This is a genomic window from Trujillonella endophytica (assembly GCF_900110555.1).
GTDB lineage: Bacteria > Actinomycetota > Actinomycetes > Mycobacteriales > Geodermatophilaceae > Trujillonella > Trujillonella endophytica.
On sequence record NZ_FOEE01000004.1, the window covers coordinates 317,488 to 365,009 of the forward strand.

General features: G+C 74.7%; 46 protein-coding genes, 3 tRNA genes and 1 pseudogene (1 of these 50 running past the window's edge). 15 read left to right on the top strand and 35 right to left on the bottom strand.

What is annotated here, in order from left to right:
• From BMY88_RS08900 to BMY88_RS08940, 9 genes are all read right to left on the bottom strand, one after another.
• Positions 1–414 carry the beginning of a PKD domain-containing protein gene (locus BMY88_RS08900; RefSeq protein ID WP_244524546.1) on the bottom strand. Its footprint begins 3,123 nt before the window's first position, so 414 of the gene's 3,537 nt are visible here — the first part of the coding sequence; the start codon lies at positions 412–414; the stop codon falls past the left edge of the window.
• Between the two features lie 280 nt (positions 415–694).
• Positions 695–1,366, bottom strand: coding sequence for a hypothetical protein (locus tag BMY88_RS08905; protein ID WP_091942256.1), 672 nt, complete (start codon positions 1,364–1,366; stop codon positions 695–697).
• Between the two features lie 59 nt (positions 1,367–1,425).
• Positions 1,426–2,691 carry a DUF1972 domain-containing protein gene (locus BMY88_RS08910; RefSeq protein ID WP_091942377.1) on the bottom strand — a complete coding sequence of 422 codons (1,266 nt, stop codon included), beginning with the start codon at positions 2,689–2,691 and terminating at the stop codon, positions 1,426–1,428.
• Positions 2,692–2,840: 149 nt separating this feature from the next.
• Positions 2,841–4,223: a sugar transferase gene (locus BMY88_RS08915; RefSeq protein ID WP_244524547.1), complete on the bottom strand. Its 1,383-nt coding sequence runs from the start codon at positions 4,221–4,223 to the stop codon at positions 2,841–2,843.
• Positions 4,224–4,544: 321 nt separating this feature from the next.
• Positions 4,545–5,108, bottom strand: coding sequence for an aminoacyl-tRNA hydrolase (pth, locus tag BMY88_RS08920; RefSeq protein WP_091942258.1), 564 nt, complete (start codon positions 5,106–5,108; stop codon positions 4,545–4,547).
• Positions 5,109–5,200: 92 nt separating this feature from the next.
• Positions 5,201–5,887: a 50S ribosomal protein L25/general stress protein Ctc gene (locus BMY88_RS08925; protein ID WP_091942260.1), complete on the bottom strand. Its 687-nt coding sequence runs from the start codon at positions 5,885–5,887 to the stop codon at positions 5,201–5,203.
• Positions 5,888–6,208: 321 nt separating this feature from the next.
• Entirely contained in the window at positions 6,209–7,189 is a 981-nt protein-coding gene (locus BMY88_RS08930) for a ribose-phosphate diphosphokinase (RefSeq protein ID WP_091942262.1), read from the bottom strand.
• A gap of 14 nt (positions 7,190–7,203) precedes the next feature.
• The gene (gene glmU / locus BMY88_RS08935) at positions 7,204–8,748 is read right to left on the bottom strand and encodes a bifunctional UDP-N-acetylglucosamine diphosphorylase/glucosamine-1-phosphate N-acetyltransferase GlmU (RefSeq protein WP_091942264.1); all 1,545 of its coding nucleotides are present in this window, start codon (positions 8,746–8,748) and stop codon (positions 7,204–7,206) included.
• Positions 8,749–8,805: 57 nt separating this feature from the next.
• Positions 8,806–8,878 (bottom strand) — tRNA-Gln (locus BMY88_RS08940).
• Between the two features lie 365 nt (positions 8,879–9,243).
• On the opposite strand from BMY88_RS08940, the gene BMY88_RS08945 reads away from it, so the two are divergent.
• Both BMY88_RS08945 and BMY88_RS08950 read left to right on the top strand, forming a co-directional pair.
• Entirely contained in the window at positions 9,244–10,104 is an 861-nt protein-coding gene (locus BMY88_RS08945) for an acyl-CoA desaturase (RefSeq protein WP_244524548.1), read from the top strand.
• 107 nt (positions 10,105–10,211) lie between these two features.
• Positions 10,212–10,811 (top strand): TetR/AcrR family transcriptional regulator, encoded by a 600-nt coding sequence (locus BMY88_RS08950; RefSeq protein WP_091942380.1) that lies wholly within the window; start codon positions 10,212–10,214, stop codon positions 10,809–10,811.
• 158 nt (positions 10,812–10,969) lie between these two features.
• Here BMY88_RS08950 and BMY88_RS08955 read toward each other — a convergent pair whose 3' ends face one another.
• The 8 genes from BMY88_RS08955 to BMY88_RS08990 all read right to left on the bottom strand — a co-directional run bounded on the left by BMY88_RS08955 (position 10,970) and on the right by BMY88_RS08990 (position 20,175).
• Entirely contained in the window at positions 10,970–11,938 is a 969-nt protein-coding gene (locus tag BMY88_RS08955; RefSeq protein WP_091942268.1) for a 4-(cytidine 5'-diphospho)-2-C-methyl-D-erythritol kinase, read from the bottom strand.
• Positions 11,935–12,858, bottom strand: a complete 924-nt coding sequence (gene rsmA / locus BMY88_RS08960; protein WP_244524549.1) for a 16S rRNA (adenine(1518)-N(6)/adenine(1519)-N(6))-dimethyltransferase RsmA — start codon at positions 12,856–12,858, stop codon at positions 11,935–11,937. The genes BMY88_RS08955 and rsmA overlap by 4 nt, the downstream gene beginning before the upstream one ends.
• Positions 12,815–13,924 carry a resuscitation-promoting factor gene (locus BMY88_RS08965; RefSeq protein ID WP_091942270.1) on the bottom strand — a complete coding sequence of 370 codons (1,110 nt, stop codon included), beginning with the start codon at positions 13,922–13,924 and terminating at the stop codon, positions 12,815–12,817. The genes rsmA and BMY88_RS08965 overlap by 44 nt, the downstream gene beginning before the upstream one ends.
• Before the next feature lie 363 nt (positions 13,925–14,287).
• Complete coding sequence (locus BMY88_RS08970) at positions 14,288–15,127, bottom strand: hypothetical protein (protein ID WP_091942272.1); 840 nt, start codon at positions 15,125–15,127, stop codon at positions 14,288–14,290.
• 128 nt (positions 15,128–15,255) lie between these two features.
• Positions 15,256–16,125, bottom strand: a complete 870-nt coding sequence (locus tag BMY88_RS08975; RefSeq protein ID WP_091942274.1) for a TatD family hydrolase — start codon at positions 16,123–16,125, stop codon at positions 15,256–15,258.
• Complete coding sequence (gene metG / locus BMY88_RS08980) at positions 16,122–17,918, bottom strand: methionine--tRNA ligase (protein WP_091942276.1); 1,797 nt, start codon at positions 17,916–17,918, stop codon at positions 16,122–16,124. The genes BMY88_RS08975 and metG overlap by 4 nt, the downstream gene beginning before the upstream one ends.
• A 24-nt stretch (positions 17,919–17,942) precedes the next feature.
• Complete coding sequence (locus BMY88_RS08985; RefSeq protein ID WP_091942279.1) at positions 17,943–18,575, bottom strand: hypothetical protein; 633 nt, start codon at positions 18,573–18,575, stop codon at positions 17,943–17,945.
• Positions 18,576–18,672: 97 nt separating this feature from the next.
• Entirely contained in the window at positions 18,673–20,175 is a 1,503-nt protein-coding gene (locus BMY88_RS08990; protein ID WP_244524550.1) for an amino acid permease, read from the bottom strand.
• Between the two features lie 155 nt (positions 20,176–20,330).
• On the opposite strand from BMY88_RS08990, the gene corA reads away from it, so the two are divergent.
• Positions 20,331–21,443 carry a magnesium/cobalt transporter CorA gene (corA, locus tag BMY88_RS08995; RefSeq protein WP_244524551.1) on the top strand — a complete coding sequence of 371 codons (1,113 nt, stop codon included), beginning with the start codon at positions 20,331–20,333 and terminating at the stop codon, positions 21,441–21,443.
• A 208-nt stretch (positions 21,444–21,651) separates the two neighbouring features.
• Positions 21,652–22,590, top strand: coding sequence for a DUF559 domain-containing protein (locus BMY88_RS09000; RefSeq protein WP_091942286.1), 939 nt, complete (start codon positions 21,652–21,654; stop codon positions 22,588–22,590).
• A gap of 45 nt (positions 22,591–22,635) precedes the next feature.
• Here the strand turns inward: BMY88_RS09000 and rsmI are convergent, their stop codons facing one another.
• Positions 22,636–23,490, bottom strand: a complete 855-nt coding sequence (gene rsmI, locus BMY88_RS09005) for a 16S rRNA (cytidine(1402)-2'-O)-methyltransferase (RefSeq protein ID WP_091942289.1) — start codon at positions 23,488–23,490, stop codon at positions 22,636–22,638.
• A 137-nt stretch (positions 23,491–23,627) separates the two neighbouring features.
• On the opposite strand from rsmI, the gene BMY88_RS09010 reads away from it, so the two are divergent.
• On the top strand, positions 23,628–25,142 hold the full coding sequence (locus BMY88_RS09010) for a dolichyl-phosphate-mannose--protein mannosyltransferase (RefSeq protein WP_091942291.1): 1,515 nt from the start codon (positions 23,628–23,630) through the stop codon (positions 25,140–25,142).
• A gap of 12 nt (positions 25,143–25,154) precedes the next feature.
• Here the strand turns inward: BMY88_RS09010 and BMY88_RS09015 are convergent, their stop codons facing one another.
• Positions 25,155–27,962, bottom strand: coding sequence for a PQQ-dependent sugar dehydrogenase (locus tag BMY88_RS09015; RefSeq protein WP_091942293.1), 2,808 nt, complete (start codon positions 27,960–27,962; stop codon positions 25,155–25,157).
• A 209-nt stretch (positions 27,963–28,171) separates the two neighbouring features.
• On the opposite strand from BMY88_RS09015, the gene BMY88_RS09020 reads away from it, so the two are divergent.
• Positions 28,172–28,966, top strand: coding sequence for an enoyl-CoA hydratase/isomerase family protein (locus BMY88_RS09020; RefSeq protein WP_091942295.1), 795 nt, complete (start codon positions 28,172–28,174; stop codon positions 28,964–28,966).
• Positions 28,967–28,969: 3 nt separating this feature from the next.
• On the opposite strand, the gene BMY88_RS09025 is transcribed toward BMY88_RS09020, so the two are convergent.
• The 6 genes from BMY88_RS09025 to galU all read right to left on the bottom strand — a co-directional run bounded on the left by BMY88_RS09025 (position 28,970) and on the right by galU (position 34,415).
• On the bottom strand, positions 28,970–30,217 hold the full coding sequence (locus BMY88_RS09025; RefSeq protein WP_091942297.1) for a 3-deoxy-7-phosphoheptulonate synthase: 1,248 nt from the start codon (positions 30,215–30,217) through the stop codon (positions 28,970–28,972).
• Between the two features lie 168 nt (positions 30,218–30,385).
• Positions 30,386–30,459: transfer RNA gene (locus tag BMY88_RS09030), tRNA-Ala, on the bottom strand.
• Positions 30,460–30,540: 81 nt separating this feature from the next.
• A complete protein-coding gene (sepX, locus tag BMY88_RS09035) occupies positions 30,541–31,227 on the bottom strand; it encodes a divisome protein SepX/GlpR (RefSeq protein ID WP_091942299.1) in 687 nt (228 codons plus the stop codon).
• Between the two features lie 200 nt (positions 31,228–31,427).
• Positions 31,428–32,051 carry a GNAT family N-acetyltransferase gene (locus BMY88_RS09040; RefSeq protein ID WP_244524552.1) on the bottom strand — a complete coding sequence of 208 codons (624 nt, stop codon included), beginning with the start codon at positions 32,049–32,051 and terminating at the stop codon, positions 31,428–31,430.
• Positions 32,052–32,070: 19 nt separating this feature from the next.
• Positions 32,071–33,462, bottom strand: coding sequence for a molybdotransferase-like divisome protein Glp (glp, locus tag BMY88_RS09045; RefSeq protein WP_091942301.1), 1,392 nt, complete (start codon positions 33,460–33,462; stop codon positions 32,071–32,073).
• A 35-nt stretch (positions 33,463–33,497) separates the two neighbouring features.
• Positions 33,498–34,415, bottom strand: coding sequence for a UTP--glucose-1-phosphate uridylyltransferase GalU (gene galU, locus BMY88_RS09050; RefSeq protein ID WP_091942303.1), 918 nt, complete (start codon positions 34,413–34,415; stop codon positions 33,498–33,500).
• A gap of 31 nt (positions 34,416–34,446) precedes the next feature.
• Between galU and BMY88_RS09055 the strand changes: the two genes are divergently transcribed.
• Together BMY88_RS09055 and BMY88_RS09060 are read left to right on the top strand one after the other, a co-directional pair.
• On the top strand, positions 34,447–35,037 hold the full coding sequence (locus BMY88_RS09055) for a 5-formyltetrahydrofolate cyclo-ligase (RefSeq protein WP_091942305.1): 591 nt from the start codon (positions 34,447–34,449) through the stop codon (positions 35,035–35,037).
• Between the two features lie 54 nt (positions 35,038–35,091).
• The gene (locus tag BMY88_RS09060; protein WP_091942307.1) at positions 35,092–36,609 is read left to right on the top strand and encodes a carboxyl transferase domain-containing protein; all 1,518 of its coding nucleotides are present in this window, start codon (positions 35,092–35,094) and stop codon (positions 36,607–36,609) included.
• A gap of 146 nt (positions 36,610–36,755) precedes the next feature.
• Here the strand turns inward: BMY88_RS09060 and BMY88_RS09065 are convergent, their stop codons facing one another.
• On the bottom strand, positions 36,756–37,256 hold the full coding sequence (locus tag BMY88_RS09065) for a MarR family winged helix-turn-helix transcriptional regulator (RefSeq protein ID WP_091942308.1): 501 nt from the start codon (positions 37,254–37,256) through the stop codon (positions 36,756–36,758).
• A gap of 116 nt (positions 37,257–37,372) precedes the next feature.
• On the opposite strand from BMY88_RS09065, the gene BMY88_RS09070 reads away from it, so the two are divergent.
• The gene (locus BMY88_RS09070; protein ID WP_091942310.1) at positions 37,373–38,962 is read left to right on the top strand and encodes a GMC family oxidoreductase; all 1,590 of its coding nucleotides are present in this window, start codon (positions 37,373–37,375) and stop codon (positions 38,960–38,962) included.
• Between the two features lie 45 nt (positions 38,963–39,007).
• Here the strand turns inward: BMY88_RS09070 and BMY88_RS09075 are convergent, their stop codons facing one another.
• The gene (locus BMY88_RS09075; protein WP_091942312.1) at positions 39,008–39,676 is read right to left on the bottom strand and encodes an enoyl-CoA hydratase-related protein; all 669 of its coding nucleotides are present in this window, start codon (positions 39,674–39,676) and stop codon (positions 39,008–39,010) included.
• A 53-nt stretch (positions 39,677–39,729) separates the two neighbouring features.
• A complete protein-coding gene (locus tag BMY88_RS09080) occupies positions 39,730–40,338 on the bottom strand; it encodes a TetR/AcrR family transcriptional regulator (RefSeq protein ID WP_091942314.1) in 609 nt (202 codons plus the stop codon).
• A 208-nt stretch (positions 40,339–40,546) separates the two neighbouring features.
• Here BMY88_RS09080 and BMY88_RS09085 point away from each other — a divergent pair, with 208 nt between their 5' ends.
• The 3 genes from BMY88_RS09085 (at position 40,547) to mscL (ending at position 42,088) form a co-directional block, all read left to right on the top strand.
• Positions 40,547–40,897: an FmdB family zinc ribbon protein gene (locus BMY88_RS09085; RefSeq protein WP_091942317.1), complete on the top strand. Its 351-nt coding sequence runs from the start codon at positions 40,547–40,549 to the stop codon at positions 40,895–40,897.
• 99 nt (positions 40,898–40,996) lie between these two features.
• A complete protein-coding gene (gene cpaB / locus BMY88_RS09090) occupies positions 40,997–41,608 on the top strand; it encodes a Flp pilus assembly protein CpaB (RefSeq protein WP_091942386.1) in 612 nt (203 codons plus the stop codon).
• A 51-nt stretch (positions 41,609–41,659) separates the two neighbouring features.
• The gene (gene mscL, locus BMY88_RS09095; protein ID WP_091942319.1) at positions 41,660–42,088 is read left to right on the top strand and encodes a large conductance mechanosensitive channel protein MscL; all 429 of its coding nucleotides are present in this window, start codon (positions 41,660–41,662) and stop codon (positions 42,086–42,088) included.
• 69 nt (positions 42,089–42,157) lie between these two features.
• Here the strand turns inward: mscL and BMY88_RS09100 are convergent, their stop codons facing one another.
• Positions 42,158–42,859, bottom strand: coding sequence for a YbaK/EbsC family protein (locus tag BMY88_RS09100; RefSeq protein ID WP_244524553.1), 702 nt, complete (start codon positions 42,857–42,859; stop codon positions 42,158–42,160).
• Between the two features lie 250 nt (positions 42,860–43,109).
• Here BMY88_RS09100 and BMY88_RS09105 point away from each other — a divergent pair, with 250 nt between their 5' ends.
• Together BMY88_RS09105 and BMY88_RS09110 are read left to right on the top strand one after the other, a co-directional pair.
• Positions 43,110–43,472 carry a VOC family protein gene (locus BMY88_RS09105; protein ID WP_170861021.1) on the top strand — a complete coding sequence of 121 codons (363 nt, stop codon included), beginning with the start codon at positions 43,110–43,112 and terminating at the stop codon, positions 43,470–43,472.
• Positions 43,469–43,885 carry a PaaI family thioesterase gene (locus BMY88_RS09110; protein WP_244524554.1) on the top strand — a complete coding sequence of 139 codons (417 nt, stop codon included), beginning with the start codon at positions 43,469–43,471 and terminating at the stop codon, positions 43,883–43,885. Before BMY88_RS09105 ends, BMY88_RS09110 begins: the two co-directional genes overlap by 4 nt.
• 178 nt (positions 43,886–44,063) lie before the next feature.
• On the opposite strand, the gene BMY88_RS09115 is transcribed toward BMY88_RS09110, so the two are convergent.
• The 5 genes from BMY88_RS09115 to BMY88_RS09135 are packed head-to-tail and all read right to left on the bottom strand — an operon-like array spanning position 44,064 to position 47,100.
• Positions 44,064–44,984, bottom strand: coding sequence for an MSMEG_6728 family protein (locus tag BMY88_RS09115; RefSeq protein ID WP_091942325.1), 921 nt, complete (start codon positions 44,982–44,984; stop codon positions 44,064–44,066).
• 38 nt (positions 44,985–45,022) lie between these two features.
• A complete protein-coding gene (locus tag BMY88_RS09120) occupies positions 45,023–45,328 on the bottom strand; it encodes a biopolymer transporter Tol (RefSeq protein WP_091942327.1) in 306 nt (101 codons plus the stop codon).
• A complete protein-coding gene (locus tag BMY88_RS09125) occupies positions 45,325–46,170 on the bottom strand; it encodes an NAD-dependent protein deacetylase (protein ID WP_091942329.1) in 846 nt (281 codons plus the stop codon). Before BMY88_RS09125 ends, BMY88_RS09120 begins: the two co-directional genes overlap by 4 nt.
• 43 nt (positions 46,171–46,213) lie before the next feature.
• Positions 46,214–46,663, bottom strand: coding sequence for an SRPBCC family protein (locus tag BMY88_RS09130; RefSeq protein ID WP_091942331.1), 450 nt, complete (start codon positions 46,661–46,663; stop codon positions 46,214–46,216).
• 59 nt (positions 46,664–46,722) lie between these two features.
• The gene (locus BMY88_RS09135; protein WP_091942333.1) at positions 46,723–47,100 is read right to left on the bottom strand and encodes a hypothetical protein; all 378 of its coding nucleotides are present in this window, start codon (positions 47,098–47,100) and stop codon (positions 46,723–46,725) included.
• An 80-nt stretch (positions 47,101–47,180) separates the two neighbouring features.
• Here BMY88_RS09135 and BMY88_RS09140 point away from each other — a divergent pair.
• Positions 47,181–47,253 (top strand) — tRNA-Arg (locus tag BMY88_RS09140).
• A 62-nt stretch (positions 47,254–47,315) separates the two neighbouring features.
• On the opposite strand, the pseudogene BMY88_RS09145 reads toward BMY88_RS09140, so the two are convergent.
• Positions 47,316–47,522, bottom strand: a pseudogene (locus BMY88_RS09145) (hypothetical protein); the annotation flags it as partial.

Here is a 47,522-nt window from a genome sequence, read left to right on the forward strand (position 1 = left end):
GTCGGCGACCGTGAAGTCGCCGCCGACGTAGAGGCGGGTGCCGTCCGGTGAGGCCGCGACGGCGAGCGCCTGGGCGTTGAGGCTCGGCGCGAAGGACGTGACCAGCGCACCGGTCCGGATGTCGTAGGCGAGGAGGTTGTTCCGGACCGTCTCGTTCGTGCCCGCCGGCGAGCCCGCGGGCCGGACCCGGGTGAAGGAGCCGGCGACGTAGACGGTGTCGCCGACGACGACCTGCGACCAGGCCACACCGTTGAGCTGCACCGTGGGCAGACCGTCGGCCGAGACGGTGACCGGGTCGGTCGGGGTGGCGGGGCTCGGAGCGGAGTCGGCCCGCGCGGTGCCGGGTGGCGTCAGCGCCCAACTCCCGACGGCGACCGCCAGTGTCGCCAGCGCCGCCACGGCGCGCCTGCGCACACCTGTCCCCACGATCCCCATGCGAGCCCCCGCTCAAGTTCCAGTACCGACGCGTCCCGATGAGACCGTCGATGGATACTAAGCGTGACGAGAGGCGGCCCGGCAGGGTGAAACCACCACTCGATACGGTCACGACCTGGGCTTTTTCACTCGACATGATGAGACGTGATGACGCTGGGTGATCGGTTCGGATCCCCGCGGGCACGGCGCCGGACGCGCGACGACCCCGCTCCCGCGGGTGCGGGAACGGGGTCGTCGACGAGCGGATCGGTGGCGCGGGTCAGCCCACCGGACCGGTGAACAGCAGCAGCGGGGCGCCGGCCTGGTAGCCGACCTCGACGGTGACGAGATCCCGGACGTCGGCCGGCACGGTGAAGACGTACACGCCCTCGCCGGACGCTCCGGGCTCCACCATGCCGGCGAACGAGGACCGCGAGGGGTCGTCCAGCGGCGAAGCGGGGGTCCGGTCCGGCCCGTAGGACAGGTTGACCGCGACGCCGTCGAGCGAGACGGCCTCGTCGGTGCCGTTCGCGATGCGCACCGTGATGCGCAGCGCGGGACCGGCGATGTTCCCCGGGCCGACCGCGGTGCCCTCGATCGCCTCGATCGAGGCGATCGTGGCGACGATGCCGTTGCCCACGGCCGCGGGGGCGTCGAGCGGCACCTCCGGCAGCGACGGCGGGAGCTCGTCGGCGTCCTCGGTCGGACCGGAGGGTGTCGGGGTCGGCGGCAGGGGCGCGATGGTCTCCTCCGGCGCAGCCGACGTGGGCACTGCGGAGGGATCCGCCGCGCTCGCAGCGCCGTCCCCGTCGTCGTCGCCCCGCGTGCTCAGCAGCCACACCAGGACCACGACGGCGACCAGCACCGCCGTCCCGGCCGCGACGAGCAGCCGCCGGCGCCGCGGTGCCGCGGTCCGCGTCTCGCCGGGCGCGACGTCGCTGTCCACCGTCATCGTTCCTCCCCCCTCGCGCCCCTCCGGGAGCGCTCCGTCCCGACCGCTGCCCGCGCGGCTCACTGCTGGGCCGCCGGCAGGTGCCTGGTCTCCGGCGACGGGGACGGCGAGGGCAGGTGCAGCACGTTGTCCGGGCGCGGTGCCACGACCCGGATCGGCTCGACGGGCCGGCCGAGCGGCAGGTCGGCGTCGGTCGGCATCCGCCGTCCGCTGGGCCGCCGGCGCGGAAAGCGCCGGGCGACCAGCATCTCGGCCAGTTCCTCGTAGCCGGCGGCGACGGCGTCCCAGTCGTAGCGCAGGGCCAGCTCGCGGGAGCGGCGGCCGGCCCGGGCGGTCCCGACGGGGTCGGCCTCGACGCCGGCGATCTCCCGGGCGACGTCGTCCGGGGTGGAGAAGTACCGGCCGGCGTCCGCGACGACCTCGCGGTTGAAGGAGCAGTCGAACGCGGTCACCGCGGCTCCGGCGCCGATGGCGCGCAGCAGCGAGGGGTTGGTCCCGCCCACCGAGTGGCCGTGCAGGTAGGTGGCGCTGTGGGCGTAGAGCTGGTCCAGCAGCTCCTGGTCCCAGACCCCGCCGAGGAAGCGCACCCGGTCGTCGGCCAGCGCGTGCACCCGGCGGGTGTACTCGTCGGCGTAGGGAGCCGAGCCGACCACGACCAGCGGCTTGGTGGCGGCGCTGCGCACGTACCCCTCGACGATCAGGTCGACGTGGTTCTCCGGCTCGAACCGGGCCACCACGAGGTGGAAGCCGCGCGGCTGCAGCCCCAGCTCGGCGAGCCGGTCGGACCCGGGCCGGATGATCGGCGCGCCGTAGGTGAGCAGCGTCGCCGGCGCGGCGAAGGCGTCCTCGTAGTAGTCGGCGATGCCCTGGGCGTCGGCGATGAGGGCGTCGGACCAGCGGACCGCCAGGGCCTCGGCCACCCGGTAGTAGCGCCGGCCCGCCCCGCCCCACTTGGCGCGCTTCCACTCCAGGCCGTCCACGTGGGTGGCGACCGGGATCCGGGCCGCGCGCAGCACCGGCAGCAGCGGCGAGTTCGCCGCGTTGAACACGAAGGCCGCATCGGTGCGGTGGGTGACGAGGTGCCGGACCGACAGCGCGGTGTGGCTGAGCGTCTCCAGCGACCGCTTGCGCGCGGCCGGCAGGTGGACCAGCTCCATGCCGAGGTGCTCGGCCGGAGGCAGCTCCGTGGCCCCGGGCGTCGTGCGGCAGTAGACGACGACGCGGTGGCCGTCGTCGACCAGGCGCCGGCCGATCTCCTCCACGGCGGTCTCGAAGCCGCCATAGCGCGCGGGCACGCCTCGCGTGCCCACCATGGCGATGCTCATGCGGTTCATCGGAGTCCGTTCGTCGGCGATCACTGCCCTGGTGGTCGGCAGGTCGCTTCTGATGCTGAAGACGCAGGTCGGGGCGGGCGTCCCCCGACGGGGTGAGGAGGAATTCCACCGAGCCCGCGCGGGGGCCCGGAAGCCGTCCGTCAGTAGGCCCCGGAGCGGCTCAGGACGGCGCGGAACGTCTTGACCAGGATCAGCAGGTCCATGGCCATCGACCAGTTCTCCACGTACCGCAGGTCCAGGCGCACGGCCTCCTCCCACGGCAGGTCGCTGCGCCCGGAGATCTGCCACAGCCCGGTCAGGCCGGGCTTGACGAGCAGCCGACGGCGGATCTGCGTGTCGTAGCGCGCGACCTCGCCGGGCAGCGGCGGCCGGGGCCCGACCAGCGACATGGACCCGCCGAGCACGTTGAGCAGCTGGGGCAGCTCGTCCAGCGACAGCCGGCGCAGCCACTTCCCGACCGGCGTGACCCGCGGGTCGACGCGCATCTTGAACAGCAGGCCGTCGGAGATGTTGTCCGCGGTCAGCGCCTCGACCTGCCGGTCGGCGTCGACGACCATGCTGCGGAACTTCAGCATCGTGAACGTGCGGCCGTTGACCCCCACCCGCTCCTGGCGGTAGAGCACCGGGCCGGGGCTGCCCAGCCGGACGGCGAGGGCGATGGCGATCAGCGCGGGCGCGAGCAGCAGCAGCGCGACGCCGGCGACGGTCCGGTCCAGGCCGCCCTTGAGCACCCGGCGCCAGCCCTCGAACCGCGGCTGCTCGACGGAGAGCAGCGGCAGCCCCTCGAAGGGACGGATGTGCAGGCGCGGGCCGGCGACCTCGATCAGGCCCGGGGCGACCAGCAGCTCGATGCCGGTGCCCTCCAGCTGCCAGGACAGCTGGCGCAGGTACTGGGCGGCCGTCTCGCTGGCCGAGGTCACCGCGATCGTGTCGGCGCCGAGCCGGGCGGCCATCGCCACGACGTCCTCCAGTCCGCCGACGGGCACGCCGAGCGCGGCGGCGACGCGGTCCTGGTCGCCGGGGGTCACGCAGGTGGCGACGACGTCCATCCCGGCGAAGCGCTCCCGGCGGACCCGGTCGACGAGCTCGAGCACCGCACCGCCCCGGCCGACCACGATGACGCGGCTGGTGCAGGACCCGCCCGCGCGCAGCCGGCGCAGCCAGCAGCGGGCCGCGAACCGGACGGCGAGGGTGGCCACCGTCAGTGCCGGGACGGCGACGACGACCAGGCCCCGGGACAGGTCGAGCACGGCGGCGTAGGACACCAGGGCCAGGCCGCCGAGGAGCAGCAGCCCGGCGCGTCCGACACCGCGGTACTCGTCGCTGCCGGTGCCGAATGCCCGCTCCGCGTAGGCGCCCGTGGCCGCCAGCAGGAGGGGCCAGGCCAGCACGAGGGCGGCGGCCGCCCACAGCAGCGGCTGCTCCACCGCGAGGGAGGCGCGGTGCGCCCAGAGGACGCTGCCACCGGCGATCGCGGCGGCGAGGGCGTCCAGCGTCATCAGCGACCGGGCGTACCGGCGCACCCATCCCGGCGCGTTCCGGCGGAGAACGGGCCGGGGCGTGAACGACACCCCCGGCGCCCCGGCCTGCACGGACGTGGAGCCCAGTCGAACGCGGTCGTGATCGAGTAGCACGGTTTCCCCCCGGACACCGAAATGACACTGTGTGGCCGCCAGCACGTTCCGATCACGCCCCTGACGTGCAGGTTCGTGCAGACCTACGCTTCCGCGCCACCGAGGACACTCACAGTCGGTGATCGGAGGGTCAACACGCACCGTGACCGTTCACCCCTATGAGGGTCGAGACTGGTCACGTAGCCACTACGGAAAGTGACGTCACGGGCGTCAGGTGCGGGGATGCACGACGTTCTGCGCCGCCTCGAGACCGCGCGTCAGCAGCTCCTCGACGGCGTCGGCGGCCTCGGCCACGAGCAGGTCGAGTTCCTTGCGCTCGGTCGCCGAGAAGTCCTTGAGGACGAAGTCGGCCGGGTCCTGCCTGCCGGGCGGTCGCCCGATCCCCACGCGCACCCGGAGGTAGTCACGGGTGCCCGTGGACCGGCTGATCGAGCGCAGGCCGTTGTGCCCGCCCTCGCCGCCGCCCCGCTTGAGCCGCACCGCGGCGAACGGGATGTCCAGCTCGTCGTGGACGACGACGAGGTCGGCCACGGGCAGCTTGTGGTAGTCCAGCAGTCCGCGGACGGGGCTGCCCGACTCGTTCATGTAGGTCGTCGGGCGCGCGAGCACGACCCGCCGCCCGGCCAGCCGGCCCTCGCCGACCAGGGAACGCGCCCGCGCGCCCTTGCCCGGGGAGAGCTTGACGCCCGCCCGGGCGGCGATCTCGTCCAGCACCATCGCGCCGACGTTGTGCCGGTTGCCGGCGTAGCCGGGGCCGGGGTTGCCGAGGCCCACGACGAGGAACGGGCCCTCCGACGGCGGGGACGCCGCGGGGGCGCCGGCAGTGCCGGCGCCCCCGCGGGTCGTGCTCTCGGTCAGCGGATGCCTCAGCTGTTCTCGGCGGCGTCCGTCGACTCGGCGCTGCCCTCGTCCTGGCCCTCGGTCGTGGCGTCGGCGTCGGCGTCGGACTCGTCGCGCTCGATGCCGGCCTCGGCCTCGGCCTCGGCGAGCTCGGCCTCGAGGGCCTCGGCGGTCGGCGCACCGAGGAACCCGATGACCAGCGCCTCGGGGTCGGTGACCAGCGTCGACCCGGCGGGCAGCACGAGGTCGCCCGCGGTGATGTTCTGACCGGCGGTGCGGCCGGTGACGTCGACCTCGATCGTGTCGGGCAGGCGCGTCGCGTCGGCCTCGATGGAGACGGCGTTCATCTGGTGGTTCGGGATCGAGTCGATGCCCGGCTCGCCGACGATCACGATCGGCACCTCGACCGTGGTCTTCTCGCCGCGGCGGACGGTCAGCAGGTCGACGTGCTCGTGCACCCGGGTGAGCGGGTCGCGCTGCACGGCCTTGGTCAGCGCGAGGTGCTCGGTGCCGTCGAGGTCGATGGTGATCAGGGCGTTGCCGCCACCGTTGCGCAGCACCGCGGCGAACTCGCGGGCCGGCAGCGAGAGGTGGATGACGTCCTGGCCGTGCCCGTAGAGGACGGCGGGGATGCGACCGGCCCGGCGGGTGCGGCGGGCGCTGCCCTTGCCGAACTCGGTGCGGGCCTCGGCGACGAGGCGGTAGTCAGCCACGGTGGTGTGCTCCTAGCTAGGGGGTCTGCGGGCCGGCGCACGACCGCGGCACACCCCGGAGGGCACACGCACGTCGATAACGGAGAACGGAATCTCCCTCGCCGGGCGAGAGTGAGGATACCCGCTCTGCTGCGGGAGACGCACAGCGGTCCTCGGGAGCGGAGGCCCGGAGGGTCTCCCGAGCGAGGACGGGCGAAGGCGCTCCGCGAAGCGGGTCCGCCGGAGTGGGGGCCCGGAGGGTCCCCCGAGGGCGGACGGGTGGGGCTCAGCGCAGCCGGGGTACGGCTCCTGGCCGCGGTTGGAGCCCGGAGGGCGACAGTGTCACGAGGCGCCGTCGAAGAGCGAGGTCACCGAGCCGTCCTCGAAGACCTCCTTGATCGCGCGCCCGAGCAGCGGGGCGATCGAGAGAACCGTGAGCTTGTCGAACCGGCGCTCGGGCTCGACCGGCAGCGTGTTGGTGATGACGACCTCGCTCACCCGGCTGTTCTTCAGCCGGTCCACCGCCGGGCCGGAGAGCACGCCGTGCGTGGCGGCGACGATCACGTCCGCGGCGCCGGAGTCGAAGAGCGTCTCGGCGGCCTTCACGATCGTGCCACCGGTGTCGATCATGTCGTCGACGATGATGCAGACGCGGCCCTCGACCTCGCCGACCACGCGGTTGGCGACGACCTCGTTGGGTCGCATCGGGTCGCGCGTCTTGTGGATGAAGGCCAGCGGGACGCCGCCGAGCTTGTCGCTCCAGCGCTCCGAGACGCGCACCCGCCCCGCGTCGGGGGACACGACGGTCACGTCCCGGCCGGCGCACCGGTCCCGCACGTGGTCGACCAGCAGGTCGAGGGCGAACAGGTGGTCGACCGGGCCGTCGAAGAAGCCCTGGATCTGGGCCGTGTGCAGGTCGACCGTCATGAGCCGGTCGGCGCCGGCGGTCTTGAACAGGTCGGCGACCAGGCGGGCGGAGATCGGCTCGCGGCCGCGGTGCTTCTTGTCCTGGCGCGCGTAGGGGAAGAACGGCGCCACGACGGTGATGCGCTTGGCCGAGGCGCGCTTGAGCGCGTCGACCATGATCAACTGCTCCATGAGCCAGGTGTTGAGCGGCGCGGTGTGGCTCTGGACGACGAAGGCGTCGCAGCCGCGGACCGACTCCTCGAACCGGACGAACAACTCGCCGTTGGCGAACTCGTACGCCGCCGTCGGCGTCGGCGTCACACCCAGGTGGCCGGCGATCTCCTCGGTCAGCTCGGGGAAGGCCCGGCCGGAGAAGAGCATCAGGCTCTTGCTGGTGGTCTGCCGGATGGCGCTCATCGGATCGACTGCCCTCACTCGTCGGAATGCGTCTCGGGAACCGCACGTCGGCTCTCGTCGGTCCGGAGTCGAGGGTCTGCCGCCCCTGCGGCCCCTGCATCCCCGGCCGCCGCTGCGGCCTGCGCGGCGGCGGTGCCCGGGCGGCGGCGGCGGACCCAGCCTGCCACATTCCGTTGACGCGCCCGCGCCACGCCCATGGCCCCCGGGGGGACGTCGTCGGTGATCACCGAACCCGCCGCGGTGTACGCGCCGTCGCCCACGGTGAGCGGCGCCACCAGCATGGTGTCCGACCCGATGCGGACGTGGTCGCCGATCGTCGTGTGGTGCTTGGCGACGCCGTCGTAGTTCACGAACACGGTCGCCGCGCCGACGTTCGACCCGGTGCCGATCGTGGCGTCGCCCACGTAGGACAGATGCGGCACCTTCGAGCCCTCGCCCACCGTGACGTTCTTCGTCTCGACGAACGCGCCGACCTTCGTCCCGCGGGCGAGCCGGGTCCCCGGCCGCAGGTAGCTGAAGGGTCCCACCGTGGCCCCCGGGCCGACGACGGCGCCGGAGCAGTGCGAGCGGACGACCGAGGCGCCCTCGGCCACCTCGCAGTCGGTCAGCGTGGTGTCCGGCCCGACGACCGCCCCGGCCGCGACGCGGGTCGTGCCGTGCAGCTGCGTCCCCGGCTGGAGGAGCGCGTCGGCCTCGACGGTGACGGTCACGTCCACCCACGTCGTCGCCGGGTCGACGACGGTGACCCCCTCGACCATGAGGCGGTCGAGCACCCGGTCGTTGAGCACCCGCCGGCGGGCGGCCAGCTCGCGGCGGTCGTTGCAGCCGAGCACGTCGACCGGGTCCTCGGCCCGCCGGCCGCCGACGAGCGCGCCGTCGGCGACGAGCAGGCCGACGACGTCGGTCAGGTAGACCTCGCCCTGGGCGTTGTCGCCGTCGACCCGGGCGAGCGAGTCGCGCAGCGCAGCGGCGTCGCCGAGGTACACGCCGGCGTTGACCTCGCGCACGGCCCGCTGCTCGGTCGTGGCGTCGCGCTCCTCGACGATGGCGCGCACCGCCCCCTCGCCGTCCCGGACGATCCGGCCCAGGCCGGTGGGGTCGTCGACGACCGCGGTGAGCACGGTGAGCACCGCGCCCGACGTCCGGTGGGCCGCGACGAGGTCGGCGACGGTCTCGGCCCGCAGCAGCGGGGCGTCGCCGTTGACGATCAGCACGGGCCCCCGCAGGTCGGGGACGGCCGCGAGCGCGACGGCGGCGGCGTGGCCCGACCCGCGCTGCTCCTCCTGCACGACCGCACGCGCGGCCGGGGCGACGGCGGACAGGTGCTCCACGACCGCGTCGCGGCCGGCGCCGACCACCACGATCGTGTCGCCGGCCCCCAGCGGCGCGGTGGCAGCCAGGACGTGGCCGAGCATGCTGCGACCGCCCAGGGCGTGCAGCACCTTGGGGGTGGCCGAGCGCATGCGGGTGCCCTGCCCGGCGGCGAGCACGACGACGGCGGCCGTGCCGGGACCCGCCTCCGCCTCGGTGGTCCGGACTCCCGGCTGGGGCTGGCTCATGGATCTCCTCGGAAGCGGGGCGGTCGGTGCGCGCCGGCGGCACTCGCGGCGATGCTGCTGGGGGACTCGGACTCGAACCGAGACTGCACGGCTCCAAAGGCCGGCGGGCTGCCGATTACCCCATCCCCCATCCGCGGTCGCTCCGGTGCCGGCGTCCGCGGGGCGCCGGGAGCGGCGCCACGAGCAGCGTAGTGAAAGGACGCCGGGCGAGGAGCCGGCCGGCGACGCCGGGCCGCTCACCTGCACGGTCGCCGACGGGTCCGGCCCCACCCGGCAGACATCGCTACGGCCACGTAGGTTACGGAGTCGTAACCACGGTCGGGGACGCTGCGGCGGACGACCGGTACGACACCGCCTCTGGAGGCCCCCCTGTCCGCTCCCACCCTCACCAGGCCCACGGCTGTTCGGCGCCCGGCAGACCCGGACGCCGGCCTGCCGGCCACCGCGTACGGCAAGGAGAAGGGCGCGCTCGAACAGATCACGCTCTACCTGTTCGTGATCGTCCCGTTCCTCGCCGTCGCTGCGATCGTTCCGGTCGTGTGGGGCTGGGGGCTGTCCTGGCTGGACCTCGGCCTCCTCGTCGGCTTCTACTTCATCCCGCTGCTGGGCGTGACCGTCGGCTACCACCGCTACTTCACGCACGGCTCGTTCAAGGCCGGCAAGCCGCTGCGGTACGGCATCGCGATCATCGGCTGCATGGCCATCCAGGGCCCGGTCGTGCAGTGGGTCGCCGACCACCGCCGCCACCACGCGTTCTCCGACCGCGAGGGCGACCCGCACTCCCCGTGGCGCTACGGCACGGACTCGCGGTCGCTGGTCAAGGGCATGTGGCACGCCCACCTCGGGTGGCTGTTCGACCGCCGGCAGAGCAACGCCGAGCGCTACGCCCCGGACCTGCTCAAGGACAAGGGCCTGAAGATCGTCAGCCGCCTCTTCGTCGTCTGGGCGTTCCTCAGCCTGGCGCTGCCTGCCGTCATCGGCGGCCTGGTCACCGGTTCGTGGGCCGGCGCCCTCTCGGCGTTCTTCTGGGCGGGGCTCGTCCGGACGTTCCTGCTGCACCACGTCACCTGGTCGGTCAACTCGATCTGCCACGTGATCGGCACGCGGCCGTTCACCTCCCGCGACCGCGCCACCAACGTCTGGCCGCTGGCGGTCCTCAGCGGCGGGGAGTCCTGGCACAACCTGCACCACGTCGACCCCACGTCCGCCCGGCACGGCGTGCTCCGCGGCCAGGTCGACATGAGCGCCCGGGTGATCTGGGCGTTCGAGAAGCTCGGCTGGGCGCACAGCGTCAAGTGGCCCGACCCCGTGCGCCTGGCGGCCAAGCGCCACGTGCCCGTCGGAACAGCCGGCTGAGCACGGCCGCCGAGCTCCCGCCGTCCCGGCGACCGTCCTCCCAACGGTCGCCCGGGCGGCGTCCCGAGGGAAGCCCCTCCCCGGCCGTCGCCCGGCCGCGTGTGCGGATGACCGGTGCCCAGCGCCGGCAGCAGCTCATCGACGTCGGCCGCGAGCTGTTCGGGCGGCGCGGCTACGAGGCCACGTCGATCGAGGAGCTGGCGGCGCGGGCCTCGGTGAGCAAGCCGGTCGTGTACGGGCACTTCGGCGGCAAGGAAGGCCTGTACGCCGTCGTCGTCGAGCAGGAGATGCGCCGGCTGCTCGACCGGTTCGCCGCCGCGCTCTCCGCCGGGGGCCACCCCCGCGAGTTGCTCGAGCGCGCCGCCCTGGTGCTCCTGGACTACATCGAGGAGGACACCGACGGCTTCCGGGTGCTGACCCGGGACTCGCCGATCACCGACGCGGCGGGGCACTACTCGTCGCTGCTCGGCGAGGCCGCGCACGAGGTCGAGCACCTGCTCGCCACGCAGTTCCGGCGGGGTGGCTACGACCCGCGACTGGCCGGGCTCTACAGCCAGGCGCTGGTCGGGATGGTCGCGCTCGTCGGGGCGTGGTGGCTGGAGGACCGGTCCCAGGGCAAGCGCGAGGTCGCCGCGCACCTGGTGAACCTCGCCTGGAACGGCATGGGGCACCTGGAGACCCGCCCGCGCCTGTCCGACGACGCCTGACCGCCCCCCTCCGGGGCAGAAGCGCGAAATTGCCCCGGGGCAGAAGCGCGGAGTTGCGCGGGGCAGAAGCGCGAAATTGCCCCGGGGCAGAAGCGCGGAATTGCGCGGTGCAGAAGCGCGAACTTGCCCCGGGGCAGAAGCGCGGAGTTGCCGGCGCGTCAGCCGACGAGGCGGGCGCCGGGCACCGGTCCGTGCACCGCACGGACCGTGCGGAACTGCCCCGTGCCCGCGAGCTCGGCGGCCAGGGCCACCGCGTCGTCCTCGTCGGCGGCCAGCGCGGCCACCGTCGGCCCGGAGCCGCTGACGAGGGCGCCGGCGGCACCCGCGGCGGTGGCGGCGTCCAGCGCGCGGCGCAGCTGCGGCCGCAGGGCGATCGCGGGCTCCTGCAGGTCGTTGTGCAGGGCCGCGGCCAGGGCGTCCACCGGACCGCCGTGCAGCGCCGCGACCACCGGGTCGGGCGAGGGCAGCTCCTCCCCCGACGGCAGCCGGCCGTCGGCGCGCAGCCGGTCGAGCTCGCCGTAGACGGCCGGGGTGGACAGCCCCGAGCCCGCGATGCCCAGCACCCAGTGCCAGGGCCGGCGGGCGAGCACGGGGCTGAGCCGCTCCCCCCGCCCGGAGCCGAGCGCGACCCCGCCGAGCAGGCTGAACGGCACGTCGCTGCCCAGCCGCGCGGCCAGGTCGGCCAGCTCGCCCCGGGTCGCGTGGGTGCCCCACAGCGTGTCCAGGGCGACGAGCGCGGCCGCGGCGTCGGCGCTGCCGCCTGCCAGGCCGGCCGCCGCGGGGATCGACTTGTCGATGGTGATGGCGGCCGCGGCGGGCACCCCGGCCCGGTCGGCGAGCAGCTCCGCCGCCTGCCACACGAGGTTGCGGCGGTCGGTGGGCACCCGGTCCGGCCCGGTGCGGCCGCCGGCGAACGGGCCGGTCACGTCGATCGTGAGCTCCCCGGCCGGGCGCACGGTGACGGTGTCGAACAGCGACACGGCCAGGAAGACGGTGCGCAGCTCGTGGTAGCCGTCGTGGCCCAGCGGAGCCACGGCCAGGTGCACGTTGACCTTCGCCGGTGCCCGGGCGACCACCGCGCCGTCGCCACTGATCCGGCCCGGTCCGCCGTGCGGCGCTCGGGTCACGCCGGCTCCGCCGCGGTGGCCGCGAGCCTCGCGAAGTCGGCGACCGACAGCCGCTCGCCGCGGACGGTGGGGTCGATCCCCGCCGCCCGCAGCCGGGCCTCGGCAGCGGCCGGGCTGCCCGCCCAGCCGGACAGGGCGGCCCGCAAGGCCTTGCGGCGGGTCGCGAAGGCGGCATCGACGACGGCGAAGGTGGCGGCGCGGTCCCCGGGCGGGGGCGGCCGTCGGTCCAGGGCGACGAGACCGGAGTCGACGTTGGGCTCCGGCCAGAAGACCCGCCGCCCGACGGAACCGGCCCGACGGACCTCCCCGTACCAGGCTGCCTTGACCGACGGGACGCCGTAGGCGGGGGCCCCGGGGGGCGCGGCCAGCCGCTCGGCGACCTCGGCCTGCACCAGGATCAGCGCCCGGCGCAGGCTGGGCAGCAGCTCGAGGAGGGTCAGCAGGACGGGCACCGCCACGTTGTACGGCAGATTCGCCACCAGTGCGGTGGGCGGGGGCCCCGGGAGCTCGCGGAGCCGCAGGGCGTCGGCCTCGACCACGGTGAGCCGGTCGGCGAGGTGCGGGGCGCGCTCGGCAACCGTCCGCGGCAGCCGGGCGGCCAGGCGCGGATCGATCTCCACGGCCGTGACCGCTGCCGCTGCCGGGAGCAGGCCCAGGGTCAGCGACCCCAGGCCCGGACCGACCTCGAGGACGACGTCGTCGGGGCGCAGCTCGGCCGTTCGCACGATCCGCCGGATGGTGTTCGCGTCGTGCAGGAAGTTCTGCCCGAGGGACTTCGTCGGACGCAGCTCGAGCTGCTGGGCCAGGTCGCGGATGGCGGCCGGGCCCAGCAGCCCGTCGGGCTGTTCCGGAGGAGTGCTCAGCTCTGGTCCGGCGTCAGCTGAACAGGCGCGAGCCGCAGTGCGGCCACTGACCCGCACCGGAGCGGTCGTAGAGCATCTGCGCCCGCATCGTCTGCTCCTCGGCGGAGGCGGCGGCCGGGTCGCCGCTGCCGCCGACCGCGGCCCAGGTGCTCCGCGAGAACTGGTACATGCCGCGGTAGGTGCCGGTGGAGCTGACCGCGTTCGGCCGGCCGCCTGACTCGCACGCCGCGAGCGCCGCCCAGTTGAGGCCGCCGGAGCTCGTCGCGACCGCCGGGGCGGCCGGGGCTGCCGGGCGGGGCTTCGTGCCGACGGTGACCAGCTCGTCCACGGGCGCGACGGCGACCGCGGTGGAGAGCTGCTCGCGGCCGGTCTCGACCCCGTCGACGACGGTGACCCGCCAGGTGGTGGCCTGCTGGCCCTCGACGCCGGCCTGGGTCACGGTCTCGTCGTCCTCGAAGGCCTCGGGGTCCTCGTTCTCGACCGTCCGGTACGGGATCGAGGTCGTCTCGACGACCTCGGCGACCTGCACGCGGAAGACCTGCAGCCGCATGAACGCCAGCAGCGGCTGGGCCGGACGCATGCTCGTGCGGTCCGTCGCCGACAGCGCCACGCCCTGCTCGGCGAGGAGGTCGGCGACCGTCCCGGCCGTCGTCGTCACCACGCGCTGCTGGCCGTCGACGACGAGGGTGACGTCCTTGGGCGTGGTGATCGACAGCTCCATGCCGTCGAGCGGGAGGCGCTCGCTGCGGCTGGCGGAGACCACGAGGCCGTCGGCCCGGAAGCCCAGCTGGTCCAGCGCCTCGTCCACGGACAGGGCGGTCACGTAGACCTCGCTCGGCCGGCCGTCGACGGTCAGCTGCAGCGGGCGGGCCCGCGTGACCACGACGGCGTCACCGTCGGAGACGGAGGCCTCGGGCTCGGGGAGCACGACGTCGTGCGCCTGCGGCTGCAACCCCTCCTCCTCGAGCACCTCGGCCACGGTGTCGGCGTAGGTGCGGACCTCCCGGGCCTGGCCGTCGACGGTCAGCGTCAGCGACTTCTGCGCGGCGTAGTACGCCACGGAGCCGCCCACGAGGCCGAGCAGGACCAGGGCGAAGAGGGAGAACTTGAGGGTTCGAGGCACGACACATCCACGGGGTCACGGGACCGGGCAGGGGGCTGCCTCGCCGGCGCACCGCCGGCTGGCGGTCCACCGGGCGGCTCCGCACCGGGCGGCCTCGCCCGAGCCCGCAGAGGCTCCGGCGACGCTGCCCGGGTCGGTCCCCACCCCGGCTGATCACGACACGATAACGGGATTGGTACGGGTGACAATGGTTCGGACAGGAGTGTTCCAGCGGGGCGACACATCGACTTGTTGGCGCGCCGACACGGACCGTGACGATTGTTGCGCGTGGTGCCGCTGGGACGAATGCGCAGCGTGAGGCTGGTGTGGGTGACCGAGGTCACTGCGTGGCGCCCCGCACAGCCGGGTACCGGCGCGCTCGCGTCAGCCGGCGAGCGCGCGCTCGGACAGCCGCATCGGCCGCAGCCACGTCACCAGGAACACCGCGACGGCGAGGCCCGCGGCCAGCGCCGAGAACCCGCCGGCCACCAGCGCCACGGGCCACAGGTCGACGCCCTCGGACACGCGGTCCCCCAGCCCCACGCCGGCGACCAGGAGGAGCGCGCCCAGCGGGAGCAGGGCCAGCACGCTCACCGCGGCACTGACCAGGTGGGCGGTCCAGGTGCGCAGCGCCTCGTCCACCGGCACGTCGGCGCCCTCGGCCGGCAGCGGACGCACCAGGGCCCGCAGCAGCGCCACCTCGGCCAGCAGCCACGCGCCGAGCGGGACGCCCAGGGCCAGCCACGCGACGCGGTCGGGCAGGTCGTCGCGCTGCCAGAGCAGCACGGTGGCGAGCACCTCCGCCACGACGACGGCGCGCATGGTCCACAGCAGCCACAGCGAGATCTGCTCGCCCCGGCGCGGCCGGCGGACGGGTCTGGCCGACTGCCAGCGCGGCCGCGGCCGGGTCGCCTCGGCCAGGACGACGCCCACGAGCAGCCCGACGGCGACGGCCGGCGCCCACAGGAAGACCGAGGCCTCCGCGAAGACGACGATGCTGCCCACCACGGCGACCAGGCCGAGCAGGAGACCGATGCGGCGCACCCGGCGCCCGTGCACCGCCTGCCGCCGCAGGGTCCGGCGGCCCTCCTCGGTCGGCGAGGTGAACTCGATCGACGCCGACGCCACCGCGCGCCGCCCGGCCGCCAGCGCCCAGCCACGGGCCAGCAGGACGCCAGGAACCAGCACGGCGATGAACAGCACGACGGCGATGAGGCGACCCACGGGACAAGTGTGCCTCGCTTCGCGCCCAACGGTCGCCGAGCCGTCGCGGTCACCGTGATCATCGGCGGGTGGCTGCCCCCGCCGGCGTGCCGACCAACCACCCGCCGATGATCAACTCGGCCAGGCGGCTAGTCCCAGGTGCCGAAGACGCGCTCGGCGTTCGCGGTCAGGGCCGCGCACAGCTGCCCGACCTCCACGCCCGTGACCTCGGCCAGCACGCGCACGGTGTGCGGCATCAACCGCGAGGCGTTGGGGCGACCGCGGTAGGGCACCGGCGTGAGGAACGGCGCGTCGGTCTCCACCAGCAACTGGTCCAGGGGCGTCAGCGCCGCCGCCTCGCGCAGGTAGCCGGCGTTCGCGAACGTCACCGTGCCGGCGAAGGAGAGCACGTGGCCGCGCGCCACGCAGGCCCGGGCGAAGGCGGCGTCGCCGGAGAAGCAGTGGAACACCGTGCGCTCCGGTGCCCCCTCGTCGTCGAGCACGCGGAGGATCTCGTCGTGGGCGTCGCGGTCGTGGACGACGAGCGCGACCCCGCGGTCCTTGGCGATCCGGATGTGCGCCCGGAACGACGCCTCCTGCGCGGCCCAGCCCTCCGGCCCGGTGCGGAAGCGGTCCAGCCCGGTCTCCCCGACCGCCCGCACCCGCGGCAGCGCCGCGAGGCGGTCGATCTCGGCGAGCGCGTCCTCGACGGCCGCGCCCTCGCCGGCCTCGTTCGGGTGGACGGCGACGGTGGCCAGCACGTTCGGGTGCCGCGCGGCCAGCTCCGCCGACCACCGCGAGGAGGGGACGTCGACGCCCACCTGCACGAGCCGGGGCACCCCCACCGCGGCCGCGGCGGCGATCTCGGCGTCGACGAGGTCGGCCTCGGGCAGCCGGTCGAAGCCGCCGACCCCGATGTCGAGGTGGGTGTGGCTGTCGACGACCGGCGCCGGGAGCGGCTCGGGATCCGGCGGCAGCTCCCCGCGCCGGTTGGCCCGGGAGGACGACGAACGGCTCACGCGCCGTCGCCCTGCAACCGGGCCAGCTCCTCCTCGACGATCGACTCGTCCAGCTTGGTGAACACCGGCGTCGGCGGGGCCAGCGGGACCCCCGGCTGCAGCGGGCGCGAGGCCCAGACCGCCGCCGCGGCGTCGTAGTCGCCGGTGATGACCGGGTACGGCGAGCCGTCGTCGAGGTCGGTCACCTCGTCGATGCGGGGCGCCGCCGACCAGACGCCGGTGCCGCCGAGCAGCTCGTGGACCTTCTGCGCCGAGTGCGGGAGGAACGGCGTGAGCAGCGCGTTGCAGTCGCTGATCGCCTGCAGCGCGGTGTGCAGCACGGTGTCGCGGCGGGCCGGGTCCTCCTTGAGCTTCCACGGGGCCTGGTCCGACAGGTACTTGTTGGCCTCGCCGACGACCCGCATCGCCTCCGCCGCCGCCGCCTTCTGCCGGTTGCGGGCCAGCAGATCACCGATGGGGGCGAAGGCGCCGCTCGTCGTCTGCAGCAGGGCGCGGTCGGCGTCGGTCAGCTCCCCCGGCGTCGGCACGGCGCCCACGTTCTTCGCCGCCATCGAGACCGAGCGGTTGACCAGGTTCCCCCAACCGGCGACCAGCTCGTCGTTGTTGCGCCGGCGGAACTCCGCCCAGGTGAAGTCGGTGTCCTGCGACTCGGGGCCGGCGGCGGCGATGAAGTACCGCAGCGCGTCGGCGTCGTAGCGGGCGAGGAAGTCGCGGACGTAGATGACGACCTGCCGCGAGGAGGAGAACTTGCGCCCCTCCATCGTGAGGAACTCGCTCGAGACGACCTCCGTGGGCAGGTTGAGCCGCCCCAGCGACCCCGGGCTGCCCCCCTTGTCGCCCTCGCCGTTGTAGCCGAGCAGCTGGGCGGGCCAGATCTCGGCGTGGAAGACGATGTTGTCCTTGCCCATGAAGTAGTAGGCGTCGGCGTCCGGCGTCTGCCACCACTGGCGCCAGGCCTCCGGGTCGCCGGACCGGCGGGCCCACTCGATCGACGCCGACAGGTACCCGACGACGGCGTCGAACCAGACGTAGATGCGCTTGTCGTTGCGGTCGCGCCAGCCCTCCAGCGGCACCCGGACGCCCCAGTCGATGTCCCGGGTGTAGCTGCGCGGCTTCAGGTCGGTGAGCAGGTTGACGCTGAAGTTCAGGACGTTGGAGCGCCAGTTCGTGCGGGTGCCCAGCCAGTCGCCGAGCGCCCGAGCGAACGCGGGCAGGTCGAGGAAGTAGTGCTCCTCCTCGACGAACTTCGGCGTCTCACCGTTGATCTTGCTGACCGGGTTGATCAGCTCGACCGGGTCGAGCTGGTTGCCGCAGTTGTCGCACTGGTCGCCGCGGGCGCCGTCGTAGCCGCAGATCGGGCAGGTGCCCTCGATGTAGCGGTCGGGCAGCGTGCGGCCGGTCGAGGGGCTGATCGCGCCCAGCGTCGTCTTCGGGAAGACGTACCCGTTCTTCAGCAGCCCCAGGAAGATCTCCTGGCTGACCGAGGCGTGGTTGGCGGTCGTCGTCCGGGTGAACAGGTCGTAGCTGAGGCCGAGGGACTGCAGGTCGCCCACGATGATCCGGTTGTTCCGGTCGGCGATCTCGCGCGGCGTGATGCCCTCGGCGTCGGCGGCGACGGTGATCGGCGTCCCGTGTTCGTCCGTGCCGCTGACCATGAGGACCCGGTCGCCGACCATCCGGTGGTACCGGCTGAAGACGTCGGAGGGGACGCCGAATCCGGAGACGTGGCCGATGTGCCGCGGGCCGTTGGCGTAGGGCCAGGCCACGGCCGTGAGGATGTGCCGATCAGTCACGGCACGAGACTAGGCGCCGCCCGCTCAGTGCTGGCCGGTCGAGGCCGGAGCGGCGACGTCGGGCGTGGGCGCGCCCGGGTCCAGCAGCGCCACCGCCAGCAGCGCGAAGCCCAGGACGGTCACGGTGACGGCGCGGAGGCTGCGCTGGTCCTCGGTCAGCTCCGGGCGCCGCTCCCGCGGGCGCGGGCCGGCGTCCGACCAGGCCGTCGCCGACGGCGCGGTGGCCAGCAGCAGCTTCCCGACCGGAACGGCGACCGCGCTCAGGACGACGGCCGGCACGGGCAGACCCGGGACGAGCCCGTCCAGCGACGACGTCGTCAGCCCGAGGACGAAGGCCACGGCCAGCACCCCCAGCTCCACGACGGCGACGCCCGTGAGCAGCCGCGGCCCGGACCCGTCCGCGAGCACGAGCCCGCCGCCGGCGCCGAACACGGCCCAGGCGGCCAGGGCGAGCAGCAGGAACGCGACCAGCGCACCCGGCGGACGGTGGGTGGCCACGAGCAGGCCGTCCAGCCCGGTCAGCGCGGCGGCGACGATCGCGACCGCCTCGACCACCGCGATGCCCGCGGCGGCCAGCACGGTCGCCGGGGGGCGGCGGCGCGCGACCGCGCAGGCGGGGACGTCGCGGGAGGGGACGTCGAGGGTGGTGCTCGCCACGGGGGTGCTCTCTGGCCGGGGACGGTCTGTCCCTGGTCAGGTCGTCCGGCCCCGCCCCCCGCTGTACGGCGGCGGGCGGGGGCCTCACCCCATGGGGTCAGCCGCCGCCGCTCCCCCGGGCGGCCCGGTCGTCGACCTCCCGCGCGGCCGCGGCGACGCCTTCCTCGCCGGCCAGCCGGCTGCGCCGCCGTCCGTACACCGCGTAGACGACGGCGCCGAGCGCCATCCAGATCAGGAAGCGGACCCACGTCTCGATCGGCAGGTTCGCCATCAGGTAGAGGCAGGCGAGGACCGACACGATCGGCAGCAGCGGCACGAGCGGGACGCGGAACGCCCGGGGCAGGTCCGGCCGGGTGCGGCGCAGCACGATGACCGCGATCGACACGAGCACGAAGGCGAACAGCGTGCCGATGTTGACCAGCTCGGCCAGCGTCGAGATCGGCAGGAAGCCGGCCAGCAGCGCCACGACGACACCCGTGGCGATCGTGATCCGGTACGGGGTGCCGTACCGGGGGTGGACGGCGCCCAGCGACGGCGGCAGCAGGTGGTCGCGGCTCATCGCGAACAGGATCCGCGACTGGCCGAGCAGGAGGATCATCACGACCGAGGTGAGGCCGGCGAGCGCGCCCACCGAGATGAGCGTCGACGCCCAGGTGAGCCCGACGCTGGAGAAGGCGTCGGCCAGCGGCGCGGTGACCGAGAGCTCGTCGTAGGGCTGCATGCCGACCACGACCAGCGAGACCGCGACGTAGAGCAGGGTGCAGACCAGCAGCGAGCCGATGATGCCGCGCGGCAGGTCCCGCTTCGGGTTCCTCGTCTCCTCGGCGGCGGTCGCGACGATGTCGAAGCCGATGAACGCGAAGAACACGATCGAGGCCCCCGCGATGATCCCGCCCCAGCCGAAGGTGCCCTGCGTGATGCCGAGCAGCTCGATGAGCGGCCGTTTCCAGCCGCCCTCCCCCTCCGGGGTCGGCTCGGCCGGCGGCACGAACGGGCTGTAGTTGTCGGCCTTCGTGTAGAAGAAGCCGACGACCACGATGAACAGCACGATGACGACCTTGACCGCCACGATCACCGAGGTCACGCGCGACGAGAGCTTGATCCCGAGCACCAGCACGCCGGTCATCACGAGGGCGATGACCATGGCGGGGATGTTGACCGTCGCGTCCTCCCCCGCGATGGAGGTCGGCAGCGGGGTCGCGACGTCCTCGAGCAACTGGTTGAGGTAGCCCGACCACCCGACCGACACCGTCGCCGCGCCGAGCGCCAGTTCCAGCACCAGGTCCCAGCCGATGATCCAGGCGAGCACCTCGCCGAGGGTCGCGTAGCTGAACGTGTACGCCGACCCGGCGACCGGCACGGTGGAGGCGAACTCGGCGTAGCAGACCGCGGCCAGCGCGCAGACCACGCCGGCGATGACGAACGACAGCGCGACCGCCGGCCCCGCCGTCGTCTTCGCCACCTCGCCGGTGAGCACAAAGATGCCGGTGCCGATGATCACGCCGACGCCGAACACGGTGAGGTCCAGCGCCGAGAGGTTCTTCTTGAGGCGGTGCTCCCGCTGCTCCGTGTCGCGGATGGAGTCCTCCACCGACTTCACCCGCGCGGTGTTCCTGCGATCTGTGTGGGTGGCCAACCGACGTCCCTCCCGGCTCGCGGTGCCCGACCTGCTGGTTGCCCGGCAGCGTCGCACGGGCGCGCCCGGCCCGCATGCCTACGCTGACCCTCCCTGATCGACGAGCGGAGAGGCGTGCCGTGACCGCGACCGACCCGTCCCGCGACACGCCGGACGGCCCCCAGCCGCGGCCCGCCGTCCCCACCAACCGGCCCCGCCCCGCCGGCGCCCCCCGGTCCGTCCCGAGCCGCCCCCCGGGGCAGCACGCCGTCGTCGACTGCGCCGTCTACGTCGACGGTCGCCGGCAGGCCCCGGTGGAACCCGGGATGGCGCTGCCGACCGCCGTCGAGCGGGGCGGGTTCGTGTGGCTGGGGCTGTACGAGCCGAGCCAGGGCGAGCTGGAGTCCATCGCCGCCCGCTACGGGCTGCACCCGCTGGCGGTGGAGGACGCCGTGTTCGCCCACCAGCGGCCGAAGCTGGAGCACTACGACGACGACCTGTTCATGGTGCTCAAGACGGCCACGTACGTGGAGCACGACCGGCTGACGGCGACCAGCGAGGTGGTCGACACCGGCGAGGTGATGGTCTTCGTCGGCGCGAACTACGTGATCACGGTGCGGCACGGCAAGCACAGCGACCTGACCGACCTCCGCCGCCGCCTGGAGCAGGAGCGGGAGCTGTTGTGCCTCGGCCCGGCGGCGGTGCTGTACGCGGTGGCCGACCTCGTCGTCGACACCTTCGTCGAGGTGGCCGACGCCGTGCAGGACGACGTCGACGAGCTGGAGGCGTCGGTCTTCAGCTCCGAGCGCACCGACGACATCGGCCGGCTCTACCAGCTGAAGCGGGAGCTGATGGCGCTGCGCCGGGCGGTCGCGCCGCTGGAGGTCCCGCTGCAGAAGCTGTCGGAGCGCCAGATCGACGTCGTCCCCGAGGCGATGCGCTCCTACTTCCGCGACGTGCTCGATCACGCCATCCGGGTCCGCGACGGGGTCACCGGCCTCGACGAGCTGCTGTCGTCGATCCTGCAGGCGTCGCTGGCCCGCACGCAGATGACCGACAACGAGGACATGCGCAAGATCTCGGCATGGGCGGGCATCATCGCCGTCCCCACCGCGATCGCCGGGATCTACGGGATGAACTTCGAGTTCATGCCGGAGCTCGAGTGGCGCTACGGCTACCCGCTGGTGCTCCTGGTGATCCTGCTGTCCTGCGCGTTGCTGTACCGGGGCTTCAAGCGCAACGGCTGGCTGTAACACGGCCTTCCGCGGCTCACGCGCCGCCCGCTCGCCGCTCGACCGAGGCATAGGAAGCTTTCCCCACGTCTTCGCCGCCGAGACGTGGGGTTTGCTTCCTATGCCTCGACCGTCCGCGGCGGATCGCGCGGTCATCCACACCGCGGCCGGTTTCCACAGGTCGCCAACGCCCACCGCTGAGGGCTGCTGGACCCCGCACCTTCCAGCGATGCAGTGGAGTGACCTCATCAGCGCCGTCCTGGCGCAGCACGGCGGGCTGGCGACCCGCCGCGACTTGCTGGCCCGCGTCCCCGAGACGGTGCTGGACGGGCATGTGGGCCGCCGGACCCTCATCCGCGTCTTCCCGCACGTCTACGTCCGGGCCGGCACCGCGGTATCCGACGACCTCCTCCTCCGGGCCGCGCTCCGCCACACCGGACCGGTCGCGGCGCTCAGCCACACGACGGCGCTGTCCGTGTGGGGCCTGGTCCCCCTCGAGCGCCCCCTACACCTGACGGTCGACCAGTCCGTGCGGAGAGCTGGGTCCGTCGATCTCGTCGTCCATCGTCGGATCGGCTTCCGACCGGAGGCTCCTCAGTGCGTCGAACGGAACGGGCTGCGGGTGACGACACTCCCCCGCAGCCTCGTCGACGCCTGGCCGCTCCTCCCGGTGCCCGACCGGCGACCCCTCCTCCTCGATGCGGCGCGCCAGCGCGTCGTCGCACCGGAGCCCCTCAGGCGAGCACTAGCGGAGCGACCCAACGTGGGCGGTCACCGCGCGCTGGCCGAGGCCATCGACCTGGTCGAGGACGGCTGCCAGAGCGAACTCGAGGCGCACGGCGTCCTGAACGTCTTCCGGCACCGCTCACTGCCGAAGGGCGTCGGGCAGTACCGGCTGGATCTTCCTCAGGGCCGGGTGCGCCTCGACCGCGCCTGGCCGGAGGTCAAGCTGGCGGTCGAGCTGGATGGGGCCAAGCACCACACGTCACCCGAGGACCGCCGCCGTGACCTAGCACGGGACACCGCGCTCGCCGCGATGGGGTGGGTCGTGCTCCGGTTCACCTACGCGGACGTCCTGCGCGACCCGGAGGGCGTGCGTCGTCGCGTCCTGGAGGTGTACGCCGCGCGCGCCGCCCAGCTGCGAGTCGGGAGCAGCGCCCAGGCATAGGAGGCTTTCCCCACGTCTGCGTGGCCAGGACGCAGGGAAAGCCTCCTATGCCTCGGACGTCGAGCCGCCCTTCGCGGCGACGACGGCGTCGTAGACCGTGCGCCGCGGCAGCCCGGTACGGACGACGACGGCGCGGATCGCGTCCTTGCGCGTGGCACCCGCGGCCTCCTCGGCGGCGACCTCCGCGGCGAGCTCCGCGGGCGTCCGCTCCACCGCCACCTCGGGCGCTCCGCCGACCACCAGCGTGATCTCCCCGCGCACCCCCTCGGCGGCCCACGCGGCGAGCTCCGCCAGCGAGCCGCGCCGGATCTCCTCGTAGGTCTTGGTGAGCTCCCGGCAGACGGCGGCGGGCCGGTCCGCACCGAGGGCCGCGGCCGCGTCGGTCAGCGCGTCGGCCAGCCGGTGCGGGGACTCGAAGAAGACCATCGTGCGCCGCTCCCCCGCCAGCGCCGCCAGCGCCGAGCGCCGCTCCCCGCCCTTGCGCGGCAGGAACCCCTCGAAGCAGAACCGGTCGACCGGCAGGCCGCTGACCGCGAGCGCGGTCGTCACCGCCGACGGGCCGGGCACGGAGGTGACCGGCACGCCGGCGTCGATCGCAGCCCGGACCAGCGTGTACCCGGGGTCGGACACCGACGGCATGCCCGCGTCGGTGAGCAGCAGCACCGTCGCCCCGCCGGCGAGGGCGTCCAGCAGCCCGGGCAGCCGGGCGAGCTCGACCGACTCGTGGAAGGTCACGACCCGGCCGGTGAACGTCACCCCCAGGTCGGCGGCCAGGCGGTGCAGGCGGCGGGTGTCCTCCACGGCGAGGACGTCGGCCGAGGCCAGCACCTCGCGCAGCCGCGGGCCGACGTCGCCGGGCTGCCCGAGCGGCGCCCCACCGAGCACCAGCCGTCCCGTCACGGCGCCGAGCCTGTCACGGCTCGACGGCCGGCCGCCCCGGACCCAGCGGCCGGCCGCCCCGGGCCCTCCCCCAGCGGGCCCGGCACGGGCCCGCGAGTGCGGCGGGGACGGGCCGGCCGGTCACTACCCTGTGCCCCATGGCGGTCCTGGCTCCCGAACGCGCGGAGCAGCAGCCGGCACCGCGCCCGCCGAGGCGGCGCCTCCCGCTCCGCCGGCTCGACCGCATCCCGCCGCTGCCCGGCGACAACCGGCTGGCCTGGGTGCTCACGGCGGTCCTGGGCGTGGCCACGTTCGTCAGCCGGATCTGGGACATCAGCTACCCGCGCGACCTGCTCTTCGACGAGGCGTACTACCCCCCCGAGGGCCAGGAGCTGCTGACCTGGGGGCACGAGTACAACCGCGGCTACACTTTCATCGTCCACCCGCCGCTGGGGAAGTGGCTGATCGCGCTCGGGATCAAGGCCTTCGGCTACGACTCCTTCGGCTGGCGCGTCCCGTCGGCGGTCGCGGGCACGATCGCCGTCGTCGTCCTCGTCCGGCTGGGCCGCCGGCTGACCGGCTCGACGCTGCTGGGCCTGGTCGCCGGCCTGCTGCTGGCGCTGGACGGGTTCTCCTTCACCCTGTCGCGGATCGGCCTGCTCGACGTCTTCCTGCAGGTCTTCGTGCTCTCCGCGGTCGCCTGCCTGGTCGTCGACCGCGACCGGGTGCGCGCCCGCGTGCGGGCGCTCGGCGAGGTGCCCCGCGCCGGCTTCCCCCTGGGCCCGCGCGGCTGGCGGCTCGCCGCGGGGTTCCTCTTCGGCTGCGCGTGCTCGGTCAAGTGGAGCGGCGTGTGGTTCCTGGCCTTCGCCGCCGTCCTGTCGCTGTTCTGGGACCGCGCCGCCTGGCGGGACGCCGGCGTTCCGCGGCCGACCCTCGTCGCGCTGCGCAGGGGCCTGCCGGGGGCGGCGTGGGCGCTGGCCGCCGTGCCGGTGCTGACCTACGTCGCGAGCTTCACCGGCTGGTTCCTCGGCGAGACCTCGCAGGGCAAGGCGTGGGCCCAGCAGAACCCCGACACCGCCTTCCCGTGGATCCCCGACGCCGTGCGCTCGCTGTGGCACCAGCACGCGGAGTGGCTGGACTTCCACACCGGCCTCTCCTCGCCGCACCCCTGGGAGTCGGGCCCGTGGACGTGGCTGGTCAACGGCCGGCCGATCCTGCTGTGGAACCCGCAGGGGCTGACCGACTCCGGCGGCGACCAGGTGGTCCGCTACATCCTCATGGTGGGGACGCCGACGCTCTGGTTCGCCTTCGTCCCCGCGCTGCTCTGGCTGGCCTGGCGCGTCGCCGCCCGGCGCGACCCGGCGGCGATCCTGCTCGCGGTGGTGATCGCCGCCGGCTGGGGCACGTGGTTCCTCGACGCCGACCGCACCATGTTCGTCTTCTACATGGCGCCGGTCGTGCCGTTCTTCGTGCTCGCCGTGGTGCTCGTGCTGCAGGACGCGCTCGGCCCGGCCACCGCGTCGGCCACCCGCCGCCAGGCCGGGCTGGCGGCGGTCAGCCTGTACGTGGGCATCGTCGCGGCCACCTTCGTCTTCTTCCACCCCGTGCTCACCGGGCAGCCGCTGTCGCACGAGGAGTGGCTGGCGCGGATGTGGTTCCCCTCCTGGTTCTGAGCCTGGCCCCGCTCAGTACCTGCGGTCGATCACCTGACCGGTGCGCGCGTCCCAGGTGATGTAGCCGCGCTCGAAGTCCGACCGCCGTCCGCCGGGGATCGAGTACTCGCCGCTGATCGGGTAGCCCAGGTAGGACAGCTCCCATCCCAGGCCCCGCCAGCGGGCGAGGATCGCCCCGTAGACGGCGTGGGCGCCGGTCCGCGGCGTCCAGTAGATCGAGCCGCCCTCGAAGTGGTTGAAGCGGCCGATCCGGTCCGGCGTCGACGTCTCGTCGGTCAGCGGGAAGGCCAGCAGCCCGCCCTCCCAGCCCATCCGCGCCCAGGCCTGGTAGATGGCGCCGTACACGCTGCGCGGGCCGAAGCCGGGCCGCCAGTAGATGCCGCCGTTCTGGAAGTCGTTGTACCGCCCGCGGCCGTTGGGCGTGGTCAGCTCCGAGGTCCTCGGGTAGCCGTGCGGGCCGAGCTCCCAGCCCAGCGCCGCCCACAGCCCGCGGATCTCGCCGTACACCGCGTGCGCGCCGGTCTCCGGCGTCCAGTAGACCGACGAGGTGTTGAGCCGGAAGTGGTTGTACCGGCCGCGGCCGTCGGGCGTCGTCGTCTCGTCGGTGACCGGCTCGCCCAGGACGACGTGGCCGCCGATGGCGAGGTAGGTCATCAGGATGGCGCCGTGCACCTCGCGCACCCCGGCGGCCGGTGACCAGTACAGGCGCCCGAACTGGTGGATGCGGTACCGCACGGCGGCGTCGCCGGACTCCACGGCCGTCGGTTCGCCCAGGAGGGTGCGCAGCGCCGGCTCGGCCGCGTACCGCCGGTCGATGGGCGTCAGGTAGGTCGAGGCCAGCGTGAGGTCGCCGTCGGGCATCACGAGGTCGCGCTGCCGGGGGGCGCCGTCGTTCCACCGCTCGAACGTGGCGACGTCGTCGCTGGCCACCGCAGCGGCGGCGATCGAGACCCGGGCGCCGGCGGTGACCTGCGCGGTCGATCGCGCCACCCCGTTGACGGTCATGGCGGCCGGGACGGAGGCCGTGAGCGTGAGGGTGCGCAGCCGCGGCCGGGCGACGAAGCTCGCCTCGGTCCGGACGCCGCGGGCATCGGTCGCCGAGGCGACGACGGACAGGCTGGTCTGGTCGCCGTGGTCGTCGAAGGGCCGGTCGAAGACCTCCCCGGGGAAGGTCTCGCCCGGGTGGTCGTGGCAGTAGTCGGCGCTGCAGTGCACGACGAGGATCCGCCAGGTGACGGTCAGCGGCGCGCCGGCGGAGTCCCTCGCGGTGGCCCGGGCCTGGACGCGGTTGCCCACCGCGAAGGTGGTCGTGGGCGCCGGCGCGGTGAGCACGAGGGTCGGTGCGGCCGCCGCCGGCGCGACCGTGAAGTCCTTCGTGCCGGTGGCCCCCAGGGCGTCGGTCACGGTCAGCCGCACCGTCGTCGTCGCCGGCGCCGTCGCGGGGTAGGTCCTGCTCACCCGCACCCCGGTGCCGGTGGTGCCGTCCCCGAAGTCCCACCGGTAGGTCAGGGCGTCGCCGTCGAGGTCGGTGGAGCGACTCGCGTCGAAGGAGACCGTCCGGGTGGCGGCGTCCGTCGTGAACGTGGCATCCGCCGTGGGCGGCCGGTTGCCCGGGACGTAGACCAGGCGCCTGAGCACGCTGCCGCCGATGTCGGCGTAGACGATGTCGCCGTTGGCGGCCGTGGCGAACGCCGCTGGCAGCCCGTTCTCGCCGCCGAAGCCGGCGGCCTCGGGCTCCCGGGTCACCCGGCCCTGGGCGTCGTAGCGCAGCGTGTAGATCCGCCCCGACGCGTAGTCGCCGAAGAAGTAGGCGCCCCGGTAAGCCTCCGGGTAGGACGACCCCGTGTAGACGATGCCGCCGGTGACGCTGGTGCCCATCGGCCCGTGCACGTAGGTGTACAGCGGGGCGGCGTTGGTCACGCCCGCGCAGCCGGGCAGGTCGCGGTAGCCCCCGGTCGTGGTGGCGCCCTCCCAGCACGGCCAGCCGTAGTTGGCGCCGGGCCGGACGAGGTCGACCTCCTCCCAGGTGTTCCAGCCGACGTCGCCGACGACCGGCGCGCCCGAGGTCGGGTCCAGGCTCATCCGGAACGGGCTGCGGAACCCGCTGGCGTACACCCGGCTCCGCCACGACTGCGGGGCGGCCGCGTCGTAGTACGGGTTGCCGGGGACACCGCGGCCGTCGGGCAGGACGTGCAGCACCTTCCCGTAGCCCTGGTCGACGTCCAGCGCGCGCAGCGCCAGCGGGTCGACCACGCGGAAGTCCGCGGCGTCGCCGACGGTCACCCACAGCGTGCCGTCGGCCGCGACGACGATGTCGGTGAGCGCGTGGACGTCGGCGTCCTGCCGCAGCTCGAAGATCACGCGCTCGGCGGCGAGCCCGGTGGGCTCCGGGGAGCCGGTCACCGTCCACGAGCTCAGCCGCGTCGTCCAGAGGCCGTTCACGTTCAGCGTGCGGGCCGTGTAGACCCGCTGGGACGTCGGGTAGTCCGCGGCGACCGCGATGCCGGTCAGCCCCAGGTCGGAGGTCGTGACGACGGCGAGGGTGGCCAGCGTCCGGGGTGCCCCGGCGGCCGAGACCCAGGCGACGCGGCCGTTCTTGCCCGTCGTGAGGTAGCTGCCGTCGGGCAGGAACTCGACGTCGGTGAGGACCTCGCTCTGGCCGCTGGGCAGGTCGCGGACGACGAACCCGGCGGGCAGGTACGGCGCGGCCGACGCCGTCCTCGCCGGGAGCACCGCGAGGACCCCCGCGACGAGGGCGAGGACGAGACCCCAGCGCAGCGCGAGCCGGACGACGGCCGGGCCCGCACGTCGCGTCTCCATGGTCACGGAGTGTGATCGCCTGTCGACCGACCTGCCCACCCGAACGCCGCCGTCTCCCCGGATCCGGCCGCCCGGGGGCGCCGACATCGGCGCTGCGCTCCGCGGGAGGACCCTCGTCGTCACAGTCAGTGAGGAAATCGACGCGCATCGCCCCTCGCCGGTGCGGTCGTCCCCTACGGTGGCCCGGAGGAGCCGACGAGGGGACGACGATGACCAGCGCTGCTGCCCGGCCCGCCGTGCTGACCGAGCTGGACGGCGACGTCTGGCGGATCACGCTGGATCGTCCGGAGACGGGCAACGCCATCGACCCGCAGCTGGCCGCCGAGCTCGCCGCCGGGTTCCGCGCGCGCCCCGACCCCGCGCGGACAGTGCTGCTGCTGGCGAACGGGCCGCGGTTCAGCGTGGGCGGCGACGTGCGGCTGTTCGCCGCGGCCGACGACCCCTCCCGGGTGGTGGGGCAGCTCGCCGAGGAGTGGCACGGGGTGGTGCGTGCGGCGCTCTACTCGCCGGTGCCCGTGGTGGCCGGCGTCCAGGGCGCGGTGGCCGGCGCCGCGGTCGGTCTGATCGGCGCCTGCGACATCGTGCTGTGCGCCCGCTCGACGAAGATCCGGCCGGCCTACGGGGCCATCGGCCTCTCGCCGGACGGCGGCACCTCCTGGGCCCTGACCCGGGCCCTCGGCGCCCCGCGGACGCTCGACCTGTGCCTCACCAACGGCTCCCTGACGGCCGCGGAGGCCCACGCCGCCGGCCTGGTCGCCCGCCTGGTCGAGGACGAGGAGGTGCACGACGCCGCGATCACCCTCGCGCACGCCGTGGCGGCCGGTCCGGTGCGCGCGATGGTGCGCACCCGCTCGCTGGTCCGGCAGGCGGCGATCACCACCCTGGAGCAGCAGCTCGACGAGGAGGCCCGGCTCATCGCCGAGTCGGCGGGCGACCCCGAGGGGCGCGAGGGCATCCGGGCGTTCGTCGAGAAGCGCAGCCCGGACTTCCGCGACGCCCGCTGACGGTCAGCCGGCCGCCCGGCGCGTCCGGGCCGCTGCGGCCAGCTCCGCCAGCACCGCCTCGGTCGTGGCGGGGTCGACGCACGCGTCGGTGATGCTCTTGCCGTACTCGAGCGCCCCCGGATCGCGCTGGTCGAGGTCCTGACGCCCGGCGACGAGGTTGCTCTCCAGCATCACGCCGCGGATGGCGGTCTCGCCTCCGGCGATCTGCCCGGCCAGGTCGTGCACCACCTCGACCTGCCGCCCGGAGTCCTTGCGGCTGTTGCCGTGCGACGCGTCGACGACGAGCACCTCGGGCAGACCGCGCCCCCGCAGCGCCGCCCGGGTGGACGCGACGTGCGCGGCCGAGTGGTTGGGGCCGGTCTTGTCGCCGCGGAGGATGACGTGGCCGGTCTCGTTGCCCGTCGTCGACAGCTGGGCGGTCATGCCGTGCCGGTCCACGCCCAGGAACTCGTGCGGCGCGCGGGCCGCCACCACGGCCTGGACGGCGACCTCGATGCTGCCCTCGGGCGAGTTCTTGAACCCGATGACGGAGGAGAAGCCCGACACCCGCTCGCGGGCGGTCTGGTCGGTGACGTTGCGGGCGCCGACGCCGTTGTAGGTGACCAGCCCGTCCACGTACTGCGGCGTGAGCGCGTTCAGCGGCTCGGCGGCCACGGGGACGCCCAGGGCGGTGATCCGGCCCATGAGCATCCGGGTCGCGACCAGTCCGACGCTGATCCGGTTGGAGCCGTCCAGATAGGGGTCGTAGGCGAACCCCTTCCAGTCCACCTCCGTGCGGGGCTTCTCGGTGTAGGTCCGCATGAGGATCTCGAGGTCCGCGCCGTGCCGCGCCCGCATCCGGGCGACGAACTCCGCGTACTCCAGCGCGGCGGCCGGGTCGTGGATCGAGCAGGGCCCGACGACGACGGCGAGCCGGGGATCGGCACCGGCGACGATCCCGGCCACCGCGCGGCGCCCGGCCCGCGTCGTGGCGGCGGAGGCGGCCGTCAGCGGCAGCACGGTGGCCACGGCCTCGGGGGTGACGACGACGCTCAGCCCCGCGATCCGGCTGTTCACCAGGTCGGCGACGTCGACCGGGTCGGCGTCCGCGAGGCCCAGCCGGCGCCGGACGTCGGGCATGAGGCTCGCCTGCAGCAGGTCGACCTGGTCGTTGACCCGCTGCTGCACGGCCAGCAGGTGCTCGGCGATGCGCGCCGCCTCGGCCAGCAGCCGGCCGGCCGGCACCTCGGCGCCCTGGTCCTGGTGCGGCATGCGCCGTCCTCTCGTCGTGGTGCGGGAGGCGCCCCCCGGACGGGGCGGCGCCTCCCCTGCGACGGTACGAGATCGCGCGACGCCGGCGTGCGGCCGGACGGCGCCACCTCGGGCCCGGGAACGGCTCAGGGCGCCCTCCGCGTGGAGGACGCCCTGAGTGTCAGCGGGTGGAGCTGAGGGGATTCGAACCCCTGACCCCCTCGATGCGAACGAGGTGCGCTACCGGACTGCGCCACAGCCCCTGACGGGAGCCAAGAGTACCGGCCGCCGTGCCCGGCGCCGCCACGGGGTGGCGGCGCCGGGTGTGTCGCGGGTGGTGCCGCTCAGCCGTTCGCGACGCGACGCGGTTGGTACTCGTCGATGTCGGCGAATCCGATGTCGTCGTCGTCCAGGCCGACGACGGCGCTGTTCTGCCAGCCGGCCGGCGCCCCGGTGCGGCCGCCGACCACGCGGCCCGGGCGCAGCGGGTGCACGGGCGCCAGCGGGAGGCTGGGGTGGCGCAGGCCGACGGTGTGGTGCGCCGGCTCGACGGCGACCTCGAGGTGCTCCTCCTCGACCGCGGCCGGGACCGGGCGGGCGGCGCGCCGCGCGGCGATCCGGGCGGCACGCCGGGCCGCGGCCTGCTCGCGCCGGGCCGCGGCGCGCAGCACCGCGAGGTAGGCCACCACCGCGACGTCGAGCAGAACCTGCACCGCCCAGATCCACGGCGCCACGACGACCGCGCCCACCAGGGCGAGCACCGTCAGGGCGACGAGCCCGGCGAGCGTGCGCCGCCGGACGGCGTGCACGTCGACGCGCAGCTCCCCCGTCTCGAGCAGCGCACCGCGGTCGATCTCGACCCGCTCGGTGGAGGCATGCACCACCGGGTCGATCACCCGCCGGCGCTGCAGAGTACGGCCGGAGTCACTTGCCATCGGTCGGCTCCGCTCGTCGCCCCGGGTGACCACCATCGGCACCAGAACGACGAACCAGAGGACGACCAGAGCGGCCAGCAGCACACCTGATCCCATGGAGAACACCACCCGTCACACGAGTCACTTGCCGCGGCAGGTTATGCAGGTCGGACGCGCATCCGCGGGAGGCGCGCGGTGTGTCGCCGGAGTGTTGTGTGACGGGAGTGCCGCCGGAGCGGCGTGTCGACACGGCGACCCGGGAGGACCGGTCGGTTCCGTGCTAGGCGGCGACCCCCGATACCCACCGCGGGCGCGCCTCAACCGTCGCCCCGCGCGAGCCGGCGACCGAGCACGCCGCCGGGGAGGTCCTCGGCCAGCAGGGCGTACGTGTAGTGGTCGCGCCAGTCCCCGTCGATGTCCAGATAGCGGCGGAACAGGCCCTCGCGCCGGAACCCGAGGCGCTCCACCAGCCGCTGGCTGGGGCCGTTCTCCGGGCGGATGTCGGCCTGGATGCGGTGCAGCCCCACCGGACCGAAGGCGTGGTCGCACACGAGCGCCACCGCCAGCGAGGCCATGCCGCGGCCGGCGACGGCGCTGTCCACCCAGTAGCCGACGTTGCCCGAGCGCAGCGCCCCCCGGACGACGTTGTCGAGGGTCACCTGACCGGCCAGCCGCCCGTCCACGCGGATCACGAACGGCAGGCAGAGGCCGATCCGGGCCCGCTGCAGCACGCGCCGCCGGACGGCCCGGTAGGCCGTCGGCGTGTGCCGCTGCGCCCACGACTGAGCGGAGCTGGGCTCCCAGCGCGTCAGCCACTCCTCGTTGGCCAGCCGCACCCGGCTCCACTCCGCGGCGTCGGCGCGCCGCAGCGGGTGCAGCTCGACCGGCCCCCAGCGCAGCGTGGCCGGCCAGCCGGGCCGGAGCGCCGGATCGCTCAGCACCGCAGGCTCGCGCGCACCGTCAGCCGCCGAGCAGCAGGGGCATGACGGTGACCAGCCCGCCGGCCGAGACCTCGGTGACGTCCTCGTCCACGACGATCAGGCAGTTGGCGCGCGCCATGCGGGCGAGCATGGCCTCGTCGCCGTCGCCCAGCGGCTCGACCACGTACCCGCCGTCGGGGTGGCGCATGACCTGGCCGTGCAGGTACTGGCGGTATCCCAGCGGCGAGTAGACCGGCTGCGCGGCGATCGCCTGCACGGTGCGGCGGAACAGCTGCCGCTTGCCCAGCATCAGCCGGATCGCCGGGCGGACGAACACCTCGAACGCGACCAGCGCCGCCACCGGCTCGCCGGGGACGACGATGACCGGAACCTGGTTGTGGCCGATCCGGCCGAACGCCTGCACGGTCCCGGGGTACATCGTCACGGGACGGAACCGGACGTCGCCCAGGCCGGCCAGGGCCTCGCGGACCATGTCGCCCTCGTCGGCGAACGTGCCCGAGATGAGGATCAGGTCGCTGCGCAGCGTCTGGCTCTCCAGCACCTCCGACAGCCGGCGCGCGTCGGCCGGCACGATGCCCGACCGGTAGGCGTCGGCCCCGGCGTCGCGGGCGGCCGCGGCCAGCGCGTAGCTGTTGACGTCGACGGCCTGGCCGGGCGCCGGGTCGCTGGCGATGTCGACGAGCTCGCCGCCGCCGGAGAGGATGCCGACCCGCGGCCGCGGCCGCACCAGCACCCGCTCGCGGCCGACGGCGGCCAGCAGGCTGATCTGCGCCGGCCCGATCGGTGTGCCGACCGCGACCGCGGGGGTTCCTGCGGCGACGTCGTCCCCGGCCCGGCGCACGTAGTCCCCCGGCCCCACCGCGGCGTGCACGGTCACCGTGACCACGCCCCGGTCGGTCCACACGGCCGGGACGACGACGTCGGCGCCGCCGGGCAGCAGCGCGCCGGCGGCCACCTTCTGCGCCAGGCCGGGGCCGATGGACGACGGGCCGGCCGCCCCGGCGGCGGTCTCCCCCACGACCGCGAGCCGCACCGGCGCCTCCAGGGTCGCCGCGGCCACGTCGTCGGACCGGGCGGCGTAGCCGTCGAGCGCGGACTGGTCGTAGGCCGGCAGCGCCCGCTTGCTCACGACCTCCTCGGCGCAGAGCAGGCCCTGCGCGTCGAGGACGGCGAGCTCGATCGGGTCGGGCTGGGGCACCGCGGCGAGGATCTCGTCCAGGTGCTGCTCGACGGTGCGCGGCAGCGTCGACTCGTGCGCGGCGGGGGGCGGCGGGACCGCCGAGGCGTCGATCTGGGCGGTGTGCTGCACCCCGCCCCCGGCCGGCACCGAGGTCCCCGAGCGCAGGTCGAGCGCGGTGGTGTCCCGGTGCTCCCGCACGGTCGCCCCGGCGCTGTCGTCGTCCACACCCATCACGACTCTCGATGCTCCCCCCTGAGGGGCCGAGGTCAGGCCTGCGACGCGCCCTCGGGCGGCAGCTCTGCCACGAACTCGGTCAGCCAGGCACGCAGCGGCGGGCCCAGGTCCTCGCGCTCGACGGCCAGCCGGACGACCGCCTTGAGGTAGTCCAGCTTGTCGCCGGTGTCGTAGCGGCGCCCGTCGAAGACCACGCCGTGCACCGGTTCGCCGCGCTCCACCAGGGTCGCCAGCGCATCGGTCAGCTGGATCTCCCCGCCGCGGCCGGGGGCGGTCTCGCGCAGCACGCCGAAGATCTCCGGCGCCAGCACGTAGCGGCCGATGATCGCCAGGCTGCTCGGCGCCTCGTCCACCGGCGGCTTCTCGACCAGCCCGGTGATGGTGACGACGCCCTGCTGCGCCTGCTCCTTGATGGCGACGGCGCCGTACTTGTCGATGTTCTCCCGGCCCACGTCCAGCAGGGCCACGACGCAGCCGCCGCGCTCGGCCTGCACCGCGAGCATCTGCTCCAGCAGGTGGTCGCGGGCGTCGATCAGGTCGTCGCCGAGCAGGACGGCGAACGGCTCGTCGCCGACGAACGCGGCGGCCTGGAGGACGGCGTGCCCGAGGCCGCGGGCCTCGCCCTGGCGGACGAAGTGCACCTGGGCGACGTCGGTGGACTCCGCGACGGCGGCCAGCCTGCCCTGGTCACCCTTCTTCTCGAGGGCGGTCTCGAGCTCCGGCACGCGGTCGAAGAAGTCCTCGATGGCGGCCTTGTTGCGGCCGGTGACCATGAGTACCTCGCCCAGGCCGGCGCGAGCGGCCTCCTCGACGATGTACTGCAGGGCGGGCCGGTCCACGACCGGCAGCAGCTCCTTGGGCACGGCCTTGGTGGCGGGCAGGAACCGGGTGCCCATCCCGGCGACGGGGATGACGGCCTTGCGCGTACCGCGCGTGCTCGGGCTGGACATGCGGAGCAGCGTATCCAGCTAGCCTTCGCCGGTGACCCCCGACGAGGTGGGTGCGGCCAAGGCCGACCTGCGGTCGCGCCTGCGGGAACAGCGCCGGGCGCGATCGGCGGCGGAGCGCGCGACCGCGGCCGCCGCGGTCACCTCGGCCCTGCTGCGGGGCCTCGCCGGCGTCCGGACGATGGCGGCCTTCGCGCCGGACGAGTTCGAGCCGGGCCACGGTCGCCTGCCCGCCGCGTTCACCCAGCTCGGGGCCCGGGTGCTGCTGCCGGTCGTCAGCGACGGCTCCCCCGAGCTGCGCTGGGCGGTCGACACCGGCCGGCTGGCCCCCGGCCGGTTCGGCCTGCTGGAGCCGCTGGGCCCGCGGCTGGGGACGACGGCGATCGGCGCGGCGGACGCCGTCGTGGTGCCGGCGGTGGCGGTGGACCGCTCGGGCGTGCGGCTGGGCCGCGGCGGCGGCTTCTACGACCGGGCGCTGGTGCACGCCCGGCCGGGCGCGCTCCTGGTCGCCGTGGTCTACGACGACGAGTTCGTCGCCGAACTGCCGGCCGAGCCGCACGACCGGCGGGTGGGCGTCGTGGTGACGCCCACCGGCGGCTGGCAGGTCCTCCCCGCGGGTCTCTGAGGGGTCGGGCGCGGGAGACACTTCGGTTCCGCCCGGCCGAACCGAGAGGTACTCATGAGTGGCACCGACGCCCGCACGCTCCGCGACCGGGTCCTGGACCCGGGGTCGTGGCAGTCGTGGGACGCCCCCGTCCCGGTCCGCGACGTGGACCCGGGGTACGCCGCCGAGCTGGTCCGCGCCGCGGAGAAGAGCCGCCAGGACGAGTCGATCATCACCGGCCAGGGGCTGCTGCGCGGTCGCCGGGTCGCCGTCGTCGCCGGGGAGTTCGGCTTCCTCGCCGGCTCCATCGGGGTGGCCGCCGCCGAGCGGCTGATCACCGCGGTGGAGCGGGCCACCGAGGAGGGCCTGCCGCTGCTGGCCGCTCCTGTCTCCGGCGGCACGCGAATGCAGGAGGGCACGGTCGCCTTCCTGCAGATGATCGGCATCACCGCGGCCATCGCCCGGCACAAGGAGGCCGGGCTGCCCTACCTGGTCTACCTGCGCCACCCGACCTTCGGCGGCGTGCTGGCCTCCTGGGGGTCGCTGGGCCACGTGACGATCGCCGAGCCCGGGGCCTCGATCGGGTTCCTCGGGCCGCGGGTGTACGAGGCCCTCTACGGCGAGCCCTTCCCCGAGGGCGTGCAGACCGCCGAGCACCTGGCCGAGAGGGGGCTGATCGACGCGGTCGTGCCCCACGAGGACATCGCCGACGTCGCCGACCGCGCGCTGAGCGTCCTCGCGGCCCGGCAGACCTGGCACCTCGACGTCCGCGACGCCGAGCGGCCGACCGCCGAGGACGGCACCGACGCCGACGACCCCGAGGACGGGCGGTCCGCGTGGGACGTCGTCACCGCGTCCCGGCGCGCCGACCGCCCGGGCGTGCGCCGGCTGCTGCGGACCGCAGCCACCGACGTCGTCGGCCTGTCGGGCACCGGCGCCGGGGAGAAGGACCCCGGCCTGCTGCTCGCGCTCGCCCGGTTCGGCGGCGCGCCGTGCGTGGTGCTCGGCCAGGACCGGCGGGGGCAGTCGCCGTCGGCACCGCTGGGGCCGGCGGCGCTGCGCGAGGCCCGGCGGGGGATGCGGCTGGCCGCGGAGCTGCGGCTGCCGCTGGTCACGCTGATCGACACCCCGGGCGCGGCGCTGTCGCAGGAGGCCGAGGAGGGCGGGCTGGCCGCGGAGATCGCCCGCTGCCTGCAGGACCTGGTGATGCTCAAGGCGCCGACGATCGCCGTCCTGCTGGGCCAGGGCACCGGCGGCGGGGCGCTGGCGCTGGTGCCGGCCGACCGGGTGCTGTCGGCGGCCAACGGCTGGCTGGGCCCGCTGCCCCCCGAGGGCGCGAGCGTGATCGTGCACCGCACAGTGGACCGGGCCGACGAGATGGCCGGCAACCAGGGCGTGCGGGCGACCGACCTGTGGCGGGCCGGCATCGTCGACCGGGTGGTGCCGGAGCGGCCCGACGCCGCCGACGAGCCGCAGGAGTTCTGCCTGCGGTTGGGCCGGGTGCTCGGCGAGGAGCTGGCCGGCCTGCTGGGTCGCGACGACAACGAGCGCTTCCGCAGCCGCCTGCACCGCTACCGCCACCTGGGCCGGTAGCGGCGGGTGGCGGCGGGTGGCGGCGGCGGTGCCGGACGGCGGCGCCGCCGGGATCAGGTGACCTGATCCCCGCGCGTCCTCCCTCACGGTGCGCGGTGAGGGAGGACGCCTCGCCATGAGGGAGGACGGTGTCCGAGCGGCCCGGCCTAGCGCTGCGGTGCGGCGTCGGCGCCGTGCTCGACCCGCAGGCTGTGGTCGGGGTCCAGGCGCTCGAGCACCTGCTCCAGCGCGTCCGCCAGCACCCCGGTCTGCTCCGGCGTCATCGGGTCGAACATCGCCGCCCGTACGGCCTCGGCGTGACCGGGGGCGACCTGGCGGACGAGGTCCCAGCCCGCGTCGGTGAGGACGGCGAGGTTGCCGCGGCCGTCCTCGGAGGCCCGCTCCCGGCGCACCCAGCCCCGCTCCTCGAGCCGGCCGACCGTGTGCGACAGCCGGCTCTGCGACTGGTTGGCCCGGCGGGCCAGGTCGCTCATCCGCCGCGCCCGCCCCGGCGCCTCCGAGAGCATCGCGAGGACGACGTACGCCGTGTGGCTCAGGCCGGCGTCGCGCTGCAACTGGGCGTCCAGGACGCGCGGCACCAGCTCGCTGACGCTGAGCCAGGCGCGCCAGGCGCGCTGCTGCTCGGGGTCCAGCCACCGGGTCGCCACCGGCCGACGGTACGTCCGCGTCCGACCGGCGGTCCCGGGCGTTCCGCCCTCCTTCACAGCACTTCGACGGTTGTGGAACATTCACACTCTCGTTCGTCCGCAGAGAGGTCCCGTTCATGAGTGGGTACGACTACGTCATCGTCGGAGCCGGATCCGCCGGCTGTGTCCTGGCCAACCGGCTGAGCGCCGACCCGGGGACGTCAGTCCTGCTGATCGAGGCGGGTGGCGGCGACCGCAACCCCTGGGTGCACGTGCCCAAGGGCCTGGCCTTCCTCGGCCCCGACAAGATGTGGATCAACCCCACCGTCCCCTTCGGGCCGCACGGGCAGACCGAGTACTGGACCCGCGGCAAGATGATCGGCGGCTCCAGCTCGGTGAACGGGATGGTCTACAACCGCGGGTCGCAGGCCGACTTCGACAATCTCGTCGAGCTGGGCAACCCCGGCTGGGGCTGGGACGAGATCCTCCCCGTCTACAAGCAGATGGAGGACCACAACCTCGGCTCCTCGCCCACGCGCGGCGAGGGCGGGCCCCTCGGCGTCACGGTGCGCACGAAGCCCGAGCAGCTCAGCGAGATGCTGATGGACGCCTACGGGGCGACCGGCGTCAAGCGCACCGACGACATCAACTCCTCCGACGAGGAGCGCATCGGCTACACCCCGGGCAGCATCAAGCGCGGCCTGCGGCAGAGCGCGGCCAAGGCGTTCCTGCACCCGGTGGAGAAGCGCCCGAACCTCACCGTGCGCAGCGGCGTGCAGGTGACGAAGGTGCTCTTCGAGGGCGACCGCGCCGTGGGCGTCAGCGCCCGCGCCGACGGCGCAGTCGTCGAGTTCCGGGCCCGCAAGGAGGTCATCCTCTCGGCGGGCAACCTGGGTTCCCCGCAGCTGCTGCAGCTGTCGGGTATCGGCCCGAGCTCCGTGCTGGGCGAGGCCGGCGTCGAGGTGCGGGTCGACAGCCCGCAGGTCGGCGAGGGCCTGCGCGAGCACCGCTGCTTCCCGCTGCAGGTCCGGATCACCGACAACATCGGGTACAACAAGGTGCTGGCGAACGTCGTCCGCCAGGGCGTCACCGGGGCCAAGTACCTGCTCGACCGCCAGGGGCCTATCGGCACCCCGGCCTACGAGATGCTCGCCTTCATCCGCGCCACCGAGGGCGCGACCCGGCCGGACGCCCAGGTGCTCGTCACGCCGTTCACGATGGGCTGGGCGCCCACCAAGTTCGCCGTCGAGAACCGCCCCGGCTTCTCCATGCTCGGCTTCGCGCTGCGGCCGACCAGCCTGGGCTCGGCGCACATCGTCTCGGACAACCCCGATATGCCGCTGCGCCTGGACCCCGGGTACCTGACCAGCGACCACGACCGGGAGGTCTCGGTGGGCATGTTCCGCCGGATGCGCGAGGTGATCCAGCAGTCCCCCATCGCCGACAAGGTGGCCATGGAGATCCAGCCGGGTGCGGTCGTGAAGACCGACGAGGACATCCTGGACTCCGGGTTCCTCTACGGCGGCCCGGGCTACCACGCCTCCGGCGCCTGCGCGATGGGCCCGAACGACACCGACGTCGTCGACAGCCGGCTGCGGGTGCGCGGCGTCCAGGGCCTGCGGGTCATCGACACCTCGATCTTCCCGGCCATGATCTCGGGCAACCTCAACGCCCCGATGATGGCCATGGCCTGGCGCGCCGCGGACTTCGTGCTCGAGGACAACTGAGTTCCCGGCCGCCCGTCCCGCCTACGCGGGGCGGGCGGCCGGTCATCAGCGGAGGCCGCCGCTGTCTCGCAGCAGCTCCAGTACCGGCGCGTACATGCGCGCCTTGATCGCGGCGATCGTGTCGCCGGCCTTGCCGGCGTGCGCGGCGGCGAGCTGTACCGCGGTGTCGCGGACGGCGTCCTCGGCAACCGCGGAGTCGACGATGCCGGCCGAGCGGGCCTCCGCACCGCCGTAGCGCCGGGCGGTCACCATCGCCTCGTGCGCGGTCTGCGGGGCCAGCCGCGCCTGGATGAGCGCCGACATGGCCGGGGTGAACGGGATGCCGATGTCGGCCTCAGGGAGACACCAGAACCCCCGGTCCACGCGCATGACCCGCAGGTCGTGGGCGAGCGAGAGCATGGCCCCCGCCGCGAAGGTGTGCCCCTGGAGCGCGGCCACGGTCACCATCGGCAGCGCCAGCACCCGGGCCAGCAGCGCGTGCACGGTGTCCACGTACTCGTCACCGCGGTCGGGGTGGGCCGACAGCCAGTCCAGGTCCAGGCCGTTGGAGAAGAACTTCCCCGAGGCGGTGGTCACGAGGGCGCGCGCCCCGTCGGCGCGCTCGACCTCGTCCAGCGCGGCGTCCACCGACGCCAGCCAGTCGGGATGGAAGCGATTCTCGGTGTCGCCGAGGTCGAGGACGACGACGTCGTCGTGGCGGTCGAGCGTGGGCATGTCGGGCCTCTCCGGTACGCGGGGTGGGTGGGCTGTGGGGACGGCGGCGGCGGTCAGGGCGGCGGACCGCAGTCGAGGACGGCGCCGACGGCCGCCGCGAGCTGCGCGCGGGTGTGCGGGGAGACCCGGCCGGCGCGGATCTCGCCGAACAGGAGCGCCGCGGGCAGCCGGACGACGCACCGGGTGAGCACCTCGACCGCCGCGGCGTCACCGCGGTCCCAGGCCGCACGGGCCAGGCGGCGCAGGAGGTCCAGGAGCTGCGCGTCGAGAGCCCGCAGGTCCGCGGCCACCTCAGGTGCGAGGCCGTCGGTGAGCAGCTCGTCGCGCCGGACGGCCACCAGCAGCTGCGCCGCGCGCAGGTCCTCGGCGGCGAGCCGGGCAGGGGCGTCGGCCGCGGCCTGTACCGCGCCCTGGACGTCGCCGGCGGCCAGCGCGTCGTCCACGGCGGCGCGCTGCAGGCCGAGGAACTGCCGGGCGCGACGCAGCCAGGCGGACCCGACGACCGTCTCCAGGGAGCCGAACGCGTGGTAGATGCTGCCGTTGGAGACGCCGGACCGCTCGGCCAGCGCGCGGACGGTGAGCCGGCCGCGGCCGCGCTCGGCCAGCAGCTCCTCGGCGGCGTCCAGGACCGTGTCCGGGGCGTGCACGCGAGGCCGGGGCACGGGCGACTCCTCCCTCGGGCGGCGTGGACGGGACGACTGTAGAGCAGTCGCTCCAATACCGGCCTGTGCTGCCGGGCGCGCGCGACGGAGCGGCCGGGCGCGGCCGGGTGATGGACGGACGGCGGACGAGGGCGCACAATTGGCAGTCGCCGGGTGAGAGTGCCAGCCCCGGCGCGCCCCACCCCCGCCCGACCAGGAGCCTCTCGCCGTGCCGACCTACCAGTACGCCTGCACCAACCCCGACGGCAAGCACGAGTTCGAGGTCGTGCAGTCCTTCACCGACGCCCCCGTCACCGAGTGCCCCGAGTGCGGCGCCGTGGTGCGCAAGGTCTACGGCTCGGTCGGCGTCGTCTTCAAGGGCTCGGGCTTCTACCGCACCGACAGCCGCGGCAGCTCGACGGCGAGCGAGAAGCCCGCGTCGTCCGCCCCGGCCGCGTCCGGCTCGGACAGCGGTAGCGGCAACGGCAGCGGTGCGAAGAAGGAGTCGGCGAGCACGACCTCCTCGTCGTCGTCGGGCAGCGGCTCCGGCAGCGGCGCGAAGGCGGCCAGCGCCGGCTGACCGGGTGGACGGCGCACCTGCCGTCCACAGCCCGACCCGCCGTCCACAGCCGACCGTGCCGCCCGCTGCGCCGGGCACGCGTCGGCCACCGTGGTCGGCATGATCCGCCTGCGCCGCCCCCGCTCGCTCGTCCACCTGCTGCGGCAGTGCCTGGCCGGGCTGCTCGCGGCCGCGGCGCTCGTGCTGGCGCTGCGACCGGAGCCGGCCCCGCCCGCCGTCGCCGGCGCGGGCGTCGCCGTCGTGGCCGCCGCGGCCGACCTGCCCGCGGGCACGCAGCTGTCGGCCGGCGACCTCGCCGTCGTCCGGCTGCCGTCGGCTCCGGGCGGTGCGGCGACCGAGCCGGGCGAGCTGGTGGGCCGCACGCTGGCGGGTGCGGTCCGCGCCGGCGAGCCGGTGACCGACGTCCGGCTGGTGGGCTCCGGGCTCACGTCCCTGCTGCCCACGGGCACGGTCGCCGCCCCCATCCGGACCGCCGACGCCGCGGTGAGCGCGCTGCCGCGCACCGGGGACAGGGTCGACGTCCTGGCCACCACCGAGGGCGACCCCCGCGCCCGCGTCCTCGCCGCCGGCGCGCTGGTGCTGCAAGCGGCACCACCGCCGGACGACCCGGCCGCCGGACTCCTGCTGGTGGCCGTCGACGCGGAGACCGCCGCCGAACTCGCCGCGGCCGCGACGACCGCCACGCTCACGCTGAGCCTGCCGCCTCCGTGACGCGCCGTGTCGGAGTGGACGCAGGCTGCCCCGCCGTGGGTGGATGACGCCATGCTGAAGGGTTTCAAGGATTTCCTGCTGCGCGGCAACGTCGTCGAGCTGGCGGTGGCCGTCGTCATCGGCACCGCCTTCACGGCGCTCGTCAGCCAGTTCACGTCGTCGTTCCTCGAGCCACTGATCGCCCTCGTCGGTGGTGGTGGCCTCGACGGCGGAACGTTCACGATCAACGGCCAGGTCTTCGACTGGGCCGCGTTCGTCAACGCGGTGATCACCTTCATCATCACCGCGGCGGTCGTCTACTTCCTCGTCGTGGTGCCGCTGAAGAAGATCATGGATCGGCGCAAGCGGGGCGAGGAGGCCGGTCCGGCGGAGCCCACGCAGGTCGAGCTGCTGGTCGAGATCCGCGACCTGCTGCGCGCTGAGCAGGGTGCCGGCCCGGGGGTCGACCCGTCCGGCCCGGGCACCACGAGCCAGCTGTAGTCCGACGGTCGGCCTCACTCCGGGGCGCCGCGGCGAGTTCGCCGGTCGCGGTGCCCCGCAGCGAGATCCTCACTCCCAGTGCGGCGGCCGGTCCTCCAGGTAGCGGCGATCGTCGTCCCGCGGATCGGCCGGCCGCTCTCCCCAGCCGACGTCCCGGTCGTCGGGTGCCCGGCCGGGCACCGCCGCGGGCGCGGCCGGGCGGGGCGGCGGCTCCTCCTCCGGCGGCTGCCCGAGGCCGTCGAGCACCTCGGCGCCGGGCAGCCCGGCCAGCACCTCCCCGGGCACCGCGAGCTTGCTGCCCCGGATGCCCGAGCCCACGACGACCAGGCCGGCACCGGCCACGGCGGCGTCCACCAGGATCGGCCACCCCTCGGGCAGGCCCACCGGGGTGATGCCGCCGTACGCCATCCCGCTCTCGGCCACCGCGACGTCCTGGGGGGCGAACGAGGCCTTGCGGGCGCCGAGGTGGCGCCGGACCAGCCCGTTCACGTCCGCGCGGGTCGTGGACGGCACCAGGCAGGCGGCCAGCGTCGTCTGGCCGGCCCGGCGGGCGGCGACCACGACGCAGTTCGCCGACGCCTCCAGGGGGACGTCGTAGGCCTCGGTGAACGCGGCGGTGTCGGCGAGGTCGTCGTCGATCTCGGCCACCCACGCGGCCCCGCCCAGCGCGGGCAGCGCAGCGGCGACGGGGGCACCGAGCAGGTGCGGGTGCTCGGTGGCGGGCAGCCAGGTGAGCGAGCCGAGGCGGGGGGCGGAGGCAGCGTCGGGCACGGCTCCGATCCTCCGGCACGTCCCTGCGTCCCCGCTCCCCCGGGGCAACTTCGCGCTTCCGCACCGCGCACTTCCGCCCCGGGGCAACTCCGCGCTTCCGCCCCGGAGCAATTCCGCGCTTCCGCCCCGGAGCAACTTCGCGCTTCTGCACCGCGCAGTTTGGCGCTTCTGCGCAGGTGGGCCGGATCGTCGCGCTTCCTGGCCGGATCCCGCTGGGCCGGACGGCGGGCCCGACGCCAGGATGGAGGTCATGATCGGCCGCCTGCACTCCGTCGTCCTCGACGCGCCCGACGCGCACGCCCTCGCCACCTTCTACGCCGAGCTCCTGGGGCTGGAGGTGAGCAAGGGCGGCCCTGGTGACGACTGGGTGGTGGTGACCGGCCAGGGGTACCGGCTGGCGTTCCAGCAGGCCCCGGACCTCCAGCCGCCGGACTGGCCGGACCCCGACCGCCCGCAGCAGTTCCACCTCGACGTCTTCGTGACCGACGTCGACGAGGCCGAGCCGAAGGCGCTCGCGCTCGGCGCACGGCGGCTGCCCGGCGGGGGCGGGGACTTCCGCGTCTACGCCGACCCGGTGGGCCATCCCTTCTGCCTGGTCTGGGACGCCGCGTGAGCGACGCCGCCGCCGTCGACCCGACCGCGGCCAGCCCGTTCATGGCCGCCACCGCCTTCGACGTCGCGGAGGCCACCGGCACCCGCGTGACCGGCACCGTGGAGACCGGGCCGCGGCAGCACACGCCGTGGGGCGTGGTGCACGGCGGCCTCTACTGCGCGGTGGTCGAGTCGGCGGCCAGCATCGGCGCGAGCGCGGCGGTGGCCGACCGGGGCCAGTTCGCCGTCGGCGTGAACAACAGCACCGACTTCCTGCGGCCGATGACGGCCGGGCGCCTCGACGTCGTCGCCGAGCCGATCCAGCAGGGCCGCACCCTGCAGCTGTGGCAGGTCGTGCTCACCCGGGTCGAGGACGGCAAGGTCGTCGCCCGCGGCCAGGTCCGGCTGCAGAACGTGCCCCTGCCGACGGCGTGATCCGTCAGCCGGCGGCGGTGCTCGCGGAGGGGAACCTCGTGCCGCGCGGCCTGACCCGGGAGGCGATCGAGCGGGCCGGCTCGGTCCCCGAGGTGGTGTCCTCCGGAGGAGAGGGATCGATCCGATGATCGGCACCCAGCGGTACGTCGCGCTCCCCGCGGTGGGCCACGACTGAGGGTCAGCCGCCCGGTACGTGCGCCGGGTCGAGGACGACGGAGAAGAACGCCCGCGGGTCCTGCAGCGTGGCCGGCGGCCGCGCGGCCGACCGCGGGACGACGCGGTCCCAGCGGGCCGGACGGCGGTGCGGCAGCAGCTCCTTGCCCTCGAACAGGTAGTCGCCGACCACCTCGCCGAGCAGCAGCCCCGCGCCCCGCTCGATCGGCAGCCCGACCAGGTCCCCGGGCCGGACCTCGTCGAGGAACGCCGACAGCTGCCGCAGGTCCTTGGCGGGGCGCCGGCCGGACAGTTCCTTCGACAGCGCCCGCAGCTCGGCCGGGGCGAGGCCCGTGGCGTCGACGTCGATCCCCGACTGGGTGCCCAGCCCGACGACGCCGGCGGCCAGGCAGGCGCCGAGCTCGTTGTGCGACCGCGGTCGCGCCACCCACACCCGCACCCCCTCGGGCTCGGACGCCGGCGGCAGGTCGTCGGGCTCGGGCCACACGTAGGGCAGGTCGTCGGGCTCGGAGCCGAACCGCTCGGCGAACAGCGGCCGGTAGAAGGCCGGCTCCTTGGCCAGCAGGTTCGACCGGTGCGACAGGTGCAGGGCCGGGTCGCCCAGCCACGAAGGCAGCAGGCCGGCGCGGTCGAGCTCCTCCTGGGGCGCGTCGACGACCTCGGGGGCAAACTCGCCGATCAGCGGGAACGTGGTGTCGGCGAAGCCGCGCTCCCGCCAGATCCGCACCATGGCCAGGCCGTAGGCGACCAGCGCCGGGGTGCGGCCCCGCCACATCCGCACGACCGGGTGGGAGATCCAGCCGTAGTCGGGCAGCTCGAGCGCGCGGAGGACCTGGAGGGTCTCCACGCGTTGCTTGCCCAGCCGCGGCGAGTCCAGCAGCCGCGCGCTCTCGGCGAAGTCGGCCACGGGCAGAAAGGTCTGCATCGCGTCGATCCTCGCCGAGGTGACCGCGAAGCGCCCGGTCAGGCGTCGAGCTCGCGCAGCGCCGTCTCCCATCGCTCCCGGCGGGCGTCGTCGTCCTGGTCCCACCAGGCCTCGCCCCGCTCCCCCAGCCCGGTCTTGGCCAGCTGCACGCGGGCCCGCGCGGCGGCGACGGCGGCCGCGTCGTCGGCCCGGCCGGCGGTGCGGACGCCCGCCCGGGCGACGCCGAGGTGGTGCAGCAGCCGGGCGCGGGCGTCCTCGGGCAGCGCCGGATCGGCCTTCCGCCACCGCCGCCCGTCGACGACGATCCAGCGCCCGTCGTCGGTGTGCTCGACCTCGCGGCTCACGTCAGGCGGGTCACGAGCGCCGGCAGGACGGCGCCGAGCGGGGCGTCCACCTTGACGTCGACCTTCGCGTCGCCACGGGTGGGGCCGAGGTTGACGACGGCGACCGGGATGCCGAGCTCGGCGGCCCGCAGGACGAACCGGTAGCCGCTCATCACGGTCAGGGACGAGCCGAGCACGAGCAGGCTGCCGGACTCCTCGAGCAGCCGGAAGCAGCCGCCCACCCGGTCGCGCGGCACCGTCTCGCCGAAGAAGACGACGTCGGGCTTGAGCGGGCCACCGCCGCAGGCCAGGCAGTCGACCATGACGAACCCGTCGAGGACCTCGTCGGGCAGCTCGGCGTCGCCGTCGGGGTTGACCTCGTCGGCGCGCGGGCCGAAGTCCGGGTTGGCCGCGCGCAGCCGCTCGTCCAGCTGCGCCCGGGAGGCGACGTCGCCGCACTGCAGGCAGATGGTGCGGTCCAGCCCGCCGTGCAGTTCGACGACGTCGCGGGCGCCCGCGGCCTGGTGTAGCCCGTCGACGTTCTGCGTGATGACCCCGCTGAGCAGGCCGGCCGCCTCCAGCTGCGCCACGGCACGGTGGCCCTCGTTCGGGCGGGCCATCCGCATCTGCCGCCAGCCGACGAAGCTGCGCGCCCAGTAGCGGTGCCGGCCCCGCGGGTCCCGGCGGAAGGTCTGCCAGGTCATCGGCGTGTGCCGCCGCAGCGAGCCGCTGGCGCCGCGGTAGTCGGGAATGCCGGAGTCGGTGGACAGACCGGCGCCGGACAGCACGAGCGCATCGCCGTCGCCCACGAGGTGGGCCAGCGCGTCGAGGTCCGGGACGGCGGTGGTGGGCGCGGCGGTCACCCGGCCATGGTCCCCCGGCCCGCGCCCGCGCGCCGCCGTCGCGTCAGGCTGTCGCGGGCAGTTCCCGCTCGAGTCGACCGAGCAGGTCGACGTAGACCCGGCGCAGACCCGCGGGCGCGAAGGTGCGCTCGAAGAAGCCGCCGATACCACCGGCGCCGTCCCACGTCGTCCGCACGCGGACGGTCGTGCTGCCCGCGTCGGCGGGATGGACCGTCCAGGTGGTCACCATGGAGGAGCGGGTGTCGCGCTCCACCAGCGTGTCCGCGTCGGGCTGGGAGACCTCGACCAGCTGCTCGCGCACGCGCTTGGACGTGGCGGCGAATCGCCAGCCGACGCGGGTGCCCGCTCCCTGCCCGCCGGCCTCCACCCGGTAGTCGGAGAACTGCTCGGGCAGCGCCCGGCTGCGGACCCCGGAGTAGTCGGCCAGCCCGGCCCGGACCCGGTCGACCGGAGCGTGCACGACGTGTTCGGCAGTTGCCACGACCTGTCCCATGCCCACCATCCTGCCGTCCGGGCCCGCGGGAGCGTCGGCGCCGCCCGTCGGTCGCGGTGTCAGGCCCCGCGCTCCTCCTCGTTCAGGTAGCCGCAGCGGTACCGGGCACCGGCCATGGCCTCGGTGAAACGGCCCTCCCAGGCGGGGTCGTCGGCCGGGAAGACGGTGAAGATCCGCTCCTCCAGGACGACGGGCAGCCCGTCCAGCCCGGTGCAGGAGCGGCGCAGCAGCACGCGGGTGTGCCCGTCGACCTCGTCGTGGGCCGGCGCCCAGCGGGCGCCGGCCACGGCCTCGGCCATCCGCGCGCGGTCGCGCCTGGGCAGGGCCTGGTGCGTGCCGCCGGCCGGCGACAACAGGCGACGCTCGGGCCAGGTGACCCAGACGATCACGAACGCCAGCCCGACGATCAGGGCCACCGCTGCCAGCACCGCGGTCATGGATGCGACGGTAGTGCGCTCCGGCGGACCAGCGGGGTGGCACGGGCACGCCCGGTGCGCTGTGGGATCGTGACGGCCGCGCCCCCGTAGCTCAGGGGATAGAGCATCGGTTTCCTAAACCGTGTGCCGCAGGTTCGAATCCTGCCGGGGGCACCGTGTGATGTCGCAAGACATCCCGGACGCCCGGACCCACGGAACGTGGGTTCGGGCGTTTGTCATTTGCGGGTGGGGCCGGGTGGTCGGCCGGTGGGCTGGTAGTCGCGGCTGGGGTCGAGAACGAGTTCGCGGAGTAGTTCGCCGGTGGCGGCGTCGATGACGCGGATGTCCAGGTCCTGGACGAGGAGCAGGACGTGGGTTCCGGCGTGGGTTCGGCCGATGCCGATGTGGTGCAGGCGGCCGGCCAGGCGCAGGGTGACGCAGCC

Coding starts and splice junctions, on each gene's coding strand:
- mscL (WP_091942319.1), top strand. CDS start 41,660: ATGCTGAAGGGTTTCAAGGATTTCCTGCTGCGCGGCAACGTCGTCGAG.
- galU (WP_091942303.1), bottom strand. CDS start 34,415: ATGTCCAGCCCGAGCACGCGCGGTACGCGCAAGGCCGTCATCCCCGTC.
- BMY88_RS09060 (WP_091942307.1), top strand. CDS start 35,092: ATGAGTGGCACCGACGCCCGCACGCTCCGCGACCGGGTCCTGGACCCG.
- BMY88_RS08905 (WP_091942256.1), bottom strand. CDS start 1,366: ATGACGGTGGACAGCGACGTCGCGCCCGGCGAGACGCGGACCGCGGCA.
- BMY88_RS09115 (WP_091942325.1), bottom strand. CDS start 44,984: ATGCAGACCTTTCTGCCCGTGGCCGACTTCGCCGAGAGCGCGCGGCTG.
- BMY88_RS09020 (WP_091942295.1), top strand. CDS start 28,172: ATGACCAGCGCTGCTGCCCGGCCCGCCGTGCTGACCGAGCTGGACGGC.
- BMY88_RS09130 (WP_091942331.1), bottom strand. CDS start 46,663: ATGGGACAGGTCGTGGCAACTGCCGAACACGTCGTGCACGCTCCGGTC.
- BMY88_RS09105 (WP_170861021.1), top strand. CDS start 43,110: ATGATCGGCCGCCTGCACTCCGTCGTCCTCGACGCGCCCGACGCGCAC.
- BMY88_RS09025 (WP_091942297.1), bottom strand. CDS start 30,217: ATGCCGCACCAGGACCAGGGCGCCGAGGTGCCGGCCGGCCGGCTGCTG.
- sepX (WP_091942299.1), bottom strand. CDS start 31,227: ATGGGATCAGGTGTGCTGCTGGCCGCTCTGGTCGTCCTCTGGTTCGTC.
- BMY88_RS08910 (WP_091942377.1), bottom strand. CDS start 2,691: ATGAGCATCGCCATGGTGGGCACGCGAGGCGTGCCCGCGCGCTATGGC.
- BMY88_RS08950 (WP_091942380.1), top strand. CDS start 10,212: ATGACCGGTGCCCAGCGCCGGCAGCAGCTCATCGACGTCGGCCGCGAG.
- cpaB (WP_091942386.1), top strand. CDS start 40,997: ATGATCCGCCTGCGCCGCCCCCGCTCGCTCGTCCACCTGCTGCGGCAG.
- BMY88_RS08930 (WP_091942262.1), bottom strand. CDS start 7,189: ATGAGCGCCATCCGGCAGACCACCAGCAAGAGCCTGATGCTCTTCTCC.
- BMY88_RS09015 (WP_091942293.1), bottom strand. CDS start 27,962: ATGGAGACGCGACGTGCGGGCCCGGCCGTCGTCCGGCTCGCGCTGCGC.
- BMY88_RS09075 (WP_091942312.1), bottom strand. CDS start 39,676: ATGCCCACGCTCGACCGCCACGACGACGTCGTCGTCCTCGACCTCGGC.
- BMY88_RS09000 (WP_091942286.1), top strand. CDS start 21,652: ATGCAGTGGAGTGACCTCATCAGCGCCGTCCTGGCGCAGCACGGCGGG.
- glmU (WP_091942264.1), bottom strand. CDS start 8,748: ATGAGCCAGCCCCAGCCGGGAGTCCGGACCACCGAGGCGGAGGCGGGT.
- BMY88_RS09010 (WP_091942291.1), top strand. CDS start 23,628: ATGGCGGTCCTGGCTCCCGAACGCGCGGAGCAGCAGCCGGCACCGCGC.
- BMY88_RS09070 (WP_091942310.1), top strand. CDS start 37,373: ATGAGTGGGTACGACTACGTCATCGTCGGAGCCGGATCCGCCGGCTGT.
- glp (WP_091942301.1), bottom strand. CDS start 33,462: ATGGGTGTGGACGACGACAGCGCCGGGGCGACCGTGCGGGAGCACCGG.
- BMY88_RS09135 (WP_091942333.1), bottom strand. CDS start 47,100: ATGACCGCGGTGCTGGCAGCGGTGGCCCTGATCGTCGGGCTGGCGTTC.